The sequence below is a fragment of the Chitinophaga sp. CCNWYY40 genome, assembly GCF_037483205.1.
GTDB lineage: Bacteria > Bacteroidota > Bacteroidia > Chitinophagales > Chitinophagaceae > Chitinophaga > Chitinophaga ginsengisegetis.
Map to the genome: position 1 here is coordinate 57,672 of NZ_JBBHLF010000005.1, position 57,671 is coordinate 115,342.

The following is a 57,671-nucleotide window of genomic DNA, read 5'->3' on the forward strand; positions in this document are numbered from 1 at the left end:
CCTGAAACTGCCCCTCGGTACTTTCATTTGTGTTACCGGCGTTTCCGGCAGCGGTAAATCTACCCTGATCAATGAAACCCTGTATCCCATTCTTTCCAAACATGCGTACGACTCCAAGATGGTTCCCATGCCCTACAAAAGCATCAAGGGACTGGAGTTTATTGATAAAGTGATTGAAATTGACCAATCGCCCATAGGCCGCACCCCACGCAGCAATCCCGCTACGTACTGCGGATTTTTCACCGACATCAGAACCCTCTTTGCTTCCGTACCGGAAGCCAAGATCAGGGGATATAATGCCGGCCGTTTTTCATTTAATGTAAAAACCGGTCGCTGCGACGTTTGTGAAGGCGGCGGCATGCGCGTGATCGAAATGAATTTCCTGCCGGATGTATACGTGCATTGTGAAAAATGTAACGGTCGCCGGTATAACCGCGAAACGCTGGAAATACGCTACAAAGGCAAGTCCATTTCCGATGTGCTGGACATGACGGTAGATGAAGCCGTGGAATTTTTCCAGCCGGTACCGTGGATCTACCGCAAAATAAAAACACTGCAGGACGTTGGACTGGGATACATTACCCTCGGACAATCTGCTGTAACCCTCTCCGGAGGAGAGGCCCAGCGGGTAAAACTGGCCACCGAACTTTCCAAGAAAGATACCGGCAAAACCATCTATATCCTCGATGAACCAACAACGGGGCTGCATTTCCAGGATATACAGCTGCTGCTAAAAGTGCTGTACAAACTGGTAGACAGAGGCAACACCGTACTGGTCATTGAACATAACCTGGACGTTATTAAAATGGCTGACTACATTGTAGACCTGGGGCCGGAAGGCGGCGGCGGCGGCGGTACCATTTTATGTACCGGCACTCCCGAACAGGTAAGTACCTGCAAAGAAAGTCATACCGCCAGATTCCTCAAAAAGGAGCTGGGAATTTAATATCTTGCCAACTGTAAACAAGTAATGAAAAGCATCTACCAGATATTACTCACCTGTTTCATTTTCGCGGGCATCGTCGCCTGTGAAAATGAAACGAAAGTATGCGATCAAACTTTGCGGAATGATTACCATACGCATCTTATGCGCAAACTCAATGACAGATTATCAGATACTGTGATGCCCAAAGTAACCGCATATGCATTTGGCAGAGATAGCATTTACAGAAGTCAGGCACTGGGCGACCTGTTCTTCCAGCTATCGCCGATAGCAGACAGCAGCCTCTTTTACCTGAAAGTGGATTCCAGCTTTGTACCTGATACCTTAAAGATCAGGTATACACGGCAACAACATTTTATTTCCCCCGGATGTGGTTTTGGTACCTATTTTAATATAGATACCGTCATCACCACCATGCATACCATCGATTCTGTTGTAATTAATAATAAGTCCGTAACTAGCAGTAATGACACGCATCTTACTTTGTATTTCTTTTTTGACTAGTATCCTGCTCAGCGTTGCTGCCACGGCACAAAACAAGCCGGCCACCGTTAAAACGGATACGCTGCCCAAAACTGTTAAAGCAGATACTACCCATAAAGCACTTGCCGATACGGCAAAAGCGGCAGTGTTGGCGCATAAAGACAGCTCCTGGTTTATTCCGGGCGGCGTGCGGATAGGAGTGGATCTCAGCCGTATCGTTTCTGCTATCTATTATCCTTATAGGAAAGAAGTAACAGTAGTAGCCGATGCCCGTATCAACAGTAATCTTTACGTTGCCTTTGAAGGCGGCTACGCCAACACCCCCTACAGCGATACCAATTACACCTACAAAGGGAACGGTATGTTTGTAACCCTGGGTGTTGATTATAATTTTCTGAAAAGACAATATGTTTCTGAAAAGAATATGTTCTATGCAGGTTTCCGTTACGGATTCTCTCATTTTAATTATTCCGTTCCCACGTATTCCATCAAAAACACCTATTGGGGTGATAACCTCAGCGGCAGCGTGCCCAAAACCGCGGTAAATGCCCATTGGGTAGAGCTGCTGGTAGGATTAAAGGTAGAAGTACTGAAGAACCTTTTTATGGGCTGGAACATCCGGGAACGCATCCTGGTTAACAGTGTGAAAACCGATAACATGACGCCGCTGGTCATTCCCGGTTTTGGCAGTGGTTCCAAAAGATCTGCTTTCGATGTGCAATACACCATCTCATATGTTATCCCTTTCTACCGGGTGAAAGAGCACGCACCCAATAAAGAAGAAAAAAAGAAAAAAATACCAAAGCGGTAGAGCGGAAGGATCGCCTTCGGCGATTAAATTGTCTTGGAGCAGGATTACGCTGATTAACCGTGAGTATTATGATTTTATTTTAGCGGATTTTAGATTATAAAAAGAATAAGGGGAGATAGAAGCGGATATTCGCTTTTATCTCCCCTCAATATTTTAAACAAAAGGTGGAAAAATCATTTGCATCACGGTTAATCAGCGTAATCCTGCTCCAAGACAATTTAATCGCCGAAGGCGATCTCCCCGCTCCGCCTCAGCATCTCAATGTGAGGAATTCCATCTTCCATATAAGTATCACTGGTTTGCTCAAACCCCAGTGAAGTATAAAACCGCTGTAAATATTGCTGCGCCCCGATCCTGATAGGAATCACACCATAATGCTCCTGTAGCGCTGCAATAGAACGCTCCATCAGTTCCCTTCCCGCACCTTTGCCGCGGGCCAGCGGAGAAGTAATCACCCTGCCGATAGAAGCCTCTTTAAACTTGATTCCCGGTGGAAAAATACGGGTATACGCCAACAACCGGCCTTCTTCATCTGTTCCCATTAAATGCAGCCCCTTCTGGTCGGAATAGTCCAGATCCTGGTAAGCGCAATTTTGCTCCACCACAAATACTTCACTGCGCAAATGCAGGATAGCATAGAGTTCTGCAGTGGTTAATTCTTCAAATGATTTTATATTCCAGATCATACCCTCAAACTTTGCCATAAATTTACTGGAAGCTTTCAATAATCGGGTTAATTTTATATCCGACAGAAGAATACTGAGTCCAATCGTTCAAACTATGACAGCACAGCAAACGCCATTCCTCTCACTGGAACATATTACGGTGAGGTATCTCGATAAAACATTATTCAATACCCTCACCTGGCAGATCAACAAAGGAGAACAATGGGCCATCACAGGGCCCAGCGGTTCCGGTAAAACCGCCCTGCTGAATACCATTCTTGGTAAATTTAATATCATCAATGGTAGCATCCATTACCACTTTTACGACGAGTGGTGCCGGCAGCATACCATCACAGATCCCTGGTTTAATTACCGCAACCTGGTAGCCCTGGTAGGACATCATCATACCTTCCGCAACCTCTCCAATACCACTACGGATTTTTATTATCAGCAACGCTTCAACAGCATGGATGCAGATAATTCCCCCACCGTAATGGAATACCTGGAACTCACCGAACTACCGGCATTACTTCAGCCACTGCGTATTGCCCCGCTGATGGAAAAACGGCTCATCAAATTATCCAATGGCGAAACCCGTCGGGTAATGATTGCACGCGCCCTCATCCAACAGCCGCAACTGCTCATGCTGGATAATCCCTACATCGGGCTGGATGTACAGGCCAGGAAGGATTTCAGCAATATGATCAATGAAATCATTGCCGGTGGCGCCACCGTATTGCTGGCTACCACCCCTCATGAAATTCCCGAACATATTACGCATGTGCTTACCCTGGAAAATGGGAGTATAACTGGCAAGTATACACGCAGCGAATTTACACAGCTGCCATTACCCGCGGCAACAGCAATAACGCTGCCGGAAATGGAGGCTGATAAAATAACAGCACTGGTGCAAAACAGCCAGCAACAACAATTTGATACGATTGTGCGGATGGAGGACATCCATATTAAATACGGCGAAAATACCATCCTCAACAACATCAACTGGACGGTTAAGCCAAACGAAAAATGGGCTTTGCTGGGGCCCAATGGCGCAGGTAAATCCACCCTGCTGAGTCTTGTAAACGGCGATAATCCACAGGCGTATGCCAATAAGCTCTGGCTGTTCGATCGGAAACGGGGCAGCGGGGAAAGTATCTGGGATATCAAGAAAAAAATCGGCTTCGTATCGCCGGAACTGCACCAGTATTTTACCTCCCGCGATAACTGCCTCCAGGTGGTATGCTCCGGCTTCTCGGATGTAATTGGCAGCACCAGGCCGGCTACTCCCGGACAACAACAGGTGGCCCGCGACTGGATGAGCATTCTGAATATAGCCGAACACGAAAAGGCGCCGTTCAAACAGGTGCCTGAAAGCGCGCAGCGCCTAACCTTGCTGGCCCGCGCCCTTGTTAAAAATCCGCCCCTGCTGATCTTTGATGAGCCCTGCCAGGGACTGGATACCCAGCAAAAACTACATTTCAAAAAGGTGATAGAACAGCTGTGCGAACACATGCCGGTAACACTCATCTTTGTTACCCACTACGAAGATGAACTGCCTTCCTGTGTAGATAAGTTTATCCGGCTCAATAAAGGCGAAATGGTGTAGCAAATTATATGTGATCACATTCAAACGAAAAGGGGGAAGGCTTTAAGTCTTCCCCCTTCCTGTTTGAATAAAATTCCCGACATTCGCACCTAATAGTTAATCACCTAATCTGCTTTCCTGATGCACCCAACAAAAAGGCTTACCGCTGTAGCAGCATTATTTTCATTCCTGGCCGCCCTGTTTGTGATAAGTGGTTGCCGTACCGCGAAAAAAGAAATGAACCCCGAATTTGCCCGGTACATTGAGGCATACACCGCGGGTATCATTTCCAAACAAAGCGCCATCCGTGTTCACCTCACCGCACAAACGAATGTAACCCATACCCAGAACGAGCCACTGGAAAAGGAAGTATTCGAATTTTCTCCTTCCATCAAAGGAAAGTCCTACTGGATTGATGCCACCACCATCGAATTCAGACCAGATGAAAATCTGCAACCCGGCAAAACGTATGAAGCCAACTTTAAACTTGGTAAAATACTGGAAGTGCCCAAGGAACTCAAATCATTTGACTTTGAATTCAAGATCATCAAACCCTCTTTCTCGATAGAAAATTTCGGGCTGAAAGCCAGTACCAATAATACCCTCGACCGCATGACCTGCACAGGCGCTATTTACACGGCGGATGTGGAAGATCCCCAGGCGATTGAAAAAATACTCACCGCACAATATGCCGGTAAAGGCTTACCCATTACCTGGCAGCACAACGCCGCAGAACGTACCTCCCGCTTTACGATTGCCAACATCGCACGAGCCAATATTGCCCGTAACATGGAACTGAGCTGGAACGGGGCGCCCCTGAAAGTAGACAACAATGGAAAAAACACCATCGAAGTTCCTGCTATCGGCGACTTTAAAGTGCTGAATGTAAAAGCTCTCGCAGATCCGGAACAACACCTCCTGGTACAATTTTCTGATCCTGTAAGCATGGCCCAGACACTGGAAGGGCTTATCGGCATCAGCGGGCAAAGCGACCTGCGTTATACCATTGATGGCAGCGAAGTTAGCGTATATGCACCCGTGCGACTGGAAGGAAACTACAACGTAATAGTAAATGAAGGTGTTATAAACATCACGGATAAACGCTTAGGCAAAACTTTCAGCGCCAACGTTAACTTTGAAAATACTTTACCCAGTGTGAGCATTCCCGGCAAAGGCGTGATCCTGCCGGAAAGCAATAAGCTGGTGATGCCGTTTGAAGCGGTGAACCTCAACGCCGTAGACGTTTCCATTATAAAAATCTACGAAAATAATGTACCGCAATATCTTCAGCGGAACGACCTCGACGGCAGCCAGGAGCTACGGCGTGTAGGTAAGCCCGTAGTAGAGAAAACCATCCGCCTCGATGGAGATAAATCGGTAAACCTGCATAAGAAAAACCGCTTCTTCCTGGACCTCGATAAAATGCTGCGCACCGAACCCGGCGCCATTTACCGCATCACCATCGGTTTCCGGAAATCATACGCTATGACCGCCTGCTCCGCAGATACCACCAAAGACGGTGACAACGCTTCCTCCGATGAGGAAGGAGAGGAAGAATATTACGGAGGCGGAGAAAAAATTGATGATGATGATTCCTTCTGGCAACGGTACGATAGCTACTATCCATATGGCTATAACTGGGACCGCCGGAATGATGCCTGCTCCAATTCTTATTACAGCAAAGATAAATGGGCATCCCGCAACGTGATTTCTTCCAACATTGGCCTCATTGCCAAAAGAGGAAACGATAACAGCATGCTGGTAGCGGTAACGGATATACGCGATACCAAACCTCTCATAGGAGTGGAACTGGAGTTACTCGACTATCAAAACCAGGTCATCTTTAAAACTAAAAGTGACGGGGAAGGACTCGCTTCTTTCGATCTGAAACGTAAGCCCTACCTGCTTATCGCCAAAAAAGAAAATGAACGGGGTTATCTTAAACTCGACGACGGCAGTTCCCTTCCATTAAGCCGGTTTGATGTAAAAGGAGAGGAAGTACAAAACGGCATCAAAGGCTTCCTCTATGGCGAGCGTGGTGTATGGCGTCCCGGTGATTCCGTTTATCTTACTTTTATTTTGGAAGATAAAGGAGAGAAATTACCGGCAGATCACCCTGTTTCACTGGAACTATACAATCCAAAAGGACAACTATACAAACGGATCAATCAGCACGAAGGACTAAACGGCTTCTACAGCTTTGCGACTGCTACTGCACCGGATGACCCAACCGGTAACTGGGTGGCAAAAGTAAAAGTAGGCGGCGCCACCTTCCAGAAGAATGTACGCATTGAAACCGTAAAGCCCAACCGCCTCAAAATAAAAATGGATTTCGGCAGCACCACTTCCTTGTCGAAAGGCAGCGCTACCGGTAACTTATCGGCCATGTGGCTGTTTGGCGCCACGGCACAGCATCTGAAAGCGAAGGTAGATGTATCGCTGGTACAGCAAAGCACCAGCTTCCCAAAATTCGGGGACTACTCTTTCGATGATCCGGTAACTCATTTCGAGGCAGAAAATAAAACCATCTTTGAAGGCCCGCTGAGTGAAAGCGGCAGCGCTCCGGTAAATGCAGACATACAACTGGGCAAAGTAGCGCCGGGCCAGCTGAAAGCAAACTTTGAAGTAAAAGTATTTGAACCCGGAGGCGATTTCAGTATCGATCACTTCTCCATGCCCTATAATCCATTCACCTCTTACGCAGGCTTGCGCATTCCCACAGGCGACCGCACCACCGGTATGCTGCTCACAGACCGGCCGCATTCTATCGACCTGGTGGATGTAGATGGCAATGGCAATCTCACTACCGGCAGCCGCGAAGTACAGGTAGAATTATATAAAATTAAATGGAGATGGTGGTGGGATGAAGGTGAGCAGGACGACTACTCCAACTTCACACAGGACAGCTATAACCAGCTGTTGAGCAAAGAAACCGTTACCCTGCAGAATGGTAAAGGCAAATGGGACCTGCGCGTAAACTCACCGGATTGGGGCAGGTACCTGATCAGGGTGAAAGACCTGCAAAGCGGCCATACCGCAGGTAAAGCCGTGTATATCGACTGGCCCGGATGGGCAGAAAGGATGCAGAAGGATAATCCTGCGGAAGCATCTATGCTGGTGTTTACCTCCGATAAACAAACCTATAAAACCGGTGATGACATTAACCTCACCATCCCAAGCAGCGAAGGCGGCCGCGGGCTGGTAAGTATTGAGTCCGGCAGCAAAGTGCTGAAAACATACTGGATCACTACCAAACAGGGACAAACCACCTTTAAGTTCAAGGCGGAAAAGAATATGACGCCTAATATATACGTGAACGTTAGTTTGCTGCAGCCACATGCGCAAACCCTCAACGATCTGCCGATCCGTATGTATGGTACCATTCCGATTTCCATTGAAGACCCCGGCACCATCCTCAAGCCGGTGATCACGATGGCAGACAAGCTGAAACCTGAAACAGAAGCCAGCATCACCGTGAGTGAAGGCAATGGCAAACCCATGACCTATACCATTGCTATTGTAGATGAAGGTCTGCTCGATCTTACCCGTTTCAAAACACCGGACCCTCATAATGCATTCTATGCAAGAGAAGCACTCGGCGTAAAAACCTGGGATTTGTTCGATTACGTGATAGGCGCCTGGGGAGCGGACATGGATCGCATCCTGAGTATAGGTGGTGACGAAGGACTGGATAAAAATGCCGGTGGCGCCAAAGCCAATCGCTTTAAGCCCGTGGTAAAATATATGGGTCCCTTCTACCTGAAAACGGGACAAAAACAAACACATAAATTTAAGCTGCCACCATACATAGGATCTGTGAAAGCGATGGTAGTAGCCGGTCAGGATGGCGCTTATGGCTTTGCTGAAAAAGCAGTAGCGGTAAAGAAACCGTTGATGTTGCTCACCACAGCGCCGCGCGTGCTTGGTCCGTCAGAAACCATCCAGGTGCCGGTAACCGTATTCGGCCTGGAACCCAATATCCGCAATGTGAATGTTAGTTTAAGTACCAGTTCGTTGCTGGAAATTGTAGGCGAACAAACCAAAACAGTGACCTTCTCACAACCCGGAGAACAAATTGTTTATTTTGATGTAAAAGTACGTCCGCAAACAGGTGTGGCTAAAATAAAAGTAACAGCCAGCAGTGGTGCAGAAAAAGCAGAAGAAAACATTGAGCTGAATGTTCGTAATCCTAACCCGGTGATCACCAATATTATTGAAAATACCCTGGAAGGAAATAAGAGCTGGCAATCTGCTTTCAGCCCCGTGGGCATGACAGGCACCAATTCCGGTGTGCTGGAAGTGTCTACCATTCCATCTCTCAACCTGGGCAAACGCCTGCGGTTCCTGATAGAATATCCGCATGGCTGTATTGAGCAAACTACTTCGGGCGTGTTCCCGCAGCTGGTGCTGAACCAGTTGATGGATCTGAAAGAAAGTCAGCGGGCAGAAGTAGACCGCAATGTAAAAGCGGGTATCAACAGGCTGAAAAGCTTCCAGACTTCCGACGGTGGTTTCAGCTACTGGCCGGGTGAAGGCAACTCCGATGAGTGGGGTACCAATTATGGTGGTCATTTCCTCATAGAGGCGCAGGCGCAGGGTTATACCTTGCCAGCCGGGTTACTGGATCAATGGAAGAAATACCAGCGCAATAAAGCCGGTACCTGGGCGCCCAGCACCCTTAATTTTTATGGTGGCGATCTTACACAATCGTACCGCCTGTACCTGCTGGCACTGGCCAAATCGCCGGAGCTGGGTGCGATGAACCGGTTAAAGGAATTCAAGTACCTGTCTGTTCCTGCCAAATGGAGGCTCGCTGCTGCTTATAAACTCTCCGGTCAGCCGGAGGTAGCCAACTCCCTTGTACAGGGACTTGCCACTGAAGTTAAAGCGTATACGCAACTGGGCGGCACTTTTGGTTCTGATTTGCGCGACAGGGCCATGATCCTGGAAACACTCACCATCATGGGCCAACGTAACCGCGCCAACGAACTGGTGAAACAGATTGCCGCACAACTGTCGCAAAACGACCAGTGGTACAGCACACAAACAACCGCTTACTCGCTGATTGCCGTTGCAAAGTATTGCGGCAATAACAAAGGTGGCAGTAAGATGAATTTTGCCTACACCATCAACGGCGTCAAGGGCAATGTAAACGGGCAATCTTTTGTTACACAGATACCTGTTACGTTCAACAGCAGCGCGGGCAATATCAGCATACAGAATAACGGGCAAAACGTGTTGTATGTACGGCTTATTCTCCAGGGACAACCGGATGCCGGTCAGGAACCGGTAGCCACTAATAACCCGGATATATTGGGCATGCAGGTAAGCTTCAGTACCCGCGATGGTAAACCGCTGGATCCGGCTACATTGCGGCAGGGAAGCGACTTTATGGCCACTGTTACCGTCACCAATCCGGGCAAGAGAGGCTATTATGAACAAATGGCTTTGTCGCAGATCTTCCCTTCAGGCTGGGAAATAATAAATACCCGCTTGATGGAAAACGATAGCGCGTTCCATTCTTCCCCATCTACGTATATGGATATACGTGATGACCGGGTATATACTTATTTCAATATAGAAGAGAGTAAAAAACGTACGTATAATGTATTGCTGAACGCCGCCTATCTGGGTAGATATTATCTGCCGGCAACTTCCTGCGAAGCGATGTATGACAACACCATACACGCTTTCACACCAGGCAAGTGGGTAGAGGTAGTGAAGTAGAAAGAAATAATAAAGAAAAAAGGCGTTTCGGAAATTCCGGAGCGCCTTTTTTTATGAGCAGATAACTACTGCTTTAACCGGGCAAAATATGTTACGGTACGCACCAGTTGTGATACATAACTCATTTCATTATCGTACCAGCTTACCACTCTTACGATCTGCTGATCTCCTGCTGATAATACTTTTGTTTGTGTGGCATCAAAGAGAGAGCCGTAGTGGCTGCCTATAATATCGCTGCTCACTATTTCATCGGTGTTATATCCGAAACTTTCGTTGGCAGCGGCTTTCATGGCAGCGTTCACTTCGTCTGCAGTTACTTTCTTTTGCAGGGTCACCGTAAGTTCAGTTAATGATCCGGCTATTACTGGTACCCGCTGCGATGTACCATCCAGTTTCCCTTTCAAAGTGGGAAGTACCAGTCCTATTGCCTTTGCAGCTCCTGTACTGGTGGGGATAATACTTTGAGCCGCGGCTCTTGCTCTCCGCAGGTCTCCTTTGGCATGGGGCGCATCCTGGATATTCTGATCATTCGTATAGGCGTGAATGGTAGTCATGAGGCCATTTACGATACCGAAAGTATCTTCCAGCACCTGCGCCATAGGGGCCAGGCAATTGGTGGTACAGGAGGCACAACTGATAATGCTTTCTGTTCCATCTAAGATGTTGTGATTAACATTATACACGATCGTTTTCAGATCGCCTGTAGCAGGGGCCGAGATCACCACTTTCGCTGCACCTGCTTCCAGGTGGGTTGCTGCGGCGTTCCTGTCTGTAAAAAAGCCGGTGCTTTCCAGTACTACGTCTACTGCATGTTGTGCCCAGGGAATTTCAGCAGGATTTCTTTTGGCGTATACCTTAATTTCTTTTCCATTTACAGAGATGGCATTTTCGGTGGCTGTTACATTTGCATCAAACCGGCCCTGTGCCGTATCATACTTCAACAGGTGCGCTAATACAGCCGGGCTGGTTAAATCATTGATAGCCACAATTTCAATACCGGGCTGATGGTACATCTCACGAAAAAACAATCTTCCAATTCTTCCAAATCCGTTGATGGCGATTTTTGTGTGCGACATAAAAAATATTTTTTAGTAATTATCTTTTTAAGAAATCGTGTATCAGGGCAGCTATTTCCTCATGGTATTCTTCCAGCGCGAAGTGGCTGCCTTCCAGCAGGTGTACTTCTGCATTTGGTACATCCCTTTTATAGGCTTCTGCTCCCGGCCAGGTAAAGATGCGGTCGTGTTTTCCCCATACTACGAGGAGCCGCGGTTGGTGTGTACGCAGGTATTGCTGCCATTCGGGATATTTTGGAAAGTTGGTACCATAATTCCGGAACAGGGCCACCTGTATAGCTTCTACGCCGGGCCTCGACATATAGGCATGCGCCAGTTCGTAACTGTCGGGGCTCACACTTTCCGGGTTGGCTGCTCCCAGCAGATGTTCTTCTTTAATTTTTTCAAGGCTAAGCTTATGTACAATAGCTGCCAGTAATGCTTTCTCATCTCCGGCTTTTTGTAATGTGCCAACTTCCTGTACGTCGGGTCCTAAGCCTTCATTATATACATTGGCATTTTGTATGATCAGCGCTTCTACCAGTTCGGGTCTTTTACTGATGATCCGGAATGCAACGGGGCCGCCGTAGTCCTGCAAATACCAGCTGAATTTTGTTAATCCCAGCTTGTCGATAAACTGTTCTATTACCAGCGCAAGGTTATCAAATGTATAGTCGAATGCAGTTAGCGAAGGAATACTGCTTTGGCCGAATCCAGGATAATCCGGGGCAATCACATGATACCTGTCTGCCAGGTCACGGATCAGATCGCGGTACATGTGTGAGGTAGATGGGAAACCGTGGAGCAGCAATATTACCGGTGCATCTGCCGGGCCGGCTTCGCGGTAAAAGATATCGAGGTTGTTAACAGTAACTGTTTTGTGAAGAACGGGGGCGGTAGTGAGTGTTTGCATATAAATATATTTTTGTACCATTCAGTACATTATTAGATAAAAAAATATCGCTTATAGTGAGTGGTTACTTGCGGTTATTGTGTGAAATATGTCATATAAAAGTTATTTGCTGGCATAAAGGTATATATTTTACCAATTGGTACAAAATATATTTTAAAAAAATGTTGAGGGGAAGATATACAGGAAGATGATGAGATCGGACATACTTTAAATTGATCAGGCTAACTCATTCTCAAACAACTCGTGGAGTTTCTGCTGCAGCAGTTTTTTATCGGGCAGGATCGTCTGATACTCAGCAATAACAGCAGGAGAAAGGTTTCTGCTGAGGGCAAACTCTACTATCTCATTATTTTTCTCTTTGCAGAGCAAAATGCCCACGCTCGGGTTCTCATGCGACTTCCTGACATTCCGGTCCAGCGCTTCGAGATAGAAATTCAGTTTGCCAATATACTCCGGCATAAACTCCGTGGCTTTCAGCTCAAAAGCCACCAGGCAATGCAACTCCCGGTGATAAAACAACAAGTCGATGTAGAAGTTAACGCCGCCTACCATGATCTTAAATTCCTGGTCCATGAAAATGAAGTCCTTTCCCAGTTCGAGGACAAAGGTTTTAATTTTATGGATAAGCGCTTTTTGTAAATCGCTTTCATTGTGTGGTTCGGGGAGGTTGAGGAATTCGAAAACGTAGCTGTCTTTGAAGCCAACAGAGGGTTTTTGTGGCTTATTTGTTATCCTTTCCTGAGAGGGATAATTACCTAACAGTATTCTTTCATACAGGCTACTCTTTACTTGTCGCTCTAATTCTTTCAATGAGTAACTCTCGTTAATGCAAAGACGAATATAAAATGCTCTCTCTTCGCTTTTCCTGACTTTTTCCAATAATACAAGATGGTGCGACCAAGATATCTTAACCAACAACGTATTACGAATACTTTTAAATTTCGCCGGCGCTGTCGGCGAAATCATATCTAACTGACTACCAATGACTTCAGAATTTCTGTCATCTGAAAACGCTTCTATATCGGCGATGTATGTTTCATAAAACAGTTTCATTCTATAGAGTCCCCGATCACTGAAACCTTTTAATTCGGGATGATGTCTGATTATAAAATCAGACAATTCTTTAATCGTTCCTTTTCCCCAAATATTGCTCTGAATTTTGCGATGAATATACTCTCCAACATTCCAGTAAAGATTGATTAGTTCAACATTCACCATTCGCTGGGCATTAGTTCTGGATCGCTGAATAAGCGTTACAATTTCTGCAAATTGATGTGTCATAGAATTTAATTTTGGTTATGTTTTGTGAAAAAATAAAAATTAGTTTCTCATTTTGTAAATAATGAAAAGCAACTACATCAGCCAATACATATTACATATTTCTTTAAATTTCGCCAACAGTGTTGGCGAAATTATATCTCATTCATAATCAAATAAATATGTACAACTCAAGCTGATACATTACATTAATTTTATAATTTCGCCATCAGTGATGGCGAAATTATATTTCACTGATAATAAATGACTTATGATTACTTCTATAGAAAAGTTCTTGCCAATTAGTTTTCTAATTGTGCCATCAGTGGTGGCACAATTACATCTAACTGAAAATCAATAATTTAAAAAAATAAACCTCCAATAAATCAAAGAACTACCATCGATCACTTTGATCATCCAATAATCAACGAACACACGAAAACAAAATTCATCCAGGGGGTAGAAAAGTGAAGAATAACATCTCTCGGAAATCAACAAAACAACCAGGGCAAACAAAATCCACGTACGCAAAGGAACAAACAAACCATACACAATCCTTATTCATTTTATTCATTGATCGCGCCATGATTAATATGTGTATGAACAGCTCAAAACAATAAGTTAAACCTATCTTTGAACGCGCATAAAAAAAGTAATGAAGTTCGATACCCTTAAACAATGGTGCATCAAAAAAAAGTGGTGGCTCGCTGCCACAGCTGTTGTGCTCATTGCCTATTATTTTTGTTTACCCAAACAACTCTTTACCAGCCCCACTTCCTATGTGTTGGAAGATAGCAACGGCGATCTGCTGAATGCCAGCATCGCACCGGATGGACAGTGGCGGTTTCCGTACAATGCGCATGTACCGGATAAATTTGAAAAGTGTATCGTTGCCTATGAAGACAAACGTTTTTATTATCACTGGGGCATAGATCCCATCGCTATAGGCCGGGCCGTTAACCAAAACGCCCGCGGTAGAAAAGTAGTAAGCGGTGGCAGCACTCTCACCATGCAGGTGATACGCCTGTCGCGCAATCAGCCCCGTAATATCTGGCAGAAAATGATGGAGGCGGTGTTGGCTACCAGGCTGGAATTTGCAGCTTCTAAAAAGAAGATTATCGCTTTATATGCTGCCAACGCTCCTTTCGGAGGCAACGTAGTAGGACTGGAAGCTGCCGCCTGGCGATACTATGGCCGCAAAGCAGATTTGTTGTCGTGGGGCGAAATGGCTGCACTGGCCGTATTACCTAATAGCCCGGCGCTGGTACATCCCGGCCGTAACAGGGTAACGTTACTGAATAAACGAAATCAGCTGCTGAATAAATTGTACCGTCAGCATACCATCGATAGCATTACCTGCCAACTGGCAAAAATGGAGCCTCTGCCGGATCAGCCGTTGCCATTGCCGCAGGAAGCGCCACACCTGCTGGATCTGTTCCGCCGCGACTATCAGCAACAAAAAACAGACGAACCTACCCGCATCAAAACAACCCTGCAGGCCGATCTGCAACATAATGCCACTGCCATCGCCGAACGTTATCACAATGCTTATAAGGCCAACGGCATCAACAACGCCGCAGTGCTGGTACTCGACGTAGAAACCGGTAATACCCTTGCCTACGTAGGAAACATTTATCACCCTTCAGACCCGGAGCTGGAAAGTCATGTAGATATTGTACAGGCGAGAAGAAGTCCCGGTAGTACATTGAAGCCCATACTCTATGCTGCCATGCTCAATGATGGCCTGATATTGCCCAATACGCTGATTCCTGATATTCCCACACAGATAGCCGGTTATTCGCCGCAAAATTTCGACCTGGGTTACGATGGCGCAGTACCGGCCTCCCGTGCGCTGGCCAGATCTCTCAATATCCCGGCTGTGCGCATGCTGCAGCAATACCGCTACGAACGGTTTCATTCCCTGCTGCAGAAAATGGGAATCACCACGCTGAACAAACCGGCCGATCATTATGGTTTATCACTGATCCTTGGGGGAGGCGAAACCACTCTATGGGAAATGTGCGGCATGTACGCCAGCATGGCCCGCACACTGATACACATGGATCAGTACAAAGGCAAATACGATATGGATGACATTCATCCTCCCAATTACCGGCTCAATATCCAACACCCATCGAAATATGGATTGAGTAAAGATGGACTGCTGGATGCAGGCTCCATCTGGTACGCCTTTCAGGCGATGACCGAAGTAATGCGCCCCGGCGAAGAATTGCTGTGGCAGCAATTCTCTTCTTCACAGCGCATCGCCTGGAAAACAGGCACCAGCTTCGGCTTCCGCGATGGATGGGCCATTGGCGTAACACCACAGTATGTAGTAGGCGTATGGGTAGGAAACGCAGACGGAGAAGGCCGCCCCGGCCTGATAGGCGTATCCACTGCAGCCCCCATCCTGTTTGATGTATTCCGGTTACTGCATACCAGCGGCTGGTTTAACACGCCCTATCAACAACTGAAAAAAATTGAAGTATGCCGCAAAAGCGGATTCCGCGCCGGCGAACTATGTGATGAAAAGGATTCTATTTATGTACCGGCAGCCGGCATCAGGGCAGGCGTGTGTCCGTACCATCAGTTGGTTCATCTCGACAGAACCGGCCAGTGGCGCGTAACGGAAGCCTGCGAATCCCCCTCGCTCATGCAACATAAATCGTGGTTTGTATTGCCGCCTTCACAGGAGTACTACTACCGCAGCAAAAACTACTATCAGCAGCTGCCACCCTACAAGCCGGATTGCCTGGCATCACTGGGGCAGGATAAAGCACCTATAGAACTGATTTATCCAAGACCAGGCGCACGTATATTCGTTCCCGTTGAAATCGACGGAAAGCCCGGGCAAACGATCTTTACCGCCACCCACCGCAACAATGCCACTAAAATATTCTGGCACCTGGATAACAACTTTATAGGCGCTACCACTGAGTTTCATCAAATGGCACTACACCCGGCAGCCGGTAAACATATTATTACACTGGTTGATGAAAACGGCGAGAGGATAGAACAATCATTTGAAATTTTAGATAAAGAGAGAGAATAAAGGAAAAATGCAGCTTATCCCCGCCAGCAGTAAGTTATTATTTCAAAAAAGGCGTTTTGCATTTCAAATAAAAAAGTTAAACGGCCGGTTCAAAATTGTTGAACCGGCCGTTTTTATTCTTAATAATTATATTTCTCCTTCCACAAACTTTTCAGGTAATTCCTCAGCTCATTTTCACGTGGGTTATTTCCCGGATCATAAAACTTCGTTCCTTTAATAGCGTCCGGCAGAAACTCCTGTATCACAAAATTATTTTCATAACTATGTGCATACGCATATCCTTTGCCATAGTCCATTTCCTTCATCAATTTCGTAGGGGCGTTCCTGATATGCAAAGGTACCGGCAGATCACCGGTTTTAGCTACCACCGACTGCGCCGCGCTGATAGCGGCAACGGCTGCATTGCTTTTAGCTGAAGCAGCCAGGTAGGTAACGCATTGCGACAGGATAATCCTCGATTCAGGAAAGCCTATCAGGTTTACCGCCTGGAAACAACTGGTGGCCAGCAATTGCGCATTGGGATTGGCGTTGCCGATGTCTTCCGAAGCCAGGATCACCAATCTGCGGGCAATAAATTTCACGTCTTCACCACCGTCGATCATCCTGGCGAGATAGTACAATGCCGCATTGGGATCACTTCCCCGGATGGACTTAATAAACGCGGAAATAATGTCGTAATGCTGCTCTCCTTTTTTATCGTATATGGCTACCCGTTGCTGGGCGATGTCCATTACTTTTTTGTCTGTAATCACAATCGGATCTTCCCGTAAAGTGGTTACTACCAGCTCAAAAAGATTAAGCAATTTACGGGCATCTCCGCCGGAGATGTTAAACAGCGCACTGGTTTCCTTGATTTCAATATGTTTGCTGCGCAGCCACTCGTCCCGTTCCATTGCCTGTTGCAATAGCTGCATCAGCTGATCGTTGCCGAGAGGTTTCAGCACATACACCTGGCTGCGGGATAACACCGCCGCATTCACTTCAAAAGATGGATTCTCGGTAGTGGCGCCGATAAGGGTGATGATCCCTTTTTCCACAGCACCCAGCAGGGCATCCTGCTGCGATTTATTAAACCGGTGGATCTCATCAATGAACAACACCGCGTGTTGCTGCCGCCTTGCCATCTCTATCACTTCCCTCACTTCCTTTACTCCCGCCGATATAGCACTGAGTGTGTAAAAAGGAACCTGTAATGTATGTGCAATAATGTTGGCAATAGTTGTTTTTCCAACACCGGGAGGACCCCACAAAATCATGGAAGGGATCATTCCCTGCTCTATCGCTTTTCTTAAAATACTGTCCTTGCCGGTAAGATGTTCCTGCCCCACCAGTTCATCCAACGTTACCGGTCTTAGCCGCTCCGCTAATGGTTGCATACTACACTTATTGGTTTATTGTTTATTGCCCGGGTTAACGAGCGGAATTTGTTTGTCTGAATCAGGACGGTTGACCTGGTTCATTTTAAACGACATGATCCCTTTTACAGACCGGGCGCGGGTAACCGCCAGTGCGGCTTTCTCTCCTGTAAAATTTTCAGCTACAGTGGCCTCAAACAGTTGCAGCCAGCGGTCAAAATAGGCAGGCTCCAATGGAATCAGCTTGTTCAGCTTAAAATGAGGATCCATCACATTCCCTTTATAATTGCCACCGTCCAGCAACAGTCCTTCCCAAAAATTATACATGATGGGCAGGTGATGTGGCCAGTCGACCTTCGCCACATCATTAAAAATAAAGCCGATCACATCATCTGTCTTTACTTTATCATAAAAACTGTCTACCAGTAATATGATATCATTTCTGTTGGCTATCTCCCGCTTTTCCATAACTCCGTTTTTTATTCTTCCTTTTCTTCGTTCCTGCCGCTCTGTAACTGCAGCCACTGGCGGAGGTAACGGAACGACAGTACAATATTCAACGTAAACAAACTGCCCATCACCAGCAGGAACACACCTATTGGCGCTACCAGCGTTTGCTTAACCGCTGCCTGTTGATCTGCCGGTAAATTATCAATCTCCGCTTTCATCTGCTCCGGCGTAACCAGCAAAATGGTTAACCCCGACAAAATGAGCAGGATAGAAAATATCAGTCCTACCGTACCCATAAACCGCATGCCTCCCGGTGTGCTCTCCTTCAGGGGAATTTCCGGCAATAGCAGGCTCCGCTGAAGATATAATGATAAAACGCTATGGATAAAACAGGCGCCCATCGAAAGCAGGGATACAATTGATCCAAAGTTCGTACCCAGAAAAAGTACGCTGGACAAGAGCATGAACGTGAAAATGCCGGATATCATCAATACTATAGCCGTGGTAACCCTGTACAATTTAAACCTGAAATCCATTTATATGTTAATTTACGTAACACAAACCTACCTAATTATTCAGAGATTCCGGGATTTGATCAACAACAGCCATCACAGCGGGGATTGCCGTTCATAAAAAACCCTTCATGCAACCTGACCCGTTTTCCATAACTTAGAATACTAAACCTGTTTTAAATATGAACAAAACCAATGCGGTAAAACTACCGTTGCTGGCTGCCATCGTTACACTCGCAGCCTGCAATTCAAACAGTTCCTCGCAGCAGGCGGAAACGGCCGACACCACCAAGGTGCCCGCTTTTAACCTGGCTGATATCGATTCTTCCTACAAAGCCTGTGATGATTTTGACAATTATGTAAATGGTAACTGGAAAAAAAACAACCCCATCCCTTCTACAGAAAGCCGCTGGGGAGCGTTTAACGTGCTAGATAAAGAAAACAAGGAAGTTCGCCTTAAAGGGATCATTGCTGAAATCACCAGCAAAACAGACCTGAAAAAAGGTACAGAAGAACAACAGATCGCTGACTACTACTCTTCTTTCCTGGATACCGCTACCATCGAACAACGTGGCATCACCCCGCTGCAACCTTATCTGGATAAGATTGCAGCCGTTAAAACACTCGCCGACTGGGCCAGCGTAACCGGTGAACTCCAGAAAATCGGGGTATCTACCTTTACCGGTTTTGGCGCAGAAGCAGATGCCAAAAACAGTAAAATGAATATCCTATACCAGGGACAGGACGGCCTGAGCCTCGGTGAAAAAAGCTACTACGAAAGACAGGATTCCGCTACCAAAAATGTACGCAGCGAATTTGTTAGTCACGTTGATAAAATGTTTAAACTGGCAGGTTTCCCTGAAGCCAACGCGGGAAAAACAATCCTCGACTTTGAAACCAAACTCGCCGCTATTCAACTGAGCAATGTAGAACTCCGCGATCCCGTTAAAACCTATAACAGGGCCGCATTCTCAGAACTGAAAACACTGGCGCCTGATTTCGATTGGGAAAACTTTGCCGCTAAACAGGATATCAAAACCGATACCCTCGTACTCCAGAACAAAGCCTATCTCACCAAAGCCAACGCGCTCCTGAAAGCTACTCCGCTGGAAACACTGAAAACATATTCCAAATGGCAGCTGCTCGGCCAGTTCGCCGGTTATTTACCATCTACCTTTGATAATGAAAACTTCCATTTCTACGGTACAATAATGACAGGTAAAAAATCGCAGAAAACCCGCGCAGAACGTGCTATCCGCTCTACCGACGGGAAAATGGGCATGCCGCTGGGTAAACTGTTTGCCAAAAAATATTTCCCGGAAAGCAGCAAACAGAAAGTATCCGAGATGATCGAAAATGTGCGTAAAGTATATGGCGAAAGAATCGATAAACTCACCTGGATGGGCGATTCTACCAAACAAATGGCACACAAAAAACTCGCTTCCTTTACCTATAAAATCGGTTACCCCGACAAATGGAAAGACTACTCTTCCATCAATATAGAAAAAGGGAAACTGGTGGAAAATGTAATAGCAGCAAGCTTATACGTACACAAAGAGAGTGTTGATAAAATAGGTAAACCGGTAGATAAAAGCGAATGGGGTATGACACCTCAAACGGTAAACGCATACTACAACCCGTTAAACAACGAAGTAGTATTCCCTGCAGGTATCCTCCAGCCGCCTTTCTACAACCCTAATGCAGACGACGCCATCAACTACGGTGGTATCATTGCCGTTATCGGCCACGAATTTACCCACGGCTTCGACGACCAGGGTTCACAGTTCGATGCAGACGGTAACCTGAAAAACTGGTGGACAGAAGCCGACCGTAAGAACTTCGATAAACTGACCAAACGTTATATCGACTACTTCAGCGGCCTTGAAGCACTGCCTGGTTTCAAAATCAACGGCGCCTTAACCATCGGTGAAAACGTAGCCGACCTGGGTGGTTTAACACTGGCCTATCACGCACTGGTAAAATCGTTTGAAGGTAAAGGTGAACCCAAACCTATCGATGGATTTACCTGGCAGCAGCGTTTCTTCCTGGGCTGGGCACAGGTATGGCATGGCAACATCACAGATGCCGCCCTGCGCAACCAGATCCAGACAGATCCTCACTCGCCGGCAAAATTCCGTATCAACGGACCGCTGCCTCACCTGGCTGAATTCCAGGCTGCATGGGGCTGCACTCCCGGAAGTAAAATGGTATTGCCGGAAACAGAACGTGTAGTGATCTGGTAATAATTACCCGGCAACTATTATATAGCATTACGGATTTGTTGGAAGAAGTGTGACAAGCTCACCATCTCCCCGCAAATCCGTAATTCTTTTTTATCAATACCTTCGTTAAAAAAATACGTATGAAATACATATTCATAACCTGTAGCACCTTATTCCTGTTTGCCTGTGCGCAAAAGCAAGCCCCTGCTGAAAATACCGGCACTCCTGCACCTGCCGCTGCTGAAACGCCGGCGGTAGTGGCCAGCAATAAGCTTCCGGACCCTGTTTGCGAAATGCCCTATGATACCAGTTATAAAGAATGGGCTGTGTATAAAACAGATACCCTGCATTTCTGCTCAACTACCTGCAAAGGCGTATTTGAAAAAGCGCCGGAAAAATATATGGCCAAACTCGGCAAATAGTATATAAAAAATAGCCGCCTGGGTAAAAACCCGGGCGGCCTAAGATTACAGTTTATGAAATTTAAATAAATACTATTTATCTGCAAATTTAGTCCAGCCTTTGAACCAGGTATCGCCTGCTGCTGCTGCACCTACATAGGTAGTGGTAGTAAATGCGCCACCACCTAATTTTGCGCTGGTGAAATCCGCACCAGCCAGCAGTGGAGAACCAGCTGCAGGGGTTGGATCAAAAGTGGTATAACCTGTGTTGGTCAGTTTCACATCAGCAACGGCTGCCAGTGTTTTATTGGCAAATGCTGCAGTGCTGAACCAGTTCAGGGAATTAAATGTTGCAGTACCAGGAGCTACCACCAGTGGGCTACCCGCAATGGTGTTATTCTTATACTCCAGTGCATTGGAAGTAGCACTTGCTTCTGTCAGCGCGCCATCCAGGAACAAACCAACAGGCCAGCCTACAAATACAGAGTTGAAGATAGAAATTTTACTGTTCCTTCTGATATGCGCACCTCTTTTGTAAGGAGCTGCAGTAGCGGCCGGAGCAGCGTTAGCGTAAGGTCCAACAACTGTTATATTGCTGAAAGTAGCAGAAGTCTGCGGCGTTTTGGTAGTACCATCTGCATCGTTGTCAGATTCAAAACCATTGGAAGCGCCACTCGGACCGAAATCAGCAACGGCTGCATCACGCAGTACCAGGCCAAACTGGATCTTTCCGGAGAAACCGTTATCAGTATCAAAATCATCATCAGTACCGCGATAAGCGATCAGGTGTTTACAATTTACAGTACCACCAAACCACTCAAAGGAATCATCACCGGAGTGACTTACCTGAACATAATCAACAGTAGTTCCGGAACCAACGCTACCAAAAGTAATACCGTTGATTTCATCATTTACTGCGAAAGCAATACCCGGATATTCTACTCTTACATATTTCAGAATACCGGAATTATCATCGGCTTTGGTACCACCATGTAAACCGTAACCGGTAGCAGTTTCATTTACACCACCTTCAATGGCCTGTAAGCCGGCAATACCGTCTTTTGCACCATTGTTTGGCGCATTACCCAGCAGGATAATACCACCCCAGTCGCCACTGTTAGGAGTAGCCTGGCTGGATGTAAATACAATCGGAGCGGCAGCAGTACCCTGTGCATCAATTTTACCATTCCTGGTAATGATCAGCGCACCTTTATTCGGAGATTTAGATCCTTTAATGGTAACACCTGGTTCTATTTTGATAGTTGCACCGTTCAATACAAAAGTGAAATCAGTCAGCAGGTAAGTTTTACCTGTTTTCAAAACAGTATTGGAAGTAATCTGCTTTGGCAGTGTTTCAGGAGACTCCTTAAATTCACTGTTATCGCTGGTTCTTTCAATAGTGGCCTTAGTCATGTCTACTGGCTGGGCCGGTGGCGGAGTTGTAGGATCGTCGTCTTTGCCGCAGGATGATATAATCACAGCCAAAAACATTACAGGAAACAGAATTTTTTTCATGTCAGATGGATTGAAATTAAATGCAATTTTTTAAAATCTACTATTCCTATTATTACTCCTCTCTTTATCAGAATTTATAAGAGAAAGAAAGATTTACATTGGTACCGCCTTTGGTACTTATTCTGAGAAAGTCTGATGTTTTATCATACCTGCCGTTGTCATCATTATCCTGGTAAAAATTGGCAGACTGATTCAGGATATCACTTACCGTCAGCTTGATTTCTCCCTTACGGAAAACCTTCTGCGATACCATGAAGTCCAGTAATGATCTTGGCGCTTCATATACATCCGGTTCGGTGTCATTTCCAACAATGAAAATCCTTCTGCCGATGCGGTTAAACAATACATTGGCAACAGTACCGGTCGATTCCTTTTCAAACTGTAATCCTACGTTGATCACATACGGGGATTGTCCCTGCATAGGCCGTGCTTTCAGCACTTTATCTTTCTCAAAAGAAACTTTATTATAGATGTAGGCAACATTGGAAAACACAGTGAATGAATGCCAGAACCCTGCATTATCAGGATTCAGAAAATCGAGGTTCTTTCTGAACTCTACTTCGGCGCCTGCACTATTGGCTTTAGGCGCATTCAGGTAGGTTAAACCTACAGAACCCGCACCGCTGTTATAAAATCTTTCTATAGGAGATTCAAAGTGTTTGTAGAAACCGGCAATGGTTAATACTTCACCCGAACGGGGATACAACTCATAGCGCAGATCCACATTGGTCACTTTACTTCTCTTCAGGTTAGAGTTACCGGATTCGGTAGCCATCAGGTCAAAGTTGTAGAAGGCAAACGGCGCCTGCTCACGAAACTCGGGCCGGATAACGGTTTGAGAGGCGCTGAAGCGGATATTTGTTTTTGCATTCAGCAGGTAAGTCAGGTTCAGGGAAGGTAATATATCCGTTACCGTAGTTTTATTATTCTGTGGTCCGTTCTGATTGTATTTAATCGACTGGTCAAAGTTCTCCACTCTCACACCCCATACCAGGCGCCATTTCTCATAAATATTGTTATCAAACTGCAGGTAGCCTGCATTGAGTAAAGCATTGGCACCGTAAGCATCCGGCGTGTTGGTGATTTCATCCATCCGCAATAACCGGTCGGTAAAGTTTTCCGGTGCAAATAATTTATCAGGAGATAAACGTACCAGGTCATGTGCATAAGGATCGCCGGCGTCAAAAAGCGTGTAACCCAGTGCCCGCGGGGTAAAGCCACGTTCCTTACTCTGGATCAGGTAACCCATCTTGATCTGCTGTTGCTTACCACCGATTTTCACAAACCGGCTCAGGTCCAGGATGCCACCGTAAATATTGTCATTCAGTTTGGAATAGAAACGGCCGGAACCGGTGAGGGTAGCCGAACCACCGGAAGATATATTGGCGTAATAATCATTCTTACCGGCAATGCTGTTATAGCCCAACCGGCGCAGATCCGGTACATCCTGCTTCATATTGGTGTAGCTGCCATTCCACCTGATCTTCACTTTTGCTTTCTCCCAGAAATGCTCGCCTGATAACTGTGAAGTATAAATGCGGTTGCTGTTGAAACCAAGTTCATAGGCGCGAACATCTGTTTCAGAAGGAATGTCGTTACCATTTCTCACGGTAGTGGCTACTGTGGAATTGATACTGTACAGGTTTTTGAAACTGATTTTATTCTTGCCAAACTGGTAGGATAAGTTAGCAAGGCCGCCCCATAATACATTCTGCGTGGATTTCTTATCGTAATAATTATAGATCCGGGATCCGTCATTATCAAAGTCGGTACGGTAAGTATCGAAATTACGGTTGTTTCGGTTGTAACTCAATGACAGTACAGCGCCGAAGCGATTGCCTTCTTTTCCTTTATTGATACCACCTGCAATCTGAAAATTGGAGTTAAGCGGTGTGGTTTTGGTATTTACGCCCCAGATGTCCGGGAATGATTTGGATACAGCAATTTTATCTGCAGTTGGCAGCTGATCATAACCAGCTTTGGAAGATGGAAAAGCGGATGGCAGCTTTCTGGTTCCGTCGTCAATACCAATCCAGTCCTGGTTTCCACCTTTATAAGTGTAGAAATCCTTTCCGACAGACATGGTATTGAAACCTGTACCTGCCAATACGGTCAGGAAGTTTTCGGAAGGAATATCTTTTGTGTTCACCTGTACAAGACCGCCGGCAAATTCTGCAGGCAATTCAGGTACAGCGGCTTTATTGATCACAATGTTTTCAACAATATTGGAGGGGAACAGGTCAAAGGAAAATGTTTTACGGTCTGGTTCTGTGCTGGACAGCAGGGCGCCGTTAACGGTGGCCTGGTTGTAACGGTCGGCAAGTCCGCGTACGATGAGGTATTTTCCTTCCTGCAAAGAAGCGCCGGATACTCTTTTCAGTACTTCTCCGGTATTTCTGTCCGGTGATTTACGGATCGCTTCTGCAGATACTACCTGTGCTACGGTGTTGGTATTCTTTTGCAGGGTAAGCAGGGAGTTAATGGTTTCCTGTTTAGCGGTTCCGGTGATCACTACTTCTTTCAGGCTTTTGGAACTTCTTTCTTCCATTACAATATCCAGGTAAGTAGGTTTACCTGCATTCACCACTACTTCTGAAACTGATTTGGTCTGATATCCCATGAATTTAAACTCCAGGGTATAAGTGCCGGGGGCTACTGAAATCTGGTATCTACCTTCAACATCCGTTACCGCACCTTTGCCTGTACCGGCTACCACTACGGTTAACCCGATGATGGCTTCACCTGTTTTCTTGTCTGTCACCTTACCGGTGATTTTGGCAGGATCAACTGCGAAGGAGGCATTGGCAAAGGAACAACACACTAACAGTGCCCAGATAAGTACAGAAGAGATTCGTTTCACAATATTTTTTTAATCAGATTTTAATACGGTTTTAATCCCGTTTTAATATTTGATGGCAAAAGTATTGGCACTACATTACCGAAGTGTTAACGGGGTATTACCAGAATGTTAATTGATAAAAGGGTTTTCAGGAAGAGCGTTGATGGTAATATAAACAGAAAGTAGCCGGGTCAGCTAAGAGAATACAGGTCAGGGGAATATTATCGGTTACCACATATTTTGCTGTGGCGACTGGCGGTTATTATTCGTCAACATATCAAGGGAAATATCCAGCTGGTAGTTACGGTCGGTTTTTCTATCGGCTACGGGGCAGGCAATCTGGAATAAGTGCTGGCTTTTATTCATGAAGGGTTTGTTGTCCTTATTGCACAACTCCAGGGAAAAATTAAACCGTTCTTCCACTTCTTCCTCAAACTCCCGCAAACTCAATGTTTCGTCGATAGGAAATTCAATCAAAACATCTTCTTCAAAACCCGCGTCCTTTAATGTATCAAATGTATTGGCAAGTGAGTTACGCACATACACGGCCACATTACAAAAGAGCAAACGCTGGATCTGCATTTGCAATAGGGAGATAGTCATTAAAGGATGTAACTTCAATACTTTCATCTAGCTGTTTTTCTGGCTTATTTAAATGTGCCAATATCGTCACACTTAATTATTTCTCTGGCAAACTTAGTAGTCTACTTTTAATTTAATATTAAGCGCTTGTTATGATTTTGTGAAAATAGTATTTAAATATAAATATATTTAAAATATTAAAATGTAATAAACAGAAAGAAAAAAATCAGGAACCGGGGAAGGTAATAATACGCGTAGCGTCCCAATCGGTGAGCCCATCATCGTCATCTTCTGCCAATACAGCGCCTTTACGGGTAACGGGGTGTTGGTAAAGGGCCCATTGCTGGTTAATATATTCAAGAGAGGTGAGACTTTCTACCCAATCGCCGGAATTCAGGTAAGTGATCGTTTTATCGCCTACTTTCATTTCTTTGATCAGGGGCTGGTGGATATGACCGCAGCACACTACATCAAACTCCTTGTCTGCCGCTATTTCAGCAACGGTTTGTTCAAAATCGGAAATAAACTTCACGGCCGACTTTACCCCTTGTTTTACTTTTTTGGAGAAAGACATCTTTTCCCTCCCCATGCTTTCCAGTACATGATTTACCAGCCGGTTGAGGATAATCAGCAGATCGTATCCCTTGCCACCGAGTTTGGCCAGCCACTTGGAGTTTTTCATGGTCACATCGTACACGTCGCCATGAAAGAACCAGTGCCTTTTGCCATCTACCTCCAGCACCAGCTTATTATCGATCGTAAAGTTGCCCAGTTCAAACCCTGCGTATTTACGAAGGGCCTCGTCGTGATTACCTGTCAGATAATACACCTCGGTGCCTTTGCCGATCATCTTCAGGATTTTCCGGATCACTTTGGTATGGGCCTTTGGGAAATAGCGTTTGCTGAATTGCCAGATATCGATAATATCCCCATTCAGCACCAATATCCGCGGGTCGATACTATCCAGGTACTGAATCAGCTCTTTGGCGTGACAACCGTAAATTCCCAGATGAACATCTGAAATTACAGCTATATCTAATGGGCGTTTATCCGACATTATAGGTTTGTATGTACAGGTTGTAGGCAGCCTGTTTATGAGTATAATTTTCTATGCAAAGGAAAAATCGCTATATTACTTTTATATTAATCCAGTGTTAAGGAATTATTAATTCACGTTTTTTACTGGCTGGGATAGATTCTGAAAGCTATTTTTGCGGCAAATTTTATAAACTCAAACGTATGGGAGGCTTCAATTCTTTTGTTAAACTATTCATGCCGAAAGACCGGGTATTTTATTCTTTGTTTGAAGATGTAGCTTCCAATCTGGTAGAAATGGCGACTGTGCTCAACGAGCTGGTAGCCACCACAGATCTGGCCGTGAGAAAGGATAAGGTACACCTGATAGAACGCCTGGAACACAAAAACGACGATTACACACACCGCATATTTGTAGAGCTCGGACAGAACTTTATCACCCCGTTTGACCGTGAAGACATTCACTACCTGGCGGCAACACTGGACGATGTGGCAGATTACATCCACGGTTCTGCCAAAAGAATGGATCTCTATAAAGTACACTACATCAACGATAGCATCCGCAAACTGGCGGAACTGATCCACCTGGGTGTACTGGAACTTGCCAAAGCAATCCCCGAACTGCGTAATATGCAGAATATGCGCATCATTACGGATGCCTGCGTAAAGATCAACAGCCTGGAAAACCATGCTGATGACATCTACGACATGGCTATCGCCGACCTGTTTGACACAGAGCAGAACGCGGCAGAACTGATTAAAATGCGTGAAATCTACCAGGCCCTGGAAATCGCTACCGATAAATGCGAGGACTGCGCCAACGTAATAGAAACCATTATTATCAAGTACTCCTGATAAAGGGGAATACAGTTCTGAACGCATAATTCTCCTGATGTCATGACTTTACTAGTAATTATTATCATACTGGCATTCATTTTCGACTATATCAATGGTTTCCATGATGCCGCCAACTCTATCGCCACTATTGTGTCGACCAAGGTACTTACCCCTTTCCAGGCAGTACTCTGGGCCGCAGTATTCAACTTTGTGGCCTTTTTTGTTGCCAAATATTACATCGGTGAATTTAAAGTAGCGAATTCCGTTGCCAACTCGGTATTTGAACAGTTTATCACGCTGAAAGTAATCCTTTGCGGCCTGGTGGCTGCTATTACCTGGAACCTCTTCACGTGGTGGCTGGGGATTCCTTCCAGCTCCTCGCATACCCTGATAGGCGGTTTCATTGGTGCGGCTGTAACGGCCTCCGGTGGCAATATTGATGTAATTAATTTCCACAAAGTATTACCCACCGTGTATTTTATTGTACTGGCACCCCTCATAGGTATGGTGGTGGCCTTTATTATAACACTCATCATTGTAAATGTCTGCCGTAAGGCAAATCCATACCGGGCAGAAAGCTGGTTCAAACGCCTGCAGCTGGCCTCTTCCGCGGCATTGAGCCTCGGTCACGGTAGTAACGATGCCCAAAAGGTAATGGGTATCATCTCCGCCGCGATGGTGTCTGCCGGTTATATCGGCAGTCTCAAGGAAATGCCGGATTGGGTACCGCTTGCCTGCTTTACCTGTATTGCACTCGGAACCATGAGCGGTGGCTGGAAAATCGTAAAAACAATGGGAACGCGTATCACCAAAGTAACCCCACTCGAAGGTGTGGCTGCTGAAACCTCCGGCGCCATTACCCTCTTCCTCACGGAACATCTGGGTATTCCCGCCAGTACCACCCACGTTATTACGGGTGCTATTATGGGGGTAGGTGCTACCAAAAGGTTATCCGCCGTTCGTTGGGGCGTTACCGTATCCCTGCTGTGGGCCTGGGTTTTAACCATCCCCATCAGTGGATTACTGGCTGCATTCACCTATTTCATCGTAAATCTGTTCATTTAAAAAAGTGAACCGGCACATACTTTGAAAAGCTCTCCGCAACCTCCGGAGAGCTTTTTTTATAAAAAAAAGATGCCAATTGAAAGAGAGCCGCTATTTTTGTGCGGTTTTCCTAATCGGAAAGTTGAGTTAGTGACCATCAAAAATTGATCTTGCAAATGAAAGGAATTATCCTGGCCGGCGGCTCCGGCACCCGCCTACACCCCATTACGTTTGCTATCAGCAAACAGATAATGCCGGTGTATGATAAACCAATGATCTATTACCCGCTGTCTACCCTGATGCTGGCGGGCGTCAAGGATATCCTGATCATTTCCACCCCGCACGACCTGCCGGGTTTTCAACGGCTTTTCGGCAACGGACAACAACTTGGACTGAATTTAACCTACGCAGAACAACCCAATCCAAATGGTTTGGCCCAGGCTTTTGTGATCGGTGAGGAATTCATCGGTAAGGACACGGTAGCCCTGGTACTGGGTGATAACATCTTTTACGGCGCCGGACTCGGCACGCAACTGGCACATAACACCAACCCCGACGGCGGAATCGTATATGCCTACCAGGTATCCGACCCCGAAAGATATGGAGTAGTGGAATTCGGTGCAGACATGAAAGTACTGTCCATCGAGGAAAAACCCACCCAACCCAAATCCAACTTCGCGGTACCGGGACTTTATTTCTACGATAACGAAGTAGTGGAAATCGCTAAAAACCTGCAACCCAGTCCACGCGGCGAATATGAAATTACAGATGTAAATAAAGAATATTTACAGCGTGGAAAATTAAAAGTTTCTATCTTACCACGCGGAACGGCATGGCTGGATACCGGTACATTCGACTCACTGATGCAGGCATCCCAATTTGTACAGGTAATAGAACAAAGACAAGGAATCAAAGTGGCTTGTATCGAAGAAATCGCCTACCGCAAAGGATTTATTGACGCCAGCCAACTTAAAGAACTGGCCAAACCTTTGCTGAAAAGCGGCTATGGAGCTTACCTCGAAACGGTGCTCAATCAAAAAGTTTTCTGAAATATCAAATAAACGTAAATCTGAAATATCATGAAGGTTCTTGTTACGGGTGGTTGTGGCTATATAGGCGCGCATACTATTGTAGATCTGATCAATAATGGATTTGATGTAGTATCTGTAGACAGTAATATCAGGAGCAGCACCCAATTATTAGATGGTATAGAGAAAATTACCGGAAAAAAGGTACGCAATTACAAAGTAGATCTTTGTAACCTGGAAGACACCAATGCGGTATTTCATGAAAACCGGGATATCGTTGGCGTCATCCATTTTGCAGCGCTGAAAGCAGTGGGAGAATCTGTAAACGAGCCCCTGATGTACTTTCAGAATAACCTCACCTCGCTCATCAACGTGCTGAAATGCGTAAAAGAATACAATGTCCCCAACCTCGTATTCTCCTCTTCCTGCTCCGTTTATGGCAATACCAAAGCCCTGCCGGTAGTGGAAGAAACTCCGCTCGGCGAAGCTCAATCGCCATACGCACGTACCAAGCAAATGGGTGAACAAATCATCGAAGACTATAGCCGGGTAAATGAAACCAACTCTATCCTGCTTCGTTATTTTAACCCGGTAGGCGCACACCCATCCGCACTTATCGGCGAACTGCCACTGGGAAAACCAGACAACCTGGTTCCCGTAATCACCCAAACGGCTATTGGTAAAATTCCTAAAATGACCGTATTCGGCACCGATTACGATACCCGCGATGGCTCCTGCGTTCGTGACTATATCCACGTAATGGATATCGCCGCCGCTCACACTAAAGCGCTCCAATACCTCATAGAACACCGGAATTCCAGCAACTGCGAAGTGTTTAACCTCGGCACCGGCAACGGAGTAACCGTTCTGGAAGCCATCAAGGCATTCGAAAAAATTTCCGGCATCAAATTAAACTACACCACCGGCCCACGCAGGGAAGGAGATGTGATCTCTATTTACGCCAACAACAGTAAAGCAAAAGAAAAGCTGAACTGGGAACCAAAAATTGGTATCGAAGACAGTATGCGCACTGCATGGCAATGGGAAGTGAGCCTGCGCAATAAAGTGCTGAGTAACTAGGATCCTCTTTTTTTAATGATTACATTTACGCTTCAATTTTAAAAAGACCACAATGGTAAAAGATATTCAACCACTAAATGAAAAAGAAACCCGCGGTGGGTTTGGTGAGGGCATACTCGAAGTAGGTCGTAAAAACCCCAATGTAGTTGCGCTGACAGCAGATTTGCTCGGTTCTATGAAACTGAACGCTTTTATTAAAGAATTTCCTGATCGCTTTGTGCAGGTAGGTATCGCAGAAGCCAACATGATCGGCATCGCTGCCGGCTTAACCATCGGCGGTAAAATCCCCTACACCACTACTTTCGCTAACTTTTCTACCGGAAGGGTATACGACCAGATCCGTCAGTCTGTTGCCTATTCCAACAAGAACGTAAAAATATGCGCTTCCCACGCAGGACTTACCCTGGGTGAAGATGGCGCTACCCACCAGATCCTGGAAGATATCGGCATGATGAAAATGCTGCCCGGAATGACTGTAATCGTACCTTGCGATTTCAACCAAACCAAAGCAGCTACCATCGCTATCGCTGATTACGAAGGACCGGTATATCTCCGTTTCGGCCGTCCGAAATGGCCTAACTTTACCGCTGAAGACCAGAAATTTGAAGTAGGTAAAGCACAGATCCTCCACGAAGGAACAGACATCACCTTATTCGCCTGCGGTCACCTGGTTTGGATTGCCATCGAAGCCGGTAAAGTACTGGAAGAAAAAGGCTACAGCGTGGAAATCATCAACATTCACACTATTAAACCGCTGGACGAAGCAGCTGTCATTGCTTCCCTGAAGAAAACCGGTTGCGCAGTTACTGCAGAAGAACACAACGTACTCGGTGGTCTGGGCGACAGCATCGCACAGGTAGCTGCCCGTCATACGCCTGTTCCCATTGAATATGTGGGCACCAACGATACGTTCGGTGAAAGCGGTAAACCGCTGGACCTGCTGAAAAAATATGGCCTCGATGCAGATCACATCGTTGCCGCAGCAGAAAAAGCAATACAGCGTAAGAAAAAAGCATAAGCAAAGCAAATCGCCTTCGGTGATTGTCTTTTACAGAATCAGACATCAGTCTGATGATAATATTTTGGGAGATGAAAGCAGATATGCCTGCTTTCATCTCCCAAATCTTTTTTACATCAAAACGTAATCGCCGAAGGCGATCTCTCCACCCTCATTAAACTTTGCCACAATATCCGCGTCTTATGAACAGGTTTTTATTTATATTCAATGAACTAAAACCTGTTAAGAACCATTTAACCTATGGCCGTTTCACAGGACGATAAATCACTCTTGGCATTATACCGTATACCTGATACTAAGGAAAAAGGGTTTACCCTTATTATCCAAAAGTACCAGGAAAGGCTTTACTGGCATATCCGCAGGATGGTAATGGATCACGACGATGCCAACGATGTGTTGCAAAATGTTTTTATTAAAGTGTGGAAAAACCTGGAAAATTTCCGGGAAGATGCACAGCTATATACCTGGCTCTATAAAATAGCCACCAACGAAAGCCTGACTTTCCTGGAGCAGCAAAAACGTAAAACGTCCGTTTCGCTGTCGGATATAGAAACCGGCCTAAGCAACAAACTCAGGGCAGATCCGCAGTTCGATCCCAATAAACTGGAATGGAAACTGCAGCGCGCCATCCTCAGTTTACCCGATAAACAAAGGATTGTATTTAACCTGCGCTACTATGATGAAATGCCCTACGAGGAAATGAGCAAAGTGCTGGATACCTCGGAAGGCGCCCTGAAAGCCTCTTATCATCATGCTGTTAAGAAAATCGAGGAGTTCATCCGCAATGGCTGAGTATAAATTTTACAAATATTTATTTTAAGTAATTTTTAAAGAATTTTACCAAAAGATTAAAATCACATTAAACTATTAGTACCGTTTACTGTCTAAAAAACAGCAAATATGAACAGGCAGACCTACATAACAAATGAATTAATGCAAATAGCTCCAGGCACCAACTGGCCCGCAGAAGTACCATTTACGGTACCGGCAGGCTATTTTGAACACCTGCCCGCCGCTATCTTGCTGCAAATTCAGCTGGAAGATCTGCGTTCCGGGACAACCGCTGTTCCAAATCAGCCGCAAACTGTTCCTGCCGGCTATTTCGAAGGATTACCACAGGCCATCCTGCAACGGATCCAAACGGAAGAAGAAACCAGCTCCCTCACCTCCATACACGCGGAACTGGAAGCTATTTCCCCCTTCCTGGCGGCAATCCCCAAGCAGACGCCATTTACAGTACCCACCGGCTATTTTGAGTCGCTCCGGGCCAACTCCAGCCCCGTAATTCCACTGCGGGTAGCGCACCGGAACCGGACCGCCACGTGGTTGAAATGGACCGTGGCCGCCTGTCTTACCGCTTTCATCGGTAGCAGCGCCATCCTGTTCGTTATCAACAATAACAACCATCATAATACTATAGAAAGACAACTGGAAGACCTGAATGACCAGGATATCGTTAATTACCTGCAAACCCACACAGATCCCTTTGATAATGAAGCTTTCTTTGCCAGTTCCGCGGAAACAAGCCCGGTGCAAAGTCAGCTGAATGAAGCAGTTCCACTGGAAGCCATCGAAAAATACCTGCAAAGGACCGATTTATCAAAGGAAGTGTTACCTGAAAATAAATGATGAAACATTTTTACTTTATATGGATTACAATGTTTGTGCTCCTCACCCATGCCGGCGTGAGTAACGCCCAGCAAACCCCGTCCGAAAGCGCCGCAGAAAAAATAAAAGCCATACAGATCCAATACCTCTCCCAGAAATTAAACCTCACACCGGAAGAAGCCCAGAAGTTCTGGCCGGTTTATAATAATTATACCCATGAAGTGGAACAACTGATCGCAGAACGCCACCAGAAAAGAGACCAGGAAAAAATAGCTACCGACAACGCCGACGATGCCGCCCGGAGAAATATGGATAAGGAACTGAAGTACGAAAAACGAATGCTGGACATTAAATCACGCTACAGTACAGAATTCCAGCGTGTACTCCCCGGCAGAAAAGCAGGCATGGTGTTTAAAAGCGAAAGAGAATTCCGGACCATCATGGTTAACCACCTCAATACCCAACGCATGAACAGAATGGGTGGAGGCCCGAGAAGAAGACCCTGAAAGAATTACGGGGAAGCCCCCGCAATTCTCTTTATTTATAATGTGCCCTTACTTCACTCACCAGCCCTTTCTCATTAATCACCATCATCTCCGTACTTAATTTATCATTGATACTCTTATAATAAAGCACAATAGAATTCACGCCTTCCAGGATGTGATACAGCTCAAAATGCAGATCAGGATAGGCTTCCAGCCCCCTGGTGAAGTAAGCCTTTAAGTTTTCTTTCCCCCGGATACAACCCGTAGGGTCATTGTTGATTCTTTTAATTAACGGGGAATAGAAGGTAACATCATCGTCGTAGTGCGACATTATTTCGTCGAGGTTGTGTGAATTCCACGCCTGTACCCAGGCTTCACCGATGTGGATCAGATTTTCCATTGCTGTTTTTTTTCACAATGTAAGCCATCCGCCGGCACAACTATTTGCTGAAAAGATCAGTTTCCATTTTACGCCATTGCAGTGGCGTTACTTCAAAACAACGGCGGAACTGCCGGTAAAAATGGGTTACGTCTTCAAACCCGTTGCTGTAAGCTATTTCCGCGATCGGTTGCTCCGTGGTACGCAACAGGAAACCGGCCATCTGCAACCGCTTCTCCAGCACCCAGTGCATGGGAGAACTATGATAAATATCCCGGAAGCGGCGTTTCAATGTGGCAGTACTCATATGCCCCATAGCAGCTACCTCTTCCAGCTGCTTTACTTCTGCCATCCCTGTACTCAGCTTTTCCATCACCTCCGGAAGCGGATACATAGCGGCTTTGGTGAGCATGGCACTTATAGCTTCTTCTCCGGAAATAAGGTGAAGCGCGTGTGAAATAATGTCGTAATAATCAGGTGTGGTGAGGTTATCGTCTGCAAAGTGACGCAGCAGCGATTGGGTGAAGCTGTACCACTGGCTGTTTACCGGCAGCGTGGTTAATGCCCGCCCGGCCGTATTGGTTTTCCCTGGCTTTTTGAGGAAGGCCAGGATCATCTCATCCGGGATCACCAGGTTAATGCTCCCGTATTGCCGCTGTGGCCGTAATATTTCAGAGCAAAGCAGGCTGCCGGGCGGAATTATCATCGCATCTCCGGCATGCAGGTAATGTACCTGCCTGCCGTCGTACATTCTTTTCTCTCCCTGTACTACCAGGTTAAGTATCGTTTGCGGAATATACAGTTCGTGTGTGGCCTGATCACGGTAAACACTATACGATGCCCAGCTGCGGCCCTGTTGCTCCCATGTTTTAATGGTATCCTGTCCGGTAAGTGACAAGCTGTTAAACAGCGTATACATGCTCCTTTAGCTTTTAAAACTTAGCAAAAGGTTCTTTGGTATCATGATAAAAAAGGAATGTCCAGCCTTCCTGTTTGCCGCGCTCCAGGAACTCCTGGCGAAGTTCCATACTGCGCTTGCCGTCGTAATCATATTTAGCTGCAAACCTGCTCCTCATCTGGGATATCTGTGGCGCCACATCTCCCCCGAAAAATATTTTATCCGTTCCATCATCTACCAAAAACACCTGGTGATAAGGACAGTGACCACCGGTCACTTCGTAGTGAATATATCCGTCGATAGTGCCATTGCCGGTAGTAAACACCACGTTATCCCGCTGTTGTAATAATATTATATCTTCGGAGAGATAGGATTTGCCGGAGTGTTCTATCGCGTAAAGCATTTCCTCGTTATTCACATAATAGGTAGCCCCCGGAAAATTAAGCGTACGCTCTTTCGTGATAGGATCTTCTGAAGAAACGCCACCGGAATGATCTTTATGTAAATGGCTCATCAATACCTTGGTGATCTCCATAGGATTGATGCCATTGTCTATCAGGTGCTGGTGGATTTGCAATACGCCATCGGGGTTACGGAAACCCAACCCGGTATCAAATAAAATATAGTCGCGGTCCGTGATAACAAGGAACGGCTGTATTTCAACCAGCAACGAACCATGCGGGCGGTCCTGCATGCTATCCGTTCCCAGCTTAAAAGGAAAAAATTTCTTGGTCCCGTCTACGGTAAATGACCCTTCTGATAATGGAATGATACGTGCCATTTTGCAAAGATACTATCTTAACACCATCTGCCGGTCGGCATCCAGCCGCAGCAGTATAAATATCAGCATGGTAAAGGTCATCAGGGAAGACCCGCCATAGCTCACCAGTGGCAACGGAATCCCGATCACCGGCGCAAGACCGATCGTCATAGCAATATTAATAGCCAGGTGGAAAAAGATGATACTGGCTACTCCATAGGCATACACCCGCGTAAAGGTCGATCGCTGTCGCTCCGCCACAAAAATGATCCGGAAAAGCAGGGCTACATAAATACCCAGGAAAATCACGCTCCCGAAGAAGCCGAAATCTTCTCCCACAGTACAAAAGATAAAGTCGGTACTTTGTTCAGGTACAAAATCGTAACGGGTTTGGGTGCCTTTCAGGTACCCCTTTCCCCAGAAGCCGCCGGAACCGATGGCAATCATACTCTGCCTGGTATTGTAGGTCGCCTTGGGGTCATTTTCCTTACCCAGCATTACTTCAATACGGCGTACCTGGTAGTCCTTCAGCACTTTGGTAAATACAAAGGGAACGATGAACATTACAAACAGTCCGCAGAAGGCATATACCCCCAGTATCAGTGCAAGCTTCGATCGCTTTCGTTTTATTTCGCGCCGCATAAAGTATATGACCAGCGCGGTGATGACCGTAAAAATGATAAACAGTATCGTTCGGTCAACCAGCAGGGCCGACAGTACCAGCACAATGCCCGAAAAGGCTATCACCAGCAATACGCCGGGTAATCCTTCGCGGAACATCACCAGGAAAAAGGAAAAATATACCAGCGCCAATCCTGTTTCGTCCTGCAAAATGATGATACCGGCAGGTATCAGGGCCAATGCAGCGGCAATCAGTCTCGATCGTAGTTTCGTGAAATCAGTTTCCTGCGACGACAGGTATTTGGCGAGGGCCAGGTTGGTACAGAGCTTTGTCAGTTCCGCCGGCTGAAACTGGAATCCCCCGATCACCAACCAGGAATGCGATCCCTTCACATCTTTACCGATGCCCAGTACCAGCAACAAAAGCAGTAGCCCGCCTGCATACATCAGGTTGGCTGTGGCCGTAAAAAATTTACTGTCTGTAAGCCATATCACTGCTGCCAGTACAATGGATACACCAAACCAGATCAGTTGTCTGGAATAATTTTTATTTGGATGAAGGATATCCTGCCACACGTTATCATCACCCCGGTATTCCGCAGCAAAAATGGACATGATGCCTATGATCACCAATGCCAGGTACAGGCCAACTATTGGCCAGTCAATCCCTTGTGTCAGTTTGGCTTGCGAGCGGTTCATTATTGATTAATCGGTTTATTCGATGATTGGTTAAGGCTTGTTCTTCTTAATAACAGCATTCTGATTCAATGAATCCAAATGCGATTTAGCCAGCATGGCCTGATCTATTGTTACTGTTTCCATCACTGTTTTCAACAGCGGCTGACGTTTGGTGGAGATACTGTCTTTCAGGTATTTCTCCATCATCAAACTGGCAATAGGCGCTGCATACTTCGCACCAAAACCGGAGTTTTCCACAATCACGGCAATGGCTATACGTGCTTTTTCAGCAGGGGCAAAGGCCACAAACACCGCATGGTTCTTCAGTTTTGTTCTTACACCGTTTACAATACCGTAGTTTTCTGCTGTACCGGTTTTACCACCAACGCTGATACCTTCAATCTGCGCAATACGCCCGGTACCACTTTCCACCACATCTGTCATACCGTGAATAACAGCGCTGTAGGCTGTATCAGAGATATGCGCTACCTCGTGTTTCTGTTTGTATTTATCCAGGAGATGCGTGTTATCGTTATCAATACTGGCTACAAAGTGCGGAATATAGTAGGAGCCACGGTTAGCCACAATACACATGGCGTTGGCCATTTGCAGCGGTGTTAACAGCAACTCACCCTGACCAATTCCCAGGAACACCGAAGTACAGGAGTTCCAGCTGCCTTTGTACCGGGCATCATAGTATTTTTTATCGGGCACCAGTCCACGTCCTTCACTGGGAATATCTACCCCTATCTTATGGCCAAAGCCGAAGTTGTTCATATAGTCGGCCCACTTCTGCATACCGCCTACCTTGATGCCGCCAAATTTGGCCGCATCCACACTCAAACGGTATACATGCGAAAAATAGGAGTTACAGGAATGCGATAAAGCCAGGCGGAGGTTAGCCGCGTGACCGGCGTCATGGTGTTCGCATTTGATAGGTCTTGAACAGCCGTAGTAAGCGCCGCCACAAGGGTATCCAAAGCTCGGCGTAATTACGCCTTCATCCAGTCCTACCAGTGCAATCATCGGTTTAAACGTGGAGCCCGGCGGATAAGTAGCCTGGATGGCACGGTTAAACAGTGGTTTGGTAGTATCTGTATAGAGTTTACTGAAATTGGCGCTCCGGTACGGACCTGTGAGCAGGTTGGGATCGAAGCTCGGACCGCTTACCATTGCCAGGATACCGCCGGTTTGCGGATCAATGGCCACGATGCTGCCCGATTTACCTTTCATTAATTTTTCGCCGAGTACCTGTAATTCAATATCCAGGGAAAGCCGCAGGTTCCGGCCTGCTACTGCCGCACTGTCAAACTCCCCGTTTTCGTAAGCGCCCTGTGGCCTGTTCAGGTTATCTTTAATCAGGTATTGTATACCGCGTTGTCCCATTAATACGGTTTCATAGGTCTTCTCCAGACCAGTGAATCCCAGATAATCGCCGGAGTTATACGAAGCATAGTTCCCTGTGTCCTTTAACATGGCGGGGGATATTTCCGCAATATACCCGAGGATATTAGCTGCAGCCGAATAAGGGTAGGAGCGGATTTGTCGGGGCACCAGTTCAAAGCCCGGCTGGAAAAGGTACATGCTTTCCTGTAGCTGGCCGAATACTTCCGGCGCCAGCAGGGGAGCAAAAACTGATTGTCTTACCCGGCCGTTTTTGATAATGGCGGTAACAATCCGTTTCCTGAATTCTTCCTTATCTATTTTTAAAATATTACAGAGATAGCCTGTATCGATGCTTTTTACGCTGGCAGGCGTTACCACGAGGTCATATAATACGTCGTTGCCGAGGATGCTGCGGTTCTGCCGGTCGTAGATAATACCCCGGCTTGGATAAATGACTTTACGAAGCACGGCATTGGCATCCGCCAGCTTGGCGTACTTCTTTTCCACTACCTGCAGAAAGAATAACCTGGTGATGATCAGTATTACCATCCCAAGTATAATCATCTGTATTACTCTCTTCCTGGGCTGATTGAATACTGACATGCTATTAAGGACGGAATTATTTTAAGTTACAAACCTACGTTAAAAAGCAGAAATTATTTTTTCGAGAAGAACAGCAATTCATACAGCACAATCAGGAAAAGACTGGCCAGTGTTGAAAAAACGATCTTCATCACCAGGTATAACGGGTTGCCCATACCAAATACTTCCAGTGTAAAGAAAAGCGCATGGTGCAGGAATACCAGGATAGCGGCATAGATGAGAAACTGGGACACGCCCATACTGGTCATCGAAGGCGTTTTCTGGGTAGTTTCAAAACCTCCCTGGGGCGATAGGATATTGATAATAAACGGACGCAGATAAGCAATGAATACACAGGCAGCAGCATGCATACCAGGCGTATTCATAAACATATCCAGTGAAAGCCCCATCAGCAATCCCAGGAGCATAAGCCCCGGGCGTGGCAGATTAAAAGGCAGCGCCAGGATAAACAGCATATAAAGATAGGGGCTCACCAGCTGGTGCAACAATATTTCATTGAGCACAAACACCTGAATCAACAGCAGGAGCACGAAGCGGATTATATTTCTTAACAGTATACTCATTTAATCAACTTATACGTTGAATCTTCCAATCTTTGTTGTTCTTCTTTCAACAGGTTTTCTATCACATACACATACTGCAGGTTAAAGAAATTGGTAGCCAATTTCAACCGGATAGTAAATGAGGTGCTGGCTTTGTCTCCTACAGCAATGCTTTCCACATAGCCGATCGGAATATTTTCGGGGAACAGGGCAGAGAAGCCGCTGGTCACCACCGTATCACCTTTATGTATCTTGGCACTTTTCGGTACATCTTTCAACAGGGCATAACCGGCATCTTCACCGTCCCAGTGTACGGAACCCATTTCTTTTCCCTGGCCCAGGCGGGCGCTGATGGATACGGAGTTGGATTTTGAGAGCATGGACAATACCACGGAGTAGTTGTCGCTCACGCTTCTCACCACACCTACCACGCCGCTGCTGCTGATAACGCCCATATTAGGACGGATACCCTGCAGGCTGCCGCGGTGAATAGTAATATAGTTAACGGGTTTATTGATGGAGTTGTTGATCACTTTGGCGGAGAAGTACTCGTACCGGCGGATCTGTGTGCCAATGATCCGGTGGGCTGTATCATCGCTGTACTGGCGAACGGTGTCAATTTTGATCCCGTTGGTGGTTACCATGCTATCGTAGCTGGTACGGAGCATGTTGTGCAGGCGCATGTTTTCATTCACCAGGCTGTCGTTGGTCGACTTCAGGTGAAAGTAATACTGTACATTATTATACTTGTCATATAATTTCCCGCTGATGTCATTTGCGGAACTGAGGTAGGCGGCTCGCTGAAAGTTGTTATGCTGGAATACCAATACCATACAAATCACTTCCAGCAGCAGAAATAAGAAGAAGTTAAAATATCGCCTAAAGAAAATGATTAGATTTCGCACAAGCGCGCACTATTTTAGGATTTGGTTATCCGGATACCCTGCCGTTCCTTCCAAATAGGATGAATAACAAAATATCCGGATCACAAATAGTTTTATTGCATCAGGAACGGATACTTACCTACATGCTTTAAGGCAATACCTGTACCTCTTACCACTGCGCGTAACGGATCGTCTGCTACATGCACCGGCAGTTTGATTTTTTGGGTAAGACGTTTATCCAGTCCGCGCAGCAATGCACCGCCACCGGTCAGGTATAAACCCCTGCGGTAAATATCTGAGGCCAGTTCCGGAGGCGTTGTTTCCAGCGCTTTCAGGATGGCTTCTTCGATTTTAAAGATAGATTTATCAAGGGCTTCCGCAATTTCCTGGTAAGATACCATGATTTGCTTGGGGATACCGGTTACCAGATCCCTTCCGTTAACAGGAATATCATCCGGTGGGTTATCCAGTTCCTTCAGGGCTGACCCGATATGGATCTTAATCTGTTCGGCAGTTCTTTCACCTATCAGGAGGCTATGGTAACGGCGCAGGGCTTCCATGATATCAGCAGTGAACTCGTCACCGGCAATACGGATACTCTGGTCGCAAACAATACCAGCCAGGGCAATTACCGAAATACCGGTAGTACCACCGCCTATGTCAATGATCATATTACCCACCGGCTCCTCTACATCAATACCGATACCCAGGGCAGCTGCCATTGGCTCGTGCAACAGGTATACTTCCTTCGCGCCGGCCTGTTCTGCAGAGTCGCGTACAGCTCTCTTTTCCACTTCCGTAATGCTGGAAGGGATACAGATCACCATCCGCCAGCTTGGTGCAAACAAGGGCTTTTTGGGGTAAACCATTTTTATGAGTTCCCTGAGCATTCCTTCAGCGGCATTAAAATCCGCTATCACGCCATCTTTCAGGGGACGTATAGTACGAAGATATTCGTGTGTTTTTTCGTGCATCATCATGGCCTTTTTTCCAACTGCCACAATTTTGCCACTAGCCCGTTCTATCGCTACAATGGAAGGCTCGTCCACTACCACCTGGTCATTATGAATTATCAGCGTGTTCGCTGTACCAAGATCAATCGCGATTTCCTGCGTTAAAAAATTAAAAAATCCCATTGTTGATACGGTCAAAAATTAGAATGCAAAAATGAATAATTCCAACGAATATACGATGCAAAAAATGGATATTCTTGCAATAATACAGCTAAATATTAAAAAAAGTTATTTGTTGTACAAACGGCATAGTAACTGCTCTCTTTATGCTCCGACCAGATGAACGGGATAACCCCGTTTTAATTGTTCCTACTGCCTAAAATTGTGCCTTTACAAGTCCCGCTTTTCAATTGTCCTGTACCAGTCCTCCCTACTGTAGATTAACCCCGGCTAACGTCTAAACAAATTCGTATCCGATATCCCTGCGGTATACCTTACCGTCAAACGCAATCTGCTCCGCTGTTTGTACAGAATGAGCCAATGCCATAGACAGGTCAGACGCCAGTGAAGTAATGCTCAATACCCGGCCGCCGTTGGTTAGCACCTCGTTGCCTTCCTGCCGGGTACCGGCATGAAACACAACCTGGTCGCGGGTAGGCGCCGGAATTCCGTTGATCACCTTATTCTTTTCGTATGCTTCAGGATATCCTTTTGATACCAGCATCACCGTAGCAGCTGCACGCTCATCAGCGTAAATGGTTTGCTCGCTCAGTTTGCCGGTCATTACTGCAGTAAACAGTTCCAACGCATCATTCTTCAAACGTGGCATCACAACTTCCGTTTCCGGGTCGCCCATACGGCAGTTATATTCAATTACAAAAGGCGAACCCTCTACATTAATCAGGCCAAAAAACACAAAGCCATGATACACAATACCTTCTTTGGAAAGCCCTGCTATCGTGGGCCGGATCACATCATCCTCTACTTTTTTCATAAAAGCAGCGTCGGCAAACGGCACCGGCGACACGGCTCCCATACCGCCGGTATTCAGCCCCAGGTCACCTTCTCCAATTCTTTTATAATCCTTTGCTTCGGGTAATATCTTATAGGTATGACCATCGGTGATCGCAAATACAGACAACTCAATACCTGTCAGGAACTGCTCCACTACCACGGTTTTGCTGGCATCGCCAAACTTAGCCGATTTGATCATCTGCTCAAACTCCTCTGCCGCCTCTTCATAAGAAGCCGCTATCACCACGCCTTTACCTGCTGCCAGTCCATCGGCCTTTAACACAATTGGTAAGGAGTGCTGCTGAAGATAAGCCAACCCTTCTTCATAATTCTCTTCACTAAATTCCCGGTAAGCAGCCGTAGGAATATTGTTCCGCTGCATAAACAGCTTGGCATAAGCCTTACTGCCCTCCAGCTGGGCGCCCTCCTTTGATGGGCCCAGTACCGGGATATGCTGTAACAATCCATCTTTCTGAAAAAAGTCATAGATCCCGTTTACCAGGGCCTCTTCAGATCCGGGCACTACCAGGTCGATCGCATTATCCAGGCAAAAGGTCTTTATCTTATCAAATTCACTCACTCCCATGTTAACGTTCGTGCCGCATTGAGCGGTACCGGCATTACCCGGCGCTATAAACAGTTGACCGCAAAGGGTGCTTTGTGACATTTTAAGGGCCAGTGCGTGTTCCCGGCCACCACTTCCAAGTAATAGTATGTTCATATGAATTGCCTAATAAATGCAGATGCGAAAGAAAGTGCAAAGAAAGATCAAAAAACCGCAAAAAATGAGCATTTATACCATTTTTTTACGCAGATTAACGATTTTATTTAACTTGCCACATTTAAAGGTTCACGAAATCTAAAACAACTATTGCTAAAACTAACCAATTTATGATGCAAACTACTGTTGCACAAGAGTCCCCTATTGCCTCTGAGAAGGGCCACCCTAAAGGGCTCTCAGTATTATTTGCCACGGAAATGTGGGAACGGTTTAACTTTTATGGTATGCGGGCGTTACTCACGCTCTTCCTGGTAAATGCACTGGCTTTCTCCGAAGCAGACTCCTCTATCATTTACGGCGGCTTTCTCGGCTTATGTTATCTCACCCCTATGCTGGGAGGATACATCTCCGACAGATACCTCGGTAACAGGAACTGTATTATATTAGGTGGTTTTATAATGGGCGTTGGCCAGCTCCTCATGGTACTCAGCGCCACAATCTACGCTACCAACGTGGAAACAGCCAAAACCATCGTTTGGCTCGCCCTCTTCATCATCATCTTCGGTAACGGCTTCTTTAAACCCAACATCTCTTCTATGGTGGGCCAGCTGTATCCGAAAAACGACGGCCGCCTCGATTCTGCCTTCACCATCTTTTACATGGGTATCAACATGGGCGCCTTCCTCGGTATGCTCATCTGCCCGATCCTCGGTGACGTGAAAGTAGACGGTGTAAGAATGGTAAGCGCTTTCAAATGGGGTTTCCTCGCTGCCAGTATAGCCATGTTCACAGGAACGATCCTCTTCTTCTTCCTGAAAGACAAATACGTGGTAAAGCCAAACGGTGAAGCCATCGGCGGTAAACCGGATTTCTCCAAACCTTCTTCCATAACCGGCGAAGCCGACAAAGCCAAATTTACTACCGGCGCTATCGTTGGCGTACTGGTTTTAATGGTAGCCCTCTTTTTTAGTATCCACTACCTGTCGCTCGATCCCAACCCGATCAAATCATGGGTATATCCTTTTATATATGCCGCCGGTATCAGTCTTGCAGTACTGATCCTTACCGATAAATCTATTACCAAAGTAGAAAGACAACAGATCACCGTTATCTATTTCGTGGCCTTCTTCGTTATCTTCTTCTGGGCCTGCTTCGAACAAGCCGGTTCCTCCCTTACCTTTGTAGCTGATTACCAGACAGATCGCCGCCTCTTCGGCTGGGATATGCCTCCTTCCTTCGTTCAAAACGCCAACTCTATCTTCATCATCGTATTTGCATTGCCTTTCAGCTGGTTATGGCTCAAATTACAGCAACGCAACCTGGAGCCCATCTCCCCGATGAAACAATCACTCGGACTGGCATTGCTGGCGCTCGGATTCTTTATCATCGCTATACAGATGAAAAATCTCGGACCTAATGAGAAACTGGGCGTAAGCTGGTTGATCCTGATGTACCTCTTCCATACTCTCGGCGAATTGTGCTTATCGCCGATAGGCTTGTCGCTGGTATCCAAACTGGCCCCTCACCGTTTCTCTTCCCTGCTCATGGGCGTATGGTTCCTCGCCAATGCTGCCGGTTACGCACTTGCCGGTACCCTCGGCGCCCTGCTGCCGCCAACCCTGGATAAATACAAACTCGCTACTGATAACGGTATCGACCTGAAAGGCATCCTCGATGGCACCATCACGGCTACCGCACAGCAGATGGATAAATTACAAGAACTTAAACTGGCTACACATTACCCAACCTTCGCAGGCTTCACCATCCACAACCTCTACGAGTTTTTCATGGTGTTTGTAATCCTGCCAGGCGCCGCAGCCATACTGCTGTTCCTGTCTACCAGCTTCCTGAAAAAATGGATGCACGGTGTTAGGTAAGTCACCCTTATTATAAAAAGGAAAGGAGGAAAGCTGATAACTTTCCTCCTTTCCTTTTTTAAAAGTAAATTCATTCCTTATTACATCTCTACCTGTAATCCATAAACGATCTTATGTCTGATAACAACTTCAAACCCTTTGTTTTACCCGGCGTACAAATGAAAGAGTTTACGCTGAAATCCATTTTACTGGGCTGTGTATTTGGCATCATCTTCGGAGCGGCCACCGTGTACCTCGCGCTGAAAGCAGGTCTTACCGTTTCTGCATCTATTCCTATTGCTGTTATCGCTATTACCTTAGGAAGAAAATTTTTCAAGACCACCATCCTGGAAAACAACATTATCCAAACTACCGGATCTGCCGGCGAATCCATTGCTGCGGGGGTAGTATTCACGCTGCCGGGATTCCTGTTTCTCAGTGATGGCGGCGGTACGCAGTTCTTTAACTACTTCACCATCCTCATCCTGGCCATCTTCGGCGGTATTCTCGGTACCCTGATGATGATCCCGCTAAGAAAATCACTGATTGTAAAAGAACATAAAACCCTGCCTTATCCCGAAGGCACTGCCTGCGGCGATGTACTGATAGCAGGGGAGAAAGGCGGCGACTTTGCAAAAACTGCCTTCTACGGACTGGGCTTTGCCTTTGCCTATGCCATCCTGCAAAAGATCCTGCACGTCATTGCCGAAACACCGGAATACATGACCAAGCAGGCCAGTAAATTTTTCCCGTCCGCCAAGATCAGCGCTGATATCACCCCGGAGTATATGGGTGTGGGTTATATCATCGGTCCACGCATTGCGGGCGTGCTGGTGGCCGGCGGCGTGCTGTCGTGGCTGGCACTCATCCCGCTGCTCGCATCATTGCTGCCGGCAGATGTGATTGCCACACAGCTGGTGAAAATAGGCTACCTCGCTAACCTGCAAACACCGGGCGGGCAGGGCGACTGGAATCCGCTCACGCACACTTTCTCCGATTATTCGTCCGCCGTTTATTACGCATACGTAAGACAAATCGGCGCAGGCGCCGTAGCAGCAGGTGGTTTCATCACCCTTCTGAAAACTATCCCTACTATCATCTCCTCTTTCAAAGGAAGCATAGGCGCTATTAAAGATGGCTCCGGCAGTACCGACGAAAAAGGAAATGTACCCAGAACAGAAAGGGATCTTAGCCTGAAAGTAGTGCTGTTTGGCAGTATTGCCCTCATCCTGCTGATGGCTTTCTTACCACAGCTACCAGGCGATTCTATCGGTAAAAAACTACTGGTAGGTTTGCTCGTAGTCGTTTTCGGCGCATTCTTCGTTACGGTATCCAGCCGCATTGTGGGTCTAATCGGCTCTTCCAACAATCCTATTTCCGGTATGACCATCGCCACACTGATGGGCACCTGCCTGGTGTTTATCGCCGTAGGCTGGACCGGCAAACTATATGAACCAATGGCACTGGTGGTAGGCGGTATGATCTGTATCGCAGCAGCCAATGCGGGCGGCACTTCCCAGGATCTTAAATCGGGCTACATCGTAGGCGCCACACCTATGTACCAGCAAATAGCGTTGTTCATTGGCGCCATTGTATCCTCTGTGGTAATAGGTTTAACAGTGAAGTTCCTGGATAAGCCTACGGCAGATATGATTGCGCACGGTGTTACTGAACACGCAATCGGCAGCGCATATTATCCTGCCCCGCAGGGTACCCTCATGGCTACACTGGCAAAGGGTATTCTTTCATTTAACCTCGACTGGCAATTTGTACTGGTAGGAGTGTTCCTGTCTGTAACAATGGAACTGTGCGGCGTTAATTCGCTCTCTTTCGCAGTGGGCGCCTATCTTCCATTATCCACTACATTGCCCATCTTTGTTGGTGGCGCTATCCGTGGTGTGGTTGATCACCAACAAAAGAAAGTCAATAAAAAAATATCTCCGGAAGAAGAGGAACTAGGTAAAGGCAACCTGTTTGCCACAGGGCTCGTGGCCGGTGGTGCGGTAGCCGGTGTGATTATCGCTATTCTCGCGGGCTTCGACTGGTCCGCTGTCATTCTTGCCAAACTCAATAATCAACAGCTGCTTACAAATATCCTCGGGCAGGGTGGCTACTATATAATAGGATGCGCCTTTTTTGCGTTTATGGGCTGGTACCTGTACCGCACCGCCCGCAAAGCTTAGATCCAACTTTTCAAGATCATTACGGATGCCGGTAACGGGGTGTAACAATCCATTACCGGCATCCGTTTTTATTTTTAAATGTTTAATTTAGCCGTTGATTAATTAGAACTGATTATAATATAACCTATGCGCATATTAGTTACCGCAATGCTCAGCGCCATTGTTTTACTGGGCACATCCTGCGGCAAGGATAAAGACGATAGCCGCCAACGCAGATTTATTTCATTGAAGCTGGACGACAGGGTTTATCTTTCAGAAAATCCCAAAGGCACTATCACCCTGCCAAATCTTACGGACGAAAACCCGGATAATGATTATCCCACTATGGAAATCACCGGCCAGAGCTATAACGGAGATGTGATCACCTTCAGCTTAGCTACAGCATCCATGCCTTTCAAACCAGGCGTGTATCCCGCTACACAGAAAGGAAATGGCTTACTGATCGCTTTGAACAGCACTTACTACACCAACCTTACTTCAGCAGGAAGCACTGATTTTAAAATTACCATTACCAGTATAGATAACCTTACGGTAGAAGGAACTTTTTCCGGGACATTGAAAGATGCCTCCGGCGCTGGCGGGACGCGCGTTACTAAAGACGGAGCTTTCAGAGCGCTCATCAGTCAACAGGGACAATAACGGGGCGGGGCGGAGGTGAAATATCTTCCCTCCGCACTAAACAAACGATAGATGAGAATAGGTATTTTTCAGTACTGCTTTATCATCAGCACCCAGCCAGTTAGATAACAGGGTAGCATACACGCTTTTAAAGTCAACCTGGTATTGCAGGTCGCCATCTTTCAGGTTAAGCAGGTCCGGACCATCGTTGATAAGCCCCGGCTGCTTTAGCCCGCCACCCACCAGGAACATATTATTCGCAGTACCATGATCGGTACCTCCACTGGCATTCTGGCTTACCCTTCTTCCAAATTCAGAGAAAGTCATCACTACCACATCCTCAAAACGATGATTCGCCTTCAGATCATCCGTAAATACCGTTAATGCATCACTTAGCTTACCAAACAGGCGGGCCTGTTGATCCTGCTGGTTTACATGGGTATCAAAACTACCATGCGACACATAATATACTTTGGTGTTGATATCCGACATTACCAGGTTGGCAATGGTTCGCAGGTTCCTTCCCAGTTCTGTATTGGGATAGGGAGCGGAAGATTTATACGTTTTAAACTGTTGCTGGATATAGGCTGCAGAAGAAATGGTTTCACCCATCGTTTTATACAGGTAATCCGCATTATTGTGATGATCGTTATCGCTGGTATGCTGCTTTAAAAGTTCCGCAAAATATTTATCATTACTGGTACCGTAAAGCCTTGCGGGGTCTGTCATTGCAAGCCCTTTATCGCTGTCGCCTTTCAGGGCCAGGCTCAGGGTATCATCTATTTCCAGCGCCTGTGTGGGTTTATCACAACCCTTGCATTGCGCATCGAGGTAACGGCCTATCCAGCCATCAGACCAGTACTCGTTCGACTGGCTCGCAGAGTGCCAGATATCCATAGAGCGGAAATGCGAGCGATCCGGGTTAGGATAGCCTACATTGTTCAGAATGCCCAGCGCGCCGTCATCATACAGGGCCTTTAACCCTTTCAGCGCCGGGTGTATACCCAGTTCATCATTCAGGGAAAGGGCGGCTTCCCTTTTTATGCCCAGCGCCGGGCGCGCCTTATAATAAATGTCGTTACGATAAGGAATAATAGTATTCAATCCATCATTACCACCGGATAGCTGGATGATCACCAGCACTTTGTTGCCGGGAGGTGCGAGATGCCCTCTTTCCAGTGCTTTCAGGAACTTTGGCATCATCATCGCTGCTGAAGCCAGTGAACCTACCTGTAAAAAACGACGCCTGTTGAGAATCAGCATAGCATAACTTTTAGCGGTTAGTAGTTAACACAATTGATATTCCGGTGTACTCATCACATCAATCGTTACCGTTTTGATATAGTTTTCCCGGCTGCTGCTATCAGCATATTTTTCCAACAGCTGGCGGCTTATATTGCCGGGCTGCTGCAATAAAACGCCGGCAATTTCATCTGCCAGTCTCTCTCTCGGTATCTTCTCGAAGCCGGCCACATAAGGGTCCCAGTTCACACTTGCATTTACTTTTTTTGCGAATTGCCGTTTCAGGAAATCATTGATCTGCAGCGTCATTTTATAGTTAGCGCCTTCGCCCATTTCAGGCGTCAGCTCTTTGGGCTTTACATTAAACGCCTGGGAATACAATATCACCTGTGGCACACGTAACCGGAACATCAGGCTGGAACTGTCGATCCAGTTCCGCCCGCCGGGCCAGCCGGCTACATTAGGCGGATAAAAAAGCAACTGACCCAATACCCGCTGAAACAACAACATCACTTCTTCCTTTTCAAAAGTCATGGGAATAGTTCTGCGGATACCTGCCAGCAACTCCACGGGCGATTTTATCCGGTTACCGATAATATCCGGACTGTAAAACCAGTCGGCCATAAATATCTCTTTCATCAATGATTTGATGTGGTAACCCGACTGGTAAAACTTTTCCGACAACGCGGTAATCCGCGCTTCATCAGGGGTTTCAGACACAAAGTACTGGTATATTTTTGCGGTAATGAACCTGGCGGTGTGCCGTTGCTCCAATAGTATTTTCAGTACATCATCTCCATTAAAATTTCCCTGTTTGCCTAGGAAATTTTTCACACCATCGTCATGTTGTTTTTGCCGGAAAACAAAAGTGCCGGTTTCATCAAAACCCCATCCGGTAAAGGCTCTTGCCGCTTCTTTCACATCATGTTCGGAATAGTTACCTCTTCCCATCGTGAATAGCTCCATCACTTCGCGGGCAAAATTTTCGTTGGGATGTTGTTTACGGTTCTGCTGATTATTGAGGAATTGCAGCATAGCCGGGCTTTTGGATACTGCACTGAGCAGATCTCCAAAATTGCCGAGTGCATTTTCACGCACTACCGATAGCAGCTGCTGATTAAATAATACGTTTTGCGTGCGGCAGGCAAAATGACCATGCCAGAAAAGACTCATTTTTTCGCGGAGGGGATGTTCACTCTGTACCATCGCATTTACCCATGATACATTCAGGTCTTTAATGCCCTGGTCATTCATCTGCCGCACACTTTTCTTTTCCTCCGGTGTCATTGTTTTCTGCTTCCGGTAATCCGGAAGATCATCTGCTGCTACTACATCTACAGAAGTAACTGACGCTATTGCAGGGCCGATAAGTATCTTATTCACAATTTTTTCCCGCCTTTTGCTTTCCCAGTGAGAGATCACAGGGAGGGTTTCTCCAAAGCCAGCGCGCCAGGCGAGATGTTGCATCTGAATTTTACGGGCAACTTCAGCCATAAGCATTGATTTATAGTGAGACTATCAAATGCAGAACGGGTTTAACCAATCAGCGGCGTATCACAGAAATAATCACCGGGAACGGTTGTTAACGGAACTTCCACACCTGGTAACTGCTTCCTTTTTCAAAAACACTTTCTTCCAGTGGCAGGGTGAGAAATGCATCTGCTTTAAGCAAACTGGCCAGATCGCCCGACCCCTGGTAAGGCTGCGGTATGGCCACCAGTATGCCGTTGGGTTGTGATTGTAATTTTACAGGCAAATAATATTCCAATGCGGCGTCAAAAATAACTTTCTCCGATAACTGCGCATAGCAGGGCTCCGGCAATGCCGCGCCCATAGCGGATTGTATCCACGCGTGTATGTACCTGTAAAAACACATAAAGCCCGATACGGGGTTACCGGGTAAGGCAAACACAACGGGACCATCTTTGAAAGTGCCGAACAGGAAAGGCTTTCCGGGTCGCTGCTGCACTTTATGGAATACCTGTTGCATTCCCAGCTGTTGCAGTACGGCAGGTAGGTAATCGAACATACCCGCACTTACCGCGCCGGAGCTGATCCATATATCGGTTTCGGCCAGCAATGGCAGGAGCTGATCTTTCATAGCTGCTTCATCGTCCGGCAGGTGCACATAACTGGCAGGAATACCCATTTCCGACAGCGATGCCAGCAGGCTGTATACATTGGAAATGCGCACCTGGTGGGGTTCCGGTGTTTCATGTACCGCTACCAGTTCATCTCCCGTAGCAATTACCACCACACGGGGCAATTTGCTTACTTCCACCGTGGTCTGGCCCACGGTGGCCAGCACACCGGCTTCGGCCGCACCTATGCGGGTGCCGGGCTTTATCAGTACGGACCCGCTATCCACATCTGAGCCTTTTCTATGAATATTTTGCCCCTTCTTTACAGCGCCATGAACAGTAAAGCGGCGGAATCCTTCATGTTCGGACGGCGTGAGGTGTTCATATTGAATAACTGTATCCGTCATTTCCGGCAAAATGGCGCCGGTCATTACTTCAATACAGTTGGCAGTATTGGAAAGCTGCAGCTGCGGTGTGCCCGCAGCCTGTACGTCTTCCACGCCAAAAATATGCTGGCCCCGGGCGAAGCTGTCGTAATTAACAGCGATACCATCCATTGTTACGCGGTCAAATGGCGGAAAGGGCCTGTCGGCCAGTACAGGCTCCCGCAAAATACGGCCGGCAGCGGATTCAAACGGTACCGTTTCAGTACCCAGATCCCGCACAGTTTGCATCACAGCCTTAAATGCAGCAGCAACAGTCAACATCATTTTGAATTACTTTTGTGTAAAGTGAACTTGTTTAAATTTATGCTTTTATGTCCAATGAATCAAGTAATGCTTTTTCACATCTGAACGAAAGTGGCCAGCCCGCAATGGTGGATATCAGCGGCAAACTGGATACTTATCGTATAGCCGTTGCCGAGAGCCGTGTTTACCTCCCGCAGGTGATACGCGACCAGTTTCACGGACAGGATATCCAAACCCGCAAAGGTGGCGTATTTCAAACCGCTATCATCGCCGGTATTATGGCCGCGAAAAAAACGCCGGAACTCATCCCGCTTTGTCATACCTTACTGCTGGACGGTTGCGATGTACAAATCCACCTGGAAGGAGTGGAAGCCATCATCCGCTGCACAGTGAAAACCAACGGTAAAACAGGCGTGGAAATGGAAGCCCTCACCGGCGCCAGCGTAGCGGCACTTACCATTTATGATATGTGTAAAGCACTCACCCAGGATATGATTATCCGGGAAACAAAACTCATCAGCAAAACAGGTGGCAAACATGACTATAACCGGTAATAACGCGCCACTAAAAGGACTGGTGCTCTGCGGCGGATTCAGCACCCGCATGCAGGAAGATAAAAGCAGCATTAACTATCATGGTATACCTCAATGGCAATACCTCGTTACCTTACTGCAATCGCTGCTGCCGGAAGTATATATTTCCTGCCGCGAAGATCAGCAGGAACATTTTGCCGGCTATCCTAACCTGGTACCCGATTCGGTGCCTTTTGGCGGGCCATCTGCCGGGCTGCTGAGCGCCCACGCGCTGCAACCGGAAACCGCCTGGCTGGTACTCGCCTGTGACCTGCCCCTGCTCAGCAAACAAAGCCTGGAGCTGCTGATCACTCAACGCGACGCCACCAAAACGGCCACTACTTTCGTAAGCCCGGTGAACAATTTACCGGAACCGCTCATCGCCATCTGGGAACCAGCCGGCTTACAGGCACTGCTGGAAAATGTGACCGCAGGGAAGAACTGTCCACGGAAAACCATGCTGAACAACGACATTGCCCTTTTCAAAAATCCATATGCAGCGGAACAATTTAATGCCAACACGCCCGAAGAAAAGGCGGAAGCATTGAAAGACCTGGAGAAATAAACACCGGGGTTAAAATTCAATCATTGCAGGATTACACAATTTCACCATCTGCAAAAAATTCCTTTTTCCAGATAGGCACTGTTTCTTTGAGGGTATCTATCGCAAATTCACAGGCATCAAAGGCCACACCCCTGTGAGCGGAAGCCACCGCTATCACCACCGCAAGATCGCCGGGATACTTATCCCCAACAGCATGCAACATGGCCAGGCGCTGTACATCCCATTTTTCCGCTACCTGCGCTGCTATTTTCTGCATTTCAGAAATAGCCATCGCCTCATAACATTCGTAAAATAATTTTAATACCGGCCGCTGTTTGGTATGATTACGCACGGTACCGGCAAAAATCACCTCCCCGCCGCATTCCGGCGCCTGGATGAAGGCCAGCGCTTCTTCCACGGTAATGGTATCTTTAATATCTATTAATATTTCCATCTCTTAAATACTAAAACTAAAAACTATACTCAACCTCCACTCACCGGCGGGATCACCGCGATTTCATCCTGACTGCTTATCTCCTGTGTATCAGCCGCATAGGTCCGGTTTACCGCTATCATCACAGACCGGAGCTGCTGCAACGACGGATATACCTCGTACAGCCAGGCTTTCAGGGTGGCTACATCTGTAATATGTTCCGGCTTGTCCAGTACCGGCACACCAGCAATATCTTTCGCTGCTCCGAACAATAATATGCCCATACGTTGTAAATTGTTGGTTAAAACTACAATATAGCCCCGATAAAGTAGTAATTTTAATACGGCAGAAAATCAATTTTATGAAAATACGGTTAAGAGGCAACAGTATAAGATATCGCTTGGACAAAGCAGATGTGGAACTCCTGGAAACTACCGGGAAAGTGGAATCAATTACGCATATAGGCGCCGGTACCCTCCATTTCTGCCTCCGGGGAAAAGATATTTCTGATCCTATCATAAAGATGGAACACGATGGTGTACACCTGCTGCTCCCGCTTCCCCGTCTTGCCTCCTGGTACGCACCCGACCAGGTAGGTTTTGAACTGATCCTGCCCAACGCCGATGGTTCAGAAGTGACTATCCTGGTGGAAAAGGATTTTAAATGTCTTACAGACAGAAATGAGGACGAAAGCCAGGCATTCGATAATCCGATGGCGGGAAAAAACTGCTGATAAAATGCTCACAGATGCACATCATCGTATCATAGACTACGTACGCTTGTCGGTAACAGACCGGTGCAATCTCCGTTGTACCTACTGCATGCCGGAAAATATGCATTTTGTGCAACGCAAAGCATTACTCACTGACGACGAAATTTTACGGCTGCTGCAAACACTCGCAGCCGCGGGCATTTCCAAAATAAGGATCACCGGTGGCGAACCCTTTCTCCGGCCCGGCCTGATGACCCTCCTGGAAAAAATAAAAGCCATTCCCGGTATCCGTGAAATAGCCATTACTACCAACGGCGTACTAACACAGGCATATATCCCTGCACTGCAGCAACTGGGCATCACGCATATTAACCTGAGCCTGGATACCCTGCAGGCCGACCGCTTCCTGCAAATCACCCGGCGCAACCGGTTCACCGCAGTAATGGACACCCTGCAAAGCCTGCTGCAACACAACATGCAGGTGAAGATCAACGCAGTTGTAATGGAAAATGTGAATACCGACGAACTCAATGCGTTCACCGCACTCACACGCGATAATGCACTGTCCGTAAGGTTTATAGAAGAAATGCCTTTTAACGGGCAGGGACATACGTTTTCAGGTATCGTATGGAACTATCATAAAATCCTGTCCACTATCGGGGAAAATTATACCCTGCAAAAAATAGTGGATGCGCCGCATTCCACCTCTCTCAACTATCACATCCCCGGCCACAAAGGCAATATAGGTGTGATTCCCGCTTATAGCCGTACTTTTTGCGGTACCTGTAACCGTCTTCGTATATCCGCTACCGGTAGTATGAAAACATGTTTGTATGGAAACGATGTTTTAAATGTAAAAGAGATGATGAGAGATGAGTTACAGCAACATCTGCTGCTACCAGCCATACAATCAGCCATCCACGCGCGTTTTGCCAACGGCTTCGAAGCAGAACAGCATCATACCGAAAAAAATATGGAAAGTATGTCGGTGATAGGAGGTTAACAATTCACTTCAGCAGCATCTGCACACCCGCATACAGGATCAGCAAAGCCGTAGCGCCCGCCACCCATCTGGGATTCAGCACCCTCGCACTCAGCCGCGCACCAATTTGCCCGCCGGCAATAACCGCCAGCAGCAAAGGTCCTGCAAACTTTACATCAAACACAATGGCATGCTTGGCCGCCTGACCGCATAAACCCGCAATAGAATTCACGAGGATAAAAAAACTGCTCAACCCGGCAATGTTCTTGGCCGTATCATATTTGCCCAAACGCAGCACCGGCGAAAGATAGATGCCCCCGCCAATTCCCGTCATACCGGAAAGCAACCCAATACCGCCGCCAATAACCCCGTATACTATACCATTCCCTTTATTGGCAGGGATAATAGGCTCTTCTTTCTCAAAAAATAAACGGTAGCACATCAGCACCGCCGCCAGTGTAAGCGCCAATCCCAGCAACAGGAAAAAAGTAGTCTGCTTCATAGGCAAATAACTGCCCACAAAAGCCAGCGGCACACTTACCAGCGACAACTGCCACGCCTTTTTCAAAGGCAGGTGGCCACTCTTGTAAAAATGATAAACGCCGCCGGTTACCACCGCCACATTACACAACAAAGCAGTGGATTTCATCAGCTGAAAATCTACTGCCCAAAAGGGCAACGATAAAATAGCCAGGTAGCTGGAACCGCCGCCAAAGCCCGCAGCAGAGTAGGCCAGTGCCACAATAAAAAAGAGGATACAAAGTTCAGGGATCACAGTTAGTAAGTTTGCATCTGGTGATCAATAGCACTGGCCCAGGCATGGATGCCGCCTTCCACATTATACACCCGGTTAAAGCCCAGTTCCGTTAAACGCTGCGCCACGGCGCGGCTTCGCATTCCATGATGACAAAGCACCGCTACCGGTACATCATCCGGAATAGCGGATACCTGCTGTAATACACGTCCCATCGGGATATGCACGGATTGCGGAATATGGCAGATCTCCCATTCATCATCTTCCCGCACATCCAGCAGCATAAAAGGAGTATCGCGTTGCATCCAGTCGTTCAATTGCTGTACGGATAAAGATTGCACGCCTTCCAGTTCGCAAACTGTTTGCTGGTAGTTTGTTTGCAAAGAAGTGATTTGCCGGTTAGCCGCTACCGGGGTGATATTAAATGTAAGATGGGTATTGTTCAGCGTATCGATGGTCATCAGTTGGTTGCGCAGGGGTGTGCCGATACCGGTAATTACTTTCACCGTTTCATTGGCCATATAACAACCGATGATACCGGGTAAAACACCCAGCACGCCAATGTCGTTGCAGTTCAGCATTTCACCGCTTTCCGGCGCCTCCGGGAAAATACAACGATAGGTAGCGCCCTCCTGGTAGTTAAATACGCTCAGTTGTCCTTCGTATTTATAGATAGCACCGTATATCAGTGGTTTGCCGGTAATTACACAGGCATCATTTACCAGGTAGCGGGTACCGAAATTATCCGAACCATCCACAATTACATCGTATTCAGAAAAAAGCGCCAATACATTATCTGTGGTGAGCCAGGTATCGTGTATGATGTGGGTTACCTCCGGGTTCAGCTGCTGCAGCCGTTTTACGGCCTGCTCTACTTTAGACTTCCCCTGGTCGGCGGTGGTATACAGTACCTGCCGTTGCAGGTTGGTGATGGAAACCACATCATGTTCCACGATGCCTATTTTCCCGATCCCCATCGCAGTGAGGTATTGCAACACCGGTACGCCGAGTCCGCCGGCGCCAATCACCAGCACTTTTGCCTGTTGCAGTAATGCCTGTTTTGC

General features: G+C 46.7%; 50 protein-coding genes (2 of these 50 cut by a window edge). 23 read left to right on the plus strand and 27 right to left on the minus strand.

Features of this window, described 5'->3' with window-relative positions:
* The 3 genes in view from uvrA to V7S65_RS19210 are tightly spaced (at most 24 nt apart) and all read left to right on the plus strand, a layout consistent with a single transcriptional unit that may run on beyond the window.
* Nucleotides 1–946 carry the end of an excinuclease ABC subunit UvrA gene (gene uvrA, locus V7S65_RS19200; RefSeq protein ID WP_336387884.1) on the plus strand. Its footprint begins 1,934 nt before the window's first position, so only the last 946 of its 2,880 coding nucleotides appear in the window; the start codon falls outside the window, past its left edge; its stop codon occupies nt 944–946.
* A 24-nt stretch (nt 947–970) separates the two neighbouring features.
* Nucleotides 971–1,447 (plus strand): DUF6452 family protein, encoded by a 477-nt coding sequence (locus tag V7S65_RS19205; protein WP_079469678.1) that lies wholly within the window; start codon nt 971–973, stop codon nt 1,445–1,447.
* The gene (locus tag V7S65_RS19210) at nt 1,440–2,237 is read left to right on the plus strand and encodes a DUF6048 family protein (protein WP_111576955.1); all 798 of its coding nucleotides are present in this window, start codon (nt 1,440–1,442) and stop codon (nt 2,235–2,237) included. Before V7S65_RS19205 ends, V7S65_RS19210 begins: the two co-directional genes overlap by 8 nt.
* Nucleotides 2,238–2,455: 218 nt before the next feature.
* Here the strand turns inward: V7S65_RS19210 and V7S65_RS19215 are convergent, their stop codons facing one another.
* On the minus strand, nt 2,456–2,923 hold the full coding sequence (locus V7S65_RS19215) for a GNAT family N-acetyltransferase (RefSeq protein ID WP_079470068.1): 468 nt from the start codon (nt 2,921–2,923) through the stop codon (nt 2,456–2,458).
* Between the two features lie 94 nt (nt 2,924–3,017).
* Here V7S65_RS19215 and V7S65_RS19220 point away from each other — a divergent pair, with 94 nt between their 5' ends.
* Entirely contained in the window at nt 3,018–4,508 is a 1,491-nt protein-coding gene (locus V7S65_RS19220) for an ATP-binding cassette domain-containing protein (protein ID WP_336387883.1), read from the plus strand.
* 120 nt (nt 4,509–4,628) lie between these two features.
* Nucleotides 4,629–10,214: an alpha-2-macroglobulin family protein gene (locus V7S65_RS19225; protein WP_336387882.1), complete on the plus strand. Its 5,586-nt coding sequence runs from the start codon at nt 4,629–4,631 to the stop codon at nt 10,212–10,214.
* 65 nt (nt 10,215–10,279) lie between these two features.
* Here the strand turns inward: V7S65_RS19225 and gap are convergent, their stop codons facing one another.
* From gap to V7S65_RS19240, 3 genes are all read right to left on the minus strand, one after another.
* Entirely contained in the window at nt 10,280–11,290 is a 1,011-nt protein-coding gene (gap, locus tag V7S65_RS19230; protein WP_336387881.1) for a type I glyceraldehyde-3-phosphate dehydrogenase, read from the minus strand.
* Nucleotides 11,291–11,309: 19 nt separating this feature from the next.
* Nucleotides 11,310–12,182: an alpha/beta fold hydrolase gene (locus V7S65_RS19235; protein WP_336387880.1), complete on the minus strand. Its 873-nt coding sequence runs from the start codon at nt 12,180–12,182 to the stop codon at nt 11,310–11,312.
* Between the two features lie 216 nt (nt 12,183–12,398).
* Complete coding sequence (locus V7S65_RS19240; protein ID WP_336387879.1) at nt 12,399–13,463, minus strand: PDDEXK nuclease domain-containing protein; 1,065 nt, start codon at nt 13,461–13,463, stop codon at nt 12,399–12,401.
* 631 nt (nt 13,464–14,094) lie between these two features.
* On the opposite strand from V7S65_RS19240, the gene pbpC reads away from it, so the two are divergent.
* Entirely contained in the window at nt 14,095–16,491 is a 2,397-nt protein-coding gene (pbpC, locus tag V7S65_RS19245) for a penicillin-binding protein 1C (protein WP_336387878.1), read from the plus strand.
* A 119-nt stretch (nt 16,492–16,610) separates the two neighbouring features.
* On the opposite strand, the gene V7S65_RS19250 is transcribed toward pbpC, so the two are convergent.
* The 3 genes from V7S65_RS19250 to V7S65_RS19260 are packed head-to-tail and all read right to left on the minus strand — an operon-like array spanning nt 16,611 to nt 18,832.
* Nucleotides 16,611–17,867 (minus strand): replication-associated recombination protein A, encoded by a 1,257-nt coding sequence (locus tag V7S65_RS19250; RefSeq protein WP_079469685.1) that lies wholly within the window; start codon nt 17,865–17,867, stop codon nt 16,611–16,613.
* 15 nt (nt 17,868–17,882) lie between these two features.
* Entirely contained in the window at nt 17,883–18,314 is a 432-nt protein-coding gene (locus V7S65_RS19255; protein ID WP_336387877.1) for a group III truncated hemoglobin, read from the minus strand.
* Nucleotides 18,315–18,325: 11 nt separating this feature from the next.
* Nucleotides 18,326–18,832, minus strand: a complete 507-nt coding sequence (locus V7S65_RS19260) for a hypothetical protein (protein WP_133256111.1) — start codon at nt 18,830–18,832, stop codon at nt 18,326–18,328.
* A 158-nt stretch (nt 18,833–18,990) separates the two neighbouring features.
* Between V7S65_RS19260 and V7S65_RS19265 the strand changes: the two genes are divergently transcribed.
* The gene (locus tag V7S65_RS19265) at nt 18,991–21,051 is read left to right on the plus strand and encodes a M13 family metallopeptidase (protein WP_336387876.1); all 2,061 of its coding nucleotides are present in this window, start codon (nt 18,991–18,993) and stop codon (nt 21,049–21,051) included.
* A 119-nt stretch (nt 21,052–21,170) separates the two neighbouring features.
* Entirely contained in the window at nt 21,171–21,452 is a 282-nt protein-coding gene (locus tag V7S65_RS19270; protein ID WP_336387875.1) for a YHS domain-containing protein, read from the plus strand.
* 72 nt (nt 21,453–21,524) lie between these two features.
* On the opposite strand, the gene V7S65_RS19275 is transcribed toward V7S65_RS19270, so the two are convergent.
* The 4 genes from V7S65_RS19275 to V7S65_RS19290 form a co-directional block, all read right to left on the minus strand.
* Nucleotides 21,525–22,946, minus strand: a complete 1,422-nt coding sequence (locus V7S65_RS19275; protein WP_336387874.1) for a hypothetical protein — start codon at nt 22,944–22,946, stop codon at nt 21,525–21,527.
* Nucleotides 22,947–23,013: 67 nt separating this feature from the next.
* On the minus strand, nt 23,014–25,806 hold the full coding sequence (locus V7S65_RS19280; protein ID WP_336387873.1) for a TonB-dependent receptor: 2,793 nt from the start codon (nt 25,804–25,806) through the stop codon (nt 23,014–23,016).
* Between the two features lie 207 nt (nt 25,807–26,013).
* A complete protein-coding gene (locus V7S65_RS19285) occupies nt 26,014–26,415 on the minus strand; it encodes a hypothetical protein (RefSeq protein ID WP_079469692.1) in 402 nt (133 codons plus the stop codon).
* A 178-nt stretch (nt 26,416–26,593) separates the two neighbouring features.
* Nucleotides 26,594–27,424 carry a UDP-2,3-diacylglucosamine diphosphatase gene (locus V7S65_RS19290; RefSeq protein WP_079469693.1) on the minus strand — a complete coding sequence of 277 codons (831 nt, stop codon included), beginning with the start codon at nt 27,422–27,424 and terminating at the stop codon, nt 26,594–26,596.
* A gap of 182 nt (nt 27,425–27,606) precedes the next feature.
* Here V7S65_RS19290 and V7S65_RS19295 point away from each other — a divergent pair, with 182 nt between their 5' ends.
* From V7S65_RS19295 to V7S65_RS19330, 8 genes are all read left to right on the plus strand, one after another.
* On the plus strand, nt 27,607–28,257 hold the full coding sequence (locus tag V7S65_RS19295) for a DUF47 domain-containing protein (protein ID WP_079469694.1): 651 nt from the start codon (nt 27,607–27,609) through the stop codon (nt 28,255–28,257).
* Between the two features lie 42 nt (nt 28,258–28,299).
* Complete coding sequence (locus V7S65_RS19300) at nt 28,300–29,304, plus strand: inorganic phosphate transporter (protein ID WP_079469695.1); 1,005 nt, start codon at nt 28,300–28,302, stop codon at nt 29,302–29,304.
* Nucleotides 29,305–29,459: 155 nt separating this feature from the next.
* The gene (gene rfbA, locus V7S65_RS19305; RefSeq protein ID WP_111576964.1) at nt 29,460–30,332 is read left to right on the plus strand and encodes a glucose-1-phosphate thymidylyltransferase RfbA; all 873 of its coding nucleotides are present in this window, start codon (nt 29,460–29,462) and stop codon (nt 30,330–30,332) included.
* Nucleotides 30,333–30,362: 30 nt separating this feature from the next.
* Nucleotides 30,363–31,391, plus strand: coding sequence for a UDP-glucose 4-epimerase GalE (gene galE, locus V7S65_RS19310; RefSeq protein ID WP_079469697.1), 1,029 nt, complete (start codon nt 30,363–30,365; stop codon nt 31,389–31,391).
* 52 nt (nt 31,392–31,443) lie between these two features.
* Nucleotides 31,444–32,409, plus strand: a complete 966-nt coding sequence (locus V7S65_RS19315; protein ID WP_111576965.1) for a transketolase family protein — start codon at nt 31,444–31,446, stop codon at nt 32,407–32,409.
* Nucleotides 32,410–32,649: 240 nt separating this feature from the next.
* Nucleotides 32,650–33,201 (plus strand): RNA polymerase sigma factor, encoded by a 552-nt coding sequence (locus V7S65_RS19320; protein WP_079469699.1) that lies wholly within the window; start codon nt 32,650–32,652, stop codon nt 33,199–33,201.
* A gap of 141 nt (nt 33,202–33,342) precedes the next feature.
* On the plus strand, nt 33,343–34,038 hold the full coding sequence (locus V7S65_RS19325; protein ID WP_336387872.1) for a hypothetical protein: 696 nt from the start codon (nt 33,343–33,345) through the stop codon (nt 34,036–34,038).
* A 29-nt stretch (nt 34,039–34,067) separates the two neighbouring features.
* A complete protein-coding gene (locus V7S65_RS19330) occupies nt 34,068–34,523 on the plus strand; it encodes a hypothetical protein (RefSeq protein ID WP_133256113.1) in 456 nt (151 codons plus the stop codon).
* A 31-nt stretch (nt 34,524–34,554) separates the two neighbouring features.
* Here the strand turns inward: V7S65_RS19330 and V7S65_RS19335 are convergent, their stop codons facing one another.
* The 9 genes from V7S65_RS19335 to purD all read right to left on the minus strand — a co-directional run bounded on the left by V7S65_RS19335 (nt 34,555) and on the right by purD (nt 43,941).
* Nucleotides 34,555–34,902 (minus strand): nuclear transport factor 2 family protein, encoded by a 348-nt coding sequence (locus V7S65_RS19335; protein ID WP_111576967.1) that lies wholly within the window; start codon nt 34,900–34,902, stop codon nt 34,555–34,557.
* A gap of 40 nt (nt 34,903–34,942) precedes the next feature.
* Entirely contained in the window at nt 34,943–35,800 is an 858-nt protein-coding gene (locus V7S65_RS19340) for an AraC family transcriptional regulator (RefSeq protein ID WP_336387871.1), read from the minus strand.
* 13 nt (nt 35,801–35,813) lie between these two features.
* Nucleotides 35,814–36,560: an MBL fold metallo-hydrolase gene (locus tag V7S65_RS19345; protein ID WP_227024420.1), complete on the minus strand. Its 747-nt coding sequence runs from the start codon at nt 36,558–36,560 to the stop codon at nt 35,814–35,816.
* A gap of 12 nt (nt 36,561–36,572) precedes the next feature.
* The gene (rodA, locus tag V7S65_RS19350) at nt 36,573–37,859 is read right to left on the minus strand and encodes a rod shape-determining protein RodA (RefSeq protein WP_336387870.1); all 1,287 of its coding nucleotides are present in this window, start codon (nt 37,857–37,859) and stop codon (nt 36,573–36,575) included.
* A gap of 30 nt (nt 37,860–37,889) precedes the next feature.
* Entirely contained in the window at nt 37,890–39,827 is a 1,938-nt protein-coding gene (mrdA, locus tag V7S65_RS19355; RefSeq protein ID WP_079469705.1) for a penicillin-binding protein 2, read from the minus strand.
* A gap of 53 nt (nt 39,828–39,880) precedes the next feature.
* Nucleotides 39,881–40,390: a rod shape-determining protein MreD gene (locus V7S65_RS19360; RefSeq protein ID WP_111576969.1), complete on the minus strand. Its 510-nt coding sequence runs from the start codon at nt 40,388–40,390 to the stop codon at nt 39,881–39,883.
* On the minus strand, nt 40,387–41,274 hold the full coding sequence (gene mreC / locus V7S65_RS19365) for a rod shape-determining protein MreC (RefSeq protein ID WP_079469707.1): 888 nt from the start codon (nt 41,272–41,274) through the stop codon (nt 40,387–40,389). Before mreC ends, V7S65_RS19360 begins: the two co-directional genes overlap by 4 nt.
* Before the next feature lie 92 nt (nt 41,275–41,366).
* The gene (locus V7S65_RS19370; RefSeq protein WP_079469708.1) at nt 41,367–42,389 is read right to left on the minus strand and encodes a rod shape-determining protein; all 1,023 of its coding nucleotides are present in this window, start codon (nt 42,387–42,389) and stop codon (nt 41,367–41,369) included.
* 274 nt (nt 42,390–42,663) lie between these two features.
* The gene (purD, locus tag V7S65_RS19375) at nt 42,664–43,941 is read right to left on the minus strand and encodes a phosphoribosylamine--glycine ligase (RefSeq protein ID WP_336387869.1); all 1,278 of its coding nucleotides are present in this window, start codon (nt 43,939–43,941) and stop codon (nt 42,664–42,666) included.
* Nucleotides 43,942–44,111: 170 nt separating this feature from the next.
* Here purD and V7S65_RS19380 point away from each other — a divergent pair, with 170 nt between their 5' ends.
* The 3 genes from V7S65_RS19380 to V7S65_RS19390 all read left to right on the plus strand — a co-directional run bounded on the left by V7S65_RS19380 (nt 44,112) and on the right by V7S65_RS19390 (nt 48,619).
* Nucleotides 44,112–45,818 carry a peptide MFS transporter gene (locus V7S65_RS19380; protein WP_079469710.1) on the plus strand — a complete coding sequence of 569 codons (1,707 nt, stop codon included), beginning with the start codon at nt 44,112–44,114 and terminating at the stop codon, nt 45,816–45,818.
* Nucleotides 45,819–45,931: 113 nt separating this feature from the next.
* Nucleotides 45,932–47,980: an OPT family oligopeptide transporter gene (locus V7S65_RS19385; protein ID WP_336387868.1), complete on the plus strand. Its 2,049-nt coding sequence runs from the start codon at nt 45,932–45,934 to the stop codon at nt 47,978–47,980.
* A 126-nt stretch (nt 47,981–48,106) separates the two neighbouring features.
* Complete coding sequence (locus V7S65_RS19390; protein WP_079469712.1) at nt 48,107–48,619, plus strand: hypothetical protein; 513 nt, start codon at nt 48,107–48,109, stop codon at nt 48,617–48,619.
* Between the two features lie 36 nt (nt 48,620–48,655).
* Here V7S65_RS19390 and V7S65_RS19395 read toward each other — a convergent pair whose 3' ends face one another.
* From V7S65_RS19395 to V7S65_RS19405, 3 genes are all read right to left on the minus strand, one after another.
* Nucleotides 48,656–49,861, minus strand: a complete 1,206-nt coding sequence (locus V7S65_RS19395; RefSeq protein ID WP_336387867.1) for a DUF1501 domain-containing protein — start codon at nt 49,859–49,861, stop codon at nt 48,656–48,658.
* 24 nt (nt 49,862–49,885) lie between these two features.
* Nucleotides 49,886–51,334: a DUF1800 domain-containing protein gene (locus V7S65_RS19400; RefSeq protein ID WP_336387866.1), complete on the minus strand. Its 1,449-nt coding sequence runs from the start codon at nt 51,332–51,334 to the stop codon at nt 49,886–49,888.
* Between the two features lie 88 nt (nt 51,335–51,422).
* On the minus strand, nt 51,423–52,631 hold the full coding sequence (locus tag V7S65_RS19405) for a molybdopterin molybdotransferase MoeA (RefSeq protein ID WP_336387865.1): 1,209 nt from the start codon (nt 52,629–52,631) through the stop codon (nt 51,423–51,425).
* Nucleotides 52,632–52,678: 47 nt separating this feature from the next.
* Between V7S65_RS19405 and moaC the strand changes: the two genes are divergently transcribed.
* Nucleotides 52,679–53,164 (plus strand): cyclic pyranopterin monophosphate synthase MoaC, encoded by a 486-nt coding sequence (gene moaC / locus V7S65_RS19410; protein WP_079469715.1) that lies wholly within the window; start codon nt 52,679–52,681, stop codon nt 53,162–53,164.
* Entirely contained in the window at nt 53,148–53,747 is a 600-nt protein-coding gene (locus tag V7S65_RS19415; protein WP_336387864.1) for an NTP transferase domain-containing protein, read from the plus strand. The genes moaC and V7S65_RS19415 overlap by 17 nt, the downstream gene beginning before the upstream one ends.
* A gap of 31 nt (nt 53,748–53,778) precedes the next feature.
* Here V7S65_RS19415 and V7S65_RS19420 read toward each other — a convergent pair whose 3' ends face one another.
* Nucleotides 53,779–54,180 carry a molybdenum cofactor biosynthesis protein MoaE gene (locus V7S65_RS19420; protein WP_336387863.1) on the minus strand — a complete coding sequence of 134 codons (402 nt, stop codon included), beginning with the start codon at nt 54,178–54,180 and terminating at the stop codon, nt 53,779–53,781.
* Between the two features lie 29 nt (nt 54,181–54,209).
* Complete coding sequence (gene moaD, locus V7S65_RS19425; RefSeq protein WP_079469718.1) at nt 54,210–54,443, minus strand: molybdopterin converting factor subunit 1; 234 nt, start codon at nt 54,441–54,443, stop codon at nt 54,210–54,212.
* Between the two features lie 77 nt (nt 54,444–54,520).
* Between moaD and V7S65_RS19430 the strand changes: the two genes are divergently transcribed.
* Nucleotides 54,521–54,892, plus strand: a complete 372-nt coding sequence (locus tag V7S65_RS19430; RefSeq protein WP_336387862.1) for a DUF7009 family protein — start codon at nt 54,521–54,523, stop codon at nt 54,890–54,892.
* A gap of 4 nt (nt 54,893–54,896) precedes the next feature.
* Nucleotides 54,897–55,874, plus strand: a complete 978-nt coding sequence (gene moaA / locus V7S65_RS19435; protein WP_336387861.1) for a GTP 3',8-cyclase MoaA — start codon at nt 54,897–54,899, stop codon at nt 55,872–55,874.
* Between the two features lie 4 nt (nt 55,875–55,878).
* Here moaA and V7S65_RS19440 read toward each other — a convergent pair whose 3' ends face one another.
* Together V7S65_RS19440 and V7S65_RS19445 are read right to left on the minus strand one after the other, a co-directional pair.
* Nucleotides 55,879–56,628 carry a sulfite exporter TauE/SafE family protein gene (locus V7S65_RS19440; protein WP_336387860.1) on the minus strand — a complete coding sequence of 250 codons (750 nt, stop codon included), beginning with the start codon at nt 56,626–56,628 and terminating at the stop codon, nt 55,879–55,881.
* A gap of 2 nt (nt 56,629–56,630) precedes the next feature.
* Nucleotides 56,631–57,671: the 3' portion of a HesA/MoeB/ThiF family protein gene (locus V7S65_RS19445; protein ID WP_336387859.1), read on the minus strand. 45 nt of this gene lie beyond the right edge of the window; 1,041 of the gene's 1,086 nt are visible here — the last part of the coding sequence; the start codon falls outside the window, past its right edge; the stop codon is at nt 56,631–56,633.

Excerpts from the sequence above, each read along its gene's own strand:
- V7S65_RS19430 (WP_336387862.1), top strand. The coding sequence starts at position 54,521 with ATGAAAATACGGTTAAGAGGCAACAGTATAAGATATCGCTTGGACAAA.
- V7S65_RS19235 (WP_336387880.1), bottom strand. The coding sequence starts at position 12,182 with ATGCAAACACTCACTACCGCCCCCGTTCTTCACAAAACAGTTACTGTT.
- moaA (WP_336387861.1), top strand. The coding sequence starts at position 54,897 with ATGCTCACAGATGCACATCATCGTATCATAGACTACGTACGCTTGTCG.
- pbpC (WP_336387878.1), top strand. The coding sequence starts at position 14,095 with ATGAAGTTCGATACCCTTAAACAATGGTGCATCAAAAAAAAGTGGTGG.
- V7S65_RS19400 (WP_336387866.1), bottom strand. The coding sequence starts at position 51,334 with ATGGCTGAAGTTGCCCGTAAAATTCAGATGCAACATCTCGCCTGGCGC.
- mrdA (WP_079469705.1), bottom strand. The coding sequence starts at position 39,827 with ATGTCAGTATTCAATCAGCCCAGGAAGAGAGTAATACAGATGATTATA.
- moaC (WP_079469715.1), top strand. The coding sequence starts at position 52,679 with ATGTCCAATGAATCAAGTAATGCTTTTTCACATCTGAACGAAAGTGGC.
- V7S65_RS19240 (WP_336387879.1), bottom strand. The coding sequence starts at position 13,463 with ATGACACATCAATTTGCAGAAATTGTAACGCTTATTCAGCGATCCAGA.
- V7S65_RS19360 (WP_111576969.1), bottom strand. The coding sequence starts at position 40,390 with ATGAGTATACTGTTAAGAAATATAATCCGCTTCGTGCTCCTGCTGTTG.
- purD (WP_336387869.1), bottom strand. The coding sequence starts at position 43,941 with ATGAACATACTATTACTTGGAAGTGGTGGCCGGGAACACGCACTGGCC.
- V7S65_RS19260 (WP_133256111.1), bottom strand. The coding sequence starts at position 18,832 with ATGGATTTCAGGTTTAAATTGTACAGGGTTACCACGGCTATAGTATTG.
- V7S65_RS19265 (WP_336387876.1), top strand. The coding sequence starts at position 18,991 with ATGAACAAAACCAATGCGGTAAAACTACCGTTGCTGGCTGCCATCGTT.
- V7S65_RS19285 (WP_079469692.1), bottom strand. The coding sequence starts at position 26,415 with ATGAAAGTATTGAAGTTACATCCTTTAATGACTATCTCCCTATTGCAA.
- moaD (WP_079469718.1), bottom strand. The coding sequence starts at position 54,443 with ATGGGCATATTATTGTTCGGAGCAGCGAAAGATATTGCTGGTGTGCCG.
- V7S65_RS19380 (WP_079469710.1), top strand. The coding sequence starts at position 44,112 with ATGATGCAAACTACTGTTGCACAAGAGTCCCCTATTGCCTCTGAGAAG.
- V7S65_RS19335 (WP_111576967.1), bottom strand. The coding sequence starts at position 34,902 with ATGGAAAATCTGATCCACATCGGTGAAGCCTGGGTACAGGCGTGGAAT.
- V7S65_RS19220 (WP_336387883.1), top strand. The coding sequence starts at position 3,018 with ATGACAGCACAGCAAACGCCATTCCTCTCACTGGAACATATTACGGTG.
- V7S65_RS19215 (WP_079470068.1), bottom strand. The coding sequence starts at position 2,923 with ATGATCTGGAATATAAAATCATTTGAAGAATTAACCACTGCAGAACTC.
- V7S65_RS19330 (WP_133256113.1), top strand. The coding sequence starts at position 34,068 with ATGTTTGTGCTCCTCACCCATGCCGGCGTGAGTAACGCCCAGCAAACC.
- V7S65_RS19405 (WP_336387865.1), bottom strand. The coding sequence starts at position 52,631 with ATGATGTTGACTGTTGCTGCTGCATTTAAGGCTGTGATGCAAACTGTG.
- V7S65_RS19315 (WP_111576965.1), top strand. The coding sequence starts at position 31,444 with ATGGTAAAAGATATTCAACCACTAAATGAAAAAGAAACCCGCGGTGGG.
- V7S65_RS19420 (WP_336387863.1), bottom strand. The coding sequence starts at position 54,180 with ATGGAAATATTAATAGATATTAAAGATACCATTACCGTGGAAGAAGCG.
- rfbA (WP_111576964.1), top strand. The coding sequence starts at position 29,460 with ATGAAAGGAATTATCCTGGCCGGCGGCTCCGGCACCCGCCTACACCCC.
- V7S65_RS19300 (WP_079469695.1), top strand. The coding sequence starts at position 28,300 with ATGACTTTACTAGTAATTATTATCATACTGGCATTCATTTTCGACTAT.
- V7S65_RS19255 (WP_336387877.1), bottom strand. The coding sequence starts at position 18,314 with ATGGAAAAGCGGGAGATAGCCAACAGAAATGATATCATATTACTGGTA.
- V7S65_RS19415 (WP_336387864.1), top strand. The coding sequence starts at position 53,148 with ATGACTATAACCGGTAATAACGCGCCACTAAAAGGACTGGTGCTCTGC.
- galE (WP_079469697.1), top strand. The coding sequence starts at position 30,363 with ATGAAGGTTCTTGTTACGGGTGGTTGTGGCTATATAGGCGCGCATACT.
- V7S65_RS19225 (WP_336387882.1), top strand. The coding sequence starts at position 4,629 with ATGCACCCAACAAAAAGGCTTACCGCTGTAGCAGCATTATTTTCATTC.
- V7S65_RS19340 (WP_336387871.1), bottom strand. The coding sequence starts at position 35,800 with ATGTATACGCTGTTTAACAGCTTGTCACTTACCGGACAGGATACCATT.
- V7S65_RS19250 (WP_079469685.1), bottom strand. The coding sequence starts at position 17,867 with ATGCAACCATTAGCGGAGCGGCTAAGACCGGTAACGTTGGATGAACTG.
- rodA (WP_336387870.1), bottom strand. The coding sequence starts at position 37,859 with ATGAACCGCTCGCAAGCCAAACTGACACAAGGGATTGACTGGCCAATA.
- V7S65_RS19345 (WP_227024420.1), bottom strand. The coding sequence starts at position 36,560 with ATGGCACGTATCATTCCATTATCAGAAGGGTCATTTACCGTAGACGGG.
- V7S65_RS19205 (WP_079469678.1), top strand. The coding sequence starts at position 971 with ATGAAAAGCATCTACCAGATATTACTCACCTGTTTCATTTTCGCGGGC.
- V7S65_RS19295 (WP_079469694.1), top strand. The coding sequence starts at position 27,607 with ATGGGAGGCTTCAATTCTTTTGTTAAACTATTCATGCCGAAAGACCGG.
- V7S65_RS19270 (WP_336387875.1), top strand. The coding sequence starts at position 21,171 with ATGAAATACATATTCATAACCTGTAGCACCTTATTCCTGTTTGCCTGT.
- V7S65_RS19290 (WP_079469693.1), bottom strand. The coding sequence starts at position 27,424 with ATGTCGGATAAACGCCCATTAGATATAGCTGTAATTTCAGATGTTCAT.
- V7S65_RS19395 (WP_336387867.1), bottom strand. The coding sequence starts at position 49,861 with ATGCTGATTCTCAACAGGCGTCGTTTTTTACAGGTAGGTTCACTGGCT.
- V7S65_RS19385 (WP_336387868.1), top strand. The coding sequence starts at position 45,932 with ATGTCTGATAACAACTTCAAACCCTTTGTTTTACCCGGCGTACAAATG.
- gap (WP_336387881.1), bottom strand. The coding sequence starts at position 11,290 with ATGTCGCACACAAAAATCGCCATCAACGGATTTGGAAGAATTGGAAGA.
- V7S65_RS19325 (WP_336387872.1), top strand. The coding sequence starts at position 33,343 with ATGCAAATAGCTCCAGGCACCAACTGGCCCGCAGAAGTACCATTTACG.
- V7S65_RS19370 (WP_079469708.1), bottom strand. The coding sequence starts at position 42,389 with ATGGGATTTTTTAATTTTTTAACGCAGGAAATCGCGATTGATCTTGGT.
- V7S65_RS19275 (WP_336387874.1), bottom strand. The coding sequence starts at position 22,946 with ATGAAAAAAATTCTGTTTCCTGTAATGTTTTTGGCTGTGATTATATCA.
- V7S65_RS19390 (WP_079469712.1), top strand. The coding sequence starts at position 48,107 with ATGCGCATATTAGTTACCGCAATGCTCAGCGCCATTGTTTTACTGGGC.
- V7S65_RS19320 (WP_079469699.1), top strand. The coding sequence starts at position 32,650 with ATGGCCGTTTCACAGGACGATAAATCACTCTTGGCATTATACCGTATA.